A 57671-nucleotide genomic window follows, 5' to 3' on the forward strand; every position below is an offset into this window, starting at 1 on the left:
TCCGATCTGGATTTCATCGTAGCGCCTCGGTCATAAACTCAAACTTTCTTCAATGATCCCTGCACCTTACTTTCGCTCAGTGCGGAGACGGAAGCTAATCAACTCAGCCGCCGCTGTCAATCATTAATTTCAATGTTCTCGCAAAATACTTTTTCAATGATCTCAGTGCTTTGCTTTCGCTCAGCGCGGATTGGGAATCTATGTAAACCCGTTCCGTTTGTCAACCGTTTAATGACCGGTCAGTCAAAAAAAATCTCAGCTGTGCTGCCCCCGTTCAGGGCCGTCATCAGCCGAGGAAGAGGTTCTATGTAAAACAGGGATTGGGGTCAAGGGGTTTTTGAATTATTGTTGATATCTACTTCCCTTTGTGGATTAAGCCTTCATTTGAGCCACTTCATTTGATTCGAATAGCTACCCATAAATTAACGGAACCATCCACCAAATCCAAAATGACAGCAGCACTGAGCAAAGAACGTTCAACACCATACCCAGAGTAAACATGGTTCTTAGGGACATACCGCGCATCTCCCCTACAGCCAGACTGTTACATGGTGTCGCCACTGGGGTCATAAATGCACAAGTTGAAGCGGCTGAAACCAATATCATGAGCGGAAGCGGGTTTATCCCGTAAGATGTTCCCACATGAGCTATGACTGCAAAGAACGCTGTTGAAACTACGGTATTGCTCAAAAACTCGGTCAGCAGGATAACGATCAAGGCTGTCACAAGATACACCCCATAGCTATCACCACTATGCCCCAGATAATCCAGCTCAGCAGTAAACACACCGGCGGCATATTCATCTAAACGGAGCATACGCACTAATACAATCAGCACTCCCAGCAACCCCAGAAACAGGACTCCACGCTTGGGAACTCCTTGCACGAGGTCACGCAACCGCAGCATGCCACTCCTAAAGATATGCCCGCAAAAGAGAACAGAAAAGAAAATCGCTAACAGCGGCTCATACTCCCTAAAGGCAGCAAACAACTCCACGGCAACTGACGCCCCAATCCAGAACAGCAGAAAACAGGCAAAAACGTACAGCCCCTTACGCTGCTTAGGCAGAAGAGGTTTATCCTCGCGCACCTGAAAGGTCTTTACTTCCTTGGCCGGAAGGGAAAAGCGCACCACCAGCCATGCTAACAGCAGCAAAAGAATCACCAGCGGTAACGCCCATTCAAACCAATTAAAGAAGGTTATGCTTTTGCGACCCGGAATAGCGAAGAGATCCAGTGCGCCGATAAGTAGAAGATTTGCAGGACTACCAATAAGCGATCCCATCCCTCCGATATTTGCCCCATATATTATAGATAGAGCTAGAGGTGTGGTCATAGCTTCAAGCTCATCATCAAGCTTGCGGATAACCGGGATCATAGCCAGCACAGTTACGGCATTAGGGATAAACATGGAAAGCAGTGCGGATACGCCCATCAAAGATAGCAGCAGCCAATCCGCACGCCCCCGACTGAAACGCACCGCGCGCGAAGCGATAAATTCCGGCAATCCAGCTGATGCAATAACCCGGTAAAGGATATACCCGGTAACAAAAAGCAGAATCAGGGGCAGCCTATCATATATATAAGTAGCAGAGAATTCCATGCTAGGATCACCTTCTTTGATTAATCACAAATTTCTTGCATGGGCGGCGCATTTCGTCAACATTCCGGGAATGCGTGCAATTTTATGCCATCAAAGCTTGAAATGGACTTGTGACTCTTTTCTCGGCTATTGACGTTTAGCCCTAAAAATAAATACTAACTTTCTTTACTTCGAATCTATTTCCACTCATCAGGATTAATATATATGTCAGAATTTGTTCATCTGCACGTCCACACAGAATACAGTCTGCTGGACGGAGCCATCCGTATCAAGGATTTATGCCAACAGGCCAAAGATTTCGGCATGCCCGCCGTTGCCATCACCGACCACGGCTCCATGTTCGGTGCGGTCACCTTTTACATGACCGCCATGGATATGGGCATCAAGCCCATCATCGGTTGTGAAGTTTACGTTGCTCCCGGTGACATAGATGACGAGGAAGCCCACAAGCGCAAAGATAAAAAAGGTCGTTATCACCTCGTACTGCTGGCAAAAAACCAGCAGGGCTACAAAAATATCATTAGACTCTGTTCCTTGGGTTTCCTTGAAGGCTTCCACTACAAACCACGGGTCAGTAAATACCTGCTCAATAAATACAGCGAAGGGGTTATTGCCCTTTCGGCCTGCCTTGCAGGTGAAGTTCCCCGCGTCCTGATGAATGAAGGAATTGAAGCCGGTGTGGAAATGGCTAAGCAGTACGAGTCCATTTTCCCCGGTAATTTCTACCTTGAGATGCAGGCCAACGGACTCAAAGAACAGGAAGATCTAAACGAACGAATCCTTAAATGTGCCCAACAGACCGGGCTGCCGCTTGTTGCCACCAACGACTGCCATTACCTGACCAAGGAAGACTACGAAGCCCACGATCTATTGCTCTGCATCCAGACCCAGACCACGGTTGATGCTGAAAAACGATTCCGCATGGGCACAGACCAGCTTTATTTCAAGCCGCAGGAAGAGTTCGAAGAATATTTCGCCCATGTGCCGGAAGCAATAACCAACACCCAAAAGATTGCCGAGATGTGCAACCTTGAGATCGAACTGGGTAACTACTACTTCCCGGACTACGAACTCTCCGAAGGCATGACCATCGATACCGAGTTTGTAAAACTCTGCAAAGAAGGTCTGCAAAAACGTATTGAAACTGCCCCATATGAAATTGATGAAAAGACTTACTGGGAGCGTCTCGATTACGAGCTGGACATCATCATTAAGATGGGATTCCCGGCCTACTTTCTCATTGTTCAGGACTTTATCAACTGGGCCAAGGACAACCGTATTCCGGTCGGTCCGGGCCGTGGGTCTGCTGCCGGGTCCATTGTTGCGTGGGCACTGCGCATCACAAACATCGACCCGCTCCCTTACGATCTGCTCTTTGAACGATTTCTCAACGTAGAACGTATCTCCATGCCTGATATCGACGTCGACTTCTGTGAACGACGACGCCTTGAAGTAGTAAAATACTGCTCCGATAAATACGGCTGGGACCGTGTGGCCCAGATCACCACCTATGGAACCATGAAAACCAAGGCGGTAATCAAAGACGTAGGCCGTGCCATGGGCATGCACTTTTCCGAGACCGACCCCATTGCCAAGCTTGTTCCTGATGATCCGGCAGTTATTGCACAGGGCTTAGGGGTCAAGAAGGCTAAGATCACCGTGCCCAACGCGGTGGAGGCCATCCCCGAACTAGGCAACATGGTCGCCACTGATCCCAAAATCGCCAAGCTCATGGACATCGCCACCCGTCTGGAAGGCATGTCCCGCCATGCGTCCACCCACGCAGCCGGGGTTGTTATCTCCGATAAGCCCATGACCGATTACCTACCCCTATATAAAGGTAAAAAGGGTGAAATCGTAACCCAGTACGACATGAAAAAGGTCGAAAAAGTCGGCCTGATCAAGTTTGACTTTCTGGGCCTGCGAACCATGACCGTTATCGAGGATTGCCTCGATATCATCCGCCTTCAGGGCAAGGAAGCCCCGGATCTCGATACCCTGACCCTCGACGATCAGGCCACCTTCGATATTTTCTGTAAGGGAGATACCGACGGGGTATTTCAGGTTGAATCTTCCGGTATGCGTAAATACCTGCGCATGCTCAGGCCGAGCTGCTTTGAAGACATCATCGCGATGCTCGCCCTTTACCGTCCGGGACCGCTGGGTTCCGGTATGGTTGATGAGTTCATTAAACGTAAGCACGGCGAAATCGAGGTTTCATATCTCTGGCCCACCCTCGAACCGAGCCTCGCCCCCACCTACGGGGTCATTGTTTATCAGGAACAGGTTATGGGCGCAGCTATGACCATCGCCAACTACTCTCTTGGTGAAGGTGACCTGCTCCGCCGTGCCATGGGTAAAAAGATCGCCGAAGAAATGGCACAGCACAGGGTCCGTTTCGTTGAAGGGGCCAAAGAAAACGAAATCCCCAAAGAGACAGCAAACGAAATTTTTGACCTTATGGAACAGTTTGCGGCCTATGGTTTTAACAAATCGCACTCCGCAGCCTACGCGCTGATCTCTTATTACACAGCCTATCTCAAGGCCCACTTCCCGGTGGAATTCATGGCAGCACTCATGAGTACTGAAATGAACAACACTGAAAAGATCATCATGTACATCAACGCCTGCCGCGACATGGACGTTACCGTACGCCAGCCGGACATCAACCTCGGTGTTGCCCGCTTTTCAGTGTACGAAGGCGACATCATTTACGGTATGGCCGGGATCAAGAACGTTGGCGAGGAAGCGATTGATGAAATTGTTGCCGAACGTCAGGCCAACGGCCATTTCAAGGATTTCGTGGACTTTGTAACCCGCGTGAACCTGCGCCGCGTTACCAAGCGTGTCATTGAATATCTGGCCCGCGCCGGTGCCTTCGATTCCATGGGTTTGACCCGTTCCGGGCTCATTGCCTCACTGGACAAGGCTGTTTCCTACGGTCAGAAAAAGACCAAGGAAAAAGAATCAGGCATGATCAACATGCTGGATATGCTCGGCGGAGGAAGTGAAACCGAAGAACCAGCCACTGTCAGCTTTGAAGAATTCAATATGGAGGAAATGGAAGACAAGGAGATGCAGCGCCTTGAGAAAGAAGCGCTCGGCTTTTACCTGACCTGCCATCCCCTGCTATCCTATCGTAATGAGATAAATCGCCTCGGTTTGCAAACCATTGAGAACTGCCCGAATATGGCCCACGAAGCACAGGTCAAGATTGGGGCCATCATCACCGGATACAAGGAAATCATCACCAAGAAGAGTGGCAAAAAAATGGCCTTTGCCACTATTGAAGACATGACCGGGTCCGGGGAATTAATCATTTTTCCCAAGACTTATGAAGTGGTGCACCAGTATCTGGATCAGGATATACCGTTGCTGATCAAAGGTAAGGTGGATAACCCACCGCCCGAAGATGGTCAGGAAGAAGCCCCGGCAGAATCCAAGGTCATGGCCGATGAAATTTCACCCCTCGAAAATGCGCAGGCCGGATGTCAGGAAGCTGTTCCGTTATCCGTCCATCATACCCTGTGCACTGACGAAGGAATTACCGAACTCAAGGCAATCCTTGCAGGCTACCCCGGTTCAGCCCCGGTAACTCTGCAAATGTTCCTTGCTGATTCCATCTGCACCCTGCGACTCGGGCACGGTTACAACATCCGGCCCAATGGTGATTTCTGGAAAGAATTCAACCAATGGCGCAAGAACGGAAACGGCAAAGCCCAAATGCAATAAGAGACCTTCGGCGACTCTCCGAGGGCCAGAGAAACTTTTTGGGAAAAGTTTCTCTGGACTCTTCAAAAACTTTTAATAAGGCTTCGCCTCTGACGTAATTAGAATCCACCTTTTTACCCGCACGATTTTCCATAACAACGTTGCGAAGCATAATAAAAGGTTTTGGAATTCTTAAACCCTTTTGCAAAAGGGTTTAAGCCGCCGGAGGCATACCAAACATCAAATTGGAGAACAAATATATGTCTAAAGGAAAATGGAAACTCAAAGTAAAGAAAGACTTCAGTGCCGCGCACCAGCTCCGTAATTACGGCGGAAAATGCGAGAACATGCACGGCCACAACTTCGGCGTTGAAGTTGAAATTGAAGGCGACCGCCTTGATCCAAAAGTTGAAATCCTTATGGACTTCAAAGAGCTGAAAAAAGAACTAAGTGAATTACTGGACACCCTTGATCACAAACATCTGAACAGCACAGAATATTTCGAACACCGCAACCCTTCTTCTGAGAACATCGCCCGCTACATCTATCAGGAGATGAAAAAAAGAGTCGAGAGCGAGCATATAAAAATGGTCTACGCTTCTGTATCTGAAAAAGAATCCTCCGTAGCTTCCTACTCCGAGGAATAAGATGCGCTTGGTCATCCAAAGAACAAGCGGTGGCAAGGTCGAGGTAGACGGAGCCACCGTGGGTGAAATAGGCCCCGGCATCATGGTGCTGGCCGGATTCGGTAAAGATGATACAGAAAAGCTGCCCGAATCAAAGGTTTGGAAAACCATGATCGACAAAATGATCGGGCTACGCATCTTTGAAGATGAAGAGGGTCGTATGAACCGCTCACTTGAAGACATAGACGGCGATGTACTGCTGGTTTCTCAGTTCACCTTATATGCTTCATGCAAAAAAGGGCGTCGTCCTTCGTTTACAGGGGCAGCTGCACCGCAACTTGCCAGCGACCTATTTGACCGGCTTGTTGCAGATGTAAGCAAAAAAGCTCCCGCAAAAGTTGCCACGGGACAGTTCGGGGCCATGATGAATGTTGATTTCGTCAACTGGGGTCCGGTGACCATCATACTGGATTCAGAGGATTTTAACTAAAATTTAAGCTTTTACCTTGACTTCCTTTGCGAAAAAGGGAGGATTAGGTATATTAAATTCATCAATAACGGCAGTCTGAAAGTTGTAACGTTTGAAGCAACTAACTTTTGCGTCAGACAGGAACCATGGAGCATTCATGCATCGCTTTGTGCTGGAATCAGTTCCGAGCCCTGAAGAAAGCAGGGAAATAGCCCGCAAGGCAATTATCATTCTCAAAGATTTTGTTGCAGACGAGAACCTTCTCCACGACATGGATCTTGTTCTTACGGAAGGATGTTCCAATGTAGCCAGGCACGCCTATGATGAAATCAAGGACTGCAACAGATTGGAATTAACAATCGAGATTGACCCTGGTAACCATATTGTTTTTGAAATTGCGGATTGGGGCAAAGGACTCTGCTCCAAATCAATTGATTTCTCCATGCCCTCCCCGGAAGCTGTAGGCGGAAGGGGTATGTTCATAATGTCTGAATTAATGGATGCTTTTGAACTGATCAAAAAGAATGGAAAGAATATCATTAAATTGACCCGCAAGCTAAAGGAAGACCAATGGCGGAAGAAAGAATAAAAGTAAGCGATGGTATCCTTCACCTTAAATGCGGTAAAGAGATTACCATTGAAACCATCTATGAATTCAAAGAGCAGGTTGAGCAGGACTGTGAGTCATCAGAAGTAGAGCTTGTGGTTGCAGACCTTTCCGAAGCCCGTTTCCTTGACAGTTCAGGTATAGGCTTTCTGGTTTCACTGAATTCCCGACTTAAAAGCCACAATAAGAATATGTACCTACTGCGCCCGAGTGAGCAAATCTGCAAGACTCTCGAGCTGGTAAGACTCATCTCCTTTTTCAATATAATTGAAGACGAAATGGAAATTCCTTAAATGCCCCCCAGCACCTACCGGAGCATATGAATGCCCTGCCTGAAACACTACTTTGACCCTGATTTCGACTACACTGACCTGAAGCCGGTAGAAAAAAACGACGGAAGCGTTGACTACTACAATATGGGCTATGTGCAAAGCGTAATTGTCGGACAGGTTCTTGCCCAATGGGAAGAACCAGGAGAAGACGGCAGCTGCGGCCTGGGCCAACGCCATTATCAGGCTAAAAACTTCCCGCGCGGCCCCAATACAAAAATTAACCCTGACAATTCTGACCAACTGATCGCCACCCGCAACGGGTATGTTTTTTACAATGAAGACAGCCTGATCACGGTCAAAGAATTGCTTAATGTTCGCGGAGACGTAAGCCTTTCTACCGGTAACATTTTTTTTGTCGGCGACATTGTCGTACACGGTTCTATTAAATCAGGGTTAGACGTTAAAGCCAACAATATCAATGTAAAAGGTGTAATTGAGCAAGCAAACGTACATGCTGCGGGGTTCCTTAAGTGTGACGGAGGAATAAAGGGCAACAGCAAAGGTATCGTCGAAGCAAAAGAAACCCTACGGACAAGCTTTTGCGAAAATGCGACACTTGTAAGTAGCGGCAATATTATCATTGATAAAAACTGCATGCATACGACAGTATATTGTGAAGGAAAATTCGCCGCAAAGGGACGCTTTGCCGGAGGCAAATGCTACAGCGACCAAATCATATTTATCGGTGAACAATTGGGTGGCGGACTAAGTGCAGCATCGCAGGTGATTGTAGGATACAACCCTGTATTGCTACTTCAGATCGACAAAATTTCTACTCAGATTTCTGTTCTGGAAAACGAAGTCACCAATTTACAGAAAATGATGAGTAACGGAGCCTCAACCACAGCCGCGTTTGCCGGAAAAACCGAAAAATGCGAAATGAAGATTCGCTTTTTGAAAAACAAAAAAAAGCAGCTTTGGGACAAAATACAGCAGACGGAAAATTTAGAAAGTTGTAGAATTATGGTTCAGGGAATTGTAAAATCCGGAGTGGAAATAAGCATTGGGCAAGCCTACATGCAAGTGGATGAACCTCTGGAAAATGTTTTTTTCTATTATGAAAACAATGAGATCAAAGTGGGCTCACCCGCATTAAAGAAATAGAGCAAATATGGATATTGCAACTTTAATAGGAATTGTCGGCGGTTTCGGGCTAATCGTAGCGACCATTTTCATGGGCGGTAACGCAGGCGGGTTTGTTGACCCGCCATCTCTTGTTGTTGTTTTTGGTGGGACATTTGCATCCGCCTTCATCATGTTTCCAATGGGAGTGGTCCTCAAAGCTTTCAAAATTGCACTAAAAGGCTTCTTTGCAAAATCAGAAGACCCGAAAGCCCTCATCGACCAGATCGTTGCCCTGGCTGAAACCGCAAGAAAGGAAAGCCTTGTAGCACTGGAAAAAGTTGCAATTGACGACGAATACCTCAAAAAAGGGGTTATTCTTGTTGCAGACGGCACAGACGGAGATCTGGTCCGATCCATCATGGAAATTGAAATCGACGCCATGAAAAAACGACATTTTCAAGGACAGGGCGTAATGAAAGGTATGGGAGCCATGGCCCCTGCATTCGGGATGATCGGGACCCTTATCGGTCTGGTCCAGATGCTTTCAAACCTTAGTAACCCTGATGCCATCGGCCCAGCAATGGCGGTTGCATTGCTGACAACCCTTTACGGATCTATTCTGGCCAACGTTGTTTTCCTTCCCTTGGCCACCAAACTTTCCGAACGCTCCATTGAAGAAGCCACTTATATGGAAATCATGGTTGAAGGAGTTGTCTCTATCCAGAAAGGTGAACATCCCTCAATAGTAAAGGAAAAACTTCAGGCATTCCTTTCCCCGGGCCTGCGTGACGCAGCGGCATAATTAAAGGGATATGGCATGGCTAAAGTAGTTATTATTAAACCGAAGAATACCGATCCGCCGCCGGAAGAAGGACTTCCGCCGTGGATGGCTACATTCGCGGACATGGTAACACTTCTGCTCTGCTTTTTTGTCCTACTGCTCTCATTTGCGAACAACGATCTTGCAAAATTCAAGGAACTGCTAGGTTCGCTCAAGGATGCTTTCGGTGTAAAAATTGAACGTAAGCAAGATGATCATCTTTCACTGACTCCGTCTGACCTCAAGAGAAAAGAGGTCAAAATGGACAGCAATGACAAACGATTGCTCGGACTGGTCCTGCGTATCAAGGCCCTTCTGGACGAGGAAGATACAACCCGCAAATCATCCGGAGTAAAGGCAGATCAGGACGGGGTGTTGGTCAATACGGACTCGGCCACCCTATTTCAGCCAGGATCAGCAAAATTAAAACCGGATGCCCACAAAGTTCTGGACAGGGTGATCAGCATTCTCAAGGACCACAACTATAACCTTGTGGTGCGCGGGCATACGGATAATTCCGAACAACGTTCCAGGAAATTTCCAACCAACTGGGAGCTTTCATCCGCTCGGGCTGCAAGCGCCCTGCGCTATATTGTGGAAAAAGGAGGCATTGCCCCTAAAAGGCTTAAAGCCGTGGGTTATGCAGATACCCAACCTCTGGTGAAAAACGATAGCCCGGCAAACAAGCAAAAAAACAGAAGGCTTGAATTCTTCTACCATAAACCCGCCCGGGATTCGTGGTAGGAACCAACCTCATGAGCACAGATTATACCGCAGAAGCAATAAGAACAGAATCAGAGCTTGTAGATGTCCGCATCATGGCGGATGGTAGAAAGAAACACATGTGGGGTAAATACGGACTGCGCAGAGAAAAAGACCTCGCCGCACAAGTTGAGGAAGACAAAATCCCCCTGTTAATCGGTTCCGGTATAGGTGTTGCGGCGAAAGAAATACTTAAACAACAAGACCGCACTCTGCTCATCCTTGATTGCGAGACCGAAATTCTCAGCGCCAGCGGGTTGAAAGAAGAACTCCGAACCTACCCCAATCTTGTCTGGATCAACACAAGTTCCCCCCAAAATGCAGCAAAGCACATCTCGGAGCTGGAATCCAATTCAGGAAAAAAAGTCCAGCTGCTGAAGAATCCCTTTTACCTGCGCCTCTCTCCCTTTTATGCCCAGACAGAAAAACTGCTCATTGAACAAGAAGGTAAAGAAGTCGAATTCCCGGTCTGGCCTAAATTTCAGAATGAGAAACCAAGAATCCTGCTCTTAACCAGTCAATACTTCCTCATGGGTGAGATTGTGGCCGCCTGCCAGCGACAGGGAGTGCCTCACATGTTCATAAACATGGATGCCAAGGAAATGGAGTTGGAGCAATTCGTGGCCCGCATTTCCTCAGCCATCGATATCTTCCGCCCCGACTTCGTACTCACGGTCAACCATCTGGGAGTTGATCAGGAAGGAATACTGAACACCCTGCTGCATAAATTTCAATTACCGCTCGCCTCGTGGTTTGTGGATAATCCCATGCTCATCCTGCCTCTTTATCAGACGCAAGCAAATGAAAGCACAACAATCTTCACTTGGGATGCGGATCGCATGGACTCCCTGCGTGAAATGGGATTCAACAATATTTTTCATTTGCCACTAGGCACTGACCAGACCCGCTTCCTGCCCTCAAAGAGGTGTGCTGAAAGCCGCTGGGCACGGGATATTTCTTTTGTAGGCAACTCAATGGTCCACAAAACCGCCAAACGTTTTGAAGCTTCTAAAATTAGCGGTCTACTGGCTGAAAAATGGAAAGAAGTAGCCCATGCATTCGGTCAAGGATCGGAGCACTCGGTCATTAATTTTCTGAAAACGGATTTCCCGGAACTATATCCGGAATACAAAAACCTGATTATTCCGCATCGAAAACTGGCCTTTGAGACTCTGATCATCTGGCAGGCAACGCTTGAATACCGACTCTCCTGCGTGAAAAAAACACTTGAATTCAATCCACTCATTGTCGGGGACGACGGCTGGAAACAATTACTGAAAAGCAATAGCGCATGGGAATACCATCACGAGCTATCATACTATGATGACCTGCCCCGCTTCTACCCCTGCTCAAAAATCAACTTCAACTGCACCAGCCAGCAGATGAAAGGAGCGGTCAACCAGAGAGTCTTTGATGTTCCGGCCTGCAACGGTTTCATCCTGACCGACCACCGCTACCAGATGGAAAAGCTTTTCGAGCCGGGCAAAGAAATTGCGGTATACAATTCGCTTGAGGAAATACCGCAATTGGTTGAAAAATATCTAAACGATGAAGTAGCGCGTAAAAAGATAATTAAAGCCGCGCGCAAAAGAATCTTGGATGAACATACATATGACTGCCGCATCAAAACCCTGATCAAATGTATGCGGCAGGTGCACCAATAAGTTTCTAAAAAAATGGCCCTGATTCATCTGAATCAGGGCCATTGTGTCATCAATCTTCCGACCGGAAGAAATTGTCTAACCTCATGAAAAGCCGGAACCTCCGCAACCTCCAGTCGGAGGAGTGGAAGGAACAGGATCGGAAAAAGAAGCTCCACCACTGAATGACGAGAGCAGCTTTCCGGTATCCGGGCTTTTACATTCTGGACAAACGGGATTATCAGAACTGGAAGGAAAAACCAACTCCTCAAATTCAAGCCCGCATACGTTGCATTTGTATTCATAAATAGGCATCTGCTATTTGCCTCCGCAACCACCGTCTTTATCTTTGGAGCCCCCACGGGGTCCCTTACCTATCTGTCATGGTGCAATTCCCATTTTCGGTATCACCACTTTCACGACGATGAAGACGATTGCGAAAACCGCAACCAGACTAAGTAAATCTGACATCTGAACCTCACAGGTTGTTTATCTACACTTCCTTACCATTTAAATCTTACATTACTTATGTCAATAGCAGATCACAATTAGAATTACATCCACTGATAGTTCAGACTTAAACGATGCCGAGGTTCACATAAAAACGAAAAGTAGTTCCCCCGCCTATTATGCTGGAAACAAAAATTTCTCCCCCCATCATTTCCACTAATTTACGGGAGATAGGTAACCCGAGTCCTGTTCCGCCATACTTGCGGGAAGTCGATGAGTCCGCCTGAGTAAAACTTTTAAAAATATACTTAAACTTGTCTTCAGATATTCCAATGCCTTCATCCTTCACAGCAAATAATATTTTCCCGTCATCAAGATACAGCGAGACCGCAATAGTTCCTTCACTAGTGAATTTAACGGCATTACTGATCAAATTGTTCAATACCTGCCGGATTCTGGTAGCATCACCGATCACCTTCTTCGGTATATCTTTATCAATATGGCAAACAACTTTTAGACCTTTGCGCGCGGCATCCACAGCAAAAACACTGGCCACCCTCTCCACAATTTCATGCAGCAGGAATTCATGATTCTCAATTTCCAAATGTCCAGCTTCAATCTTAGATATTTCAAGGACGTCGTTAATTACCTCAAGAAGGTTTTCCCCGGCAGTTCCGGCTATATTCAAAAAATCCTGTTGTTCGTTATCGACGTTGGTCTCTTTAAGCAGCTCCACCATTCCAAGAATGGAATGCATGGGTGTACGAATTTCATGACTCATATTTGCTAAGAATTCAGTCTTGACCCGGCTGGCAGTTTCTGCCTTTGTTTTTTGCTCCTGCAACAGGATCAGAATTTCATTTATAGAGTCGGAAAGATCATTAAGTTCGTCATTCCCGCTTAGCTGCACAGTTCTCTTCTCCGGCCCAGTAAAATATTCACCGCGCAACTGCCCCTGCAACATCTTCACCCGTGAGACAAAATATCTATTGAGCACAAAGGTAGCAGCAATGCCAAGCAACAAAAGTGAACCGCACATGAAATAAATAAAAATTGTAAACTGAGAACTTCCTATTTTGTAGGCATCCCGCTCCATAGCCAGCCCCAGCAGGACCAGAGGTTTACCGAAAACACCCCGCAAAACCATAAATCCTTTCAGTTTGGATTCTACGCTTTCCTGAGAAACAAAAAAAACCTCTTTTTCAGGAACATCTTTCAATTCCTGAAAAGACAAATCCATCTGTAAGGCCTTACCCAACTTGACTAGCTGACGGTCACCGAAATAACGGCCCATGACCATAGTGCCTACAGGAGTTTTTTTTATATTGCTGTCGAAGATTTTCTGGACGCTGATCTGCATCAGCCTGTGATTAATTCTTGCCAGACCGGTCAAACCATCGTTTCCAGCTTTGCGGACAATATTGTTTCCCTGACATTCACCGGTAACAAAGCAAAGCTCTGCGGATTCCATTCCCTTGACAGAATGTGAGATAATAAGTTTATCTTCTTCGTCAAAAAACATGACTATATCCAAATCAAGGTTGGTCAGTATTTCAGCGGTTAGATTTGAACGAACATACTGTTCATTAAAATCTTGGACAAAATAATATGTATCATCCCACCAGCTCCAATCCCGGCAAAGACTCTGTAATCCTCGGGAGCTTTCCTGAACAGCAAAATCAGCCCGGCTTAGATTTTCTTCCATCAGCACTTTTTCTACTTTGGAAATAGACCTACTGCTGAGTTCATAGACCAGCAGACTGCTGCCCACAAAGACCAACAGACAAATGAAAAAAACAATTAAATAGCTTTTACCCTTCAAACCAATTCTCATGTACATCCTCAAAGCAAATGGTAGATTTTGTTTTATCCTACCCCGTTATATAAAAAAAAGAAACCGGATCGAAATCCGGTTTCTCAAAAAAAATCATTTTTTTATAAAAGACAAAAGTTCTAAATAACAGTCCAGACCGCTCCCTGCGGGGTATCCTTAACCTCGACACCGAGTTCAATCAGTTCATCCCTGATTTCATCGGAACGGGCAAAATCCTTGTCTTTACGCGCTTCCTTACGGGCAGCCATCAATTCTTCAACCTTTGCGACCTCAATTCCCTTACGCTCAAGCATGCAGAGCTTAAGTTCTTCAAGGAATTCCTTCGGATCGCGGGAGAAGATACCGAGCACTTCACCCCATTTTTTCATATCTTCAAGGATGCGGGTCCATGCGTCGCGTCCGCCTTCTGACTTACGCCATGCTTTTTCCTCGCCAATGCGTCCGGCCAGACGGATCAGGGTGAACATGTGCCCCATTGCTCCGGCGGTGTTCATGTCATCTTCCATGGCCTCGGCCCAGCCCTTTTCCGCATCTGCAATCTCAGCCAGAACTTCTTCAGGCAATGCAGCCTTGGACCATTTGGCTTTCTGCAAAGCTTCCCCGGTCTGCTCCAACGCGGAATACACGCGGCGGATGCCTTTTTCAGCTTCTTCCAAAGCTTCAAAGGAAAAATCAAGGGGACTGCGGTAATGCATGGTCAACAGAAAATAGCGCAGAGTTTCGGGCATGAATTTATCGAGAATATCCCGGATGGTGAAAAAGTTACCAAGAGACTTGGACATTTTCTCGGAATTGATCTGCACAAAACCGTTGTGAACCCAAAAACGAGCCATTTCCTTGCCTGTGGCCGCTTCACTCTGGGCAATTTCGTTTTCATGATGCGGAAAACTGAGGTCCTGTCCACCGCCATGAATATCAAAGGGAAGCTCGAAATATTTTTCACTCATGGCCGAACACTCAAGATGCCAGCCGGGACGGCCTTCGCCCCATGGGCTTTCCCAGGAAGGTTCGCCGGGCTTGGCTCCTTTCCAGAGAGCAAAATCAAGGGGATCTTGTTTTTCCTCACCGGGCTTAATACGCGCACCGGATTGTAAGTCTTCGATGTTCCTGCCGGAAAGCTTTCCGTAATCATCAAAAGAACGAACCTTGAAATAAACATCACCGGAAGGGGTAGCGTAGGCGTGATCCTTTTTGATCAGGGTCTCAGTCAACTCAATCATTTCCGGAATATGCTCTGTACATTTGGGCTCAATATCCGCACGCAGAATGTTCAGCTTATCCATATCCACGTAGAATTCGCCTATAAATTTTTCGGCAAGTTCAATGGCGCTAACCCCGGTCTCATTGGCCCGGTTGATGATCTTGTCATCAATATCGGTAAAGTTACGCACGAAAGTAACATCGTAACCTTTGAAACGCAGGTAACGGACCAGAATATCGAAAACAACGGAAGAGCGGGCATGCCCGATATGGCAGAGGTCGTAAGCAGTAATTCCGCAGGCATAAAGATTAACTTTGTTGCCGTTCAGAGGTTCGAACTCTTCCTTCTTCCGTTTGAGTGTATTGTAAAGGCGCATAGCCACTCCTTATTTTCTTGAATAAAAATTTGCCTCGACCGTAATGCCATAAAGGTCAAGCAGTTCATCAAAGCTGCGTCCCATGAACATATAAAGTAGGGGCACAGGTTCCGCAGGCTCAACCCTGACGACCAGTCTTCCGGGTTTTTCTAAAAATTTAATAAGCTCAGCATAGAAATTTTCAGCATATCCATTACCAAGACTTCTGGCCTCCTGCATTTCCAGTTGCAGGGACTCAAGCAGTTTTTCCCGGTAAACTTCCGGTCTGACTCCTTCGCTCGCAGCAGACAAAGCCACCACTTTTTCCGTAAAGGACAAATCCTGCCAGACAAGTGAACCGTCAAGCATGCTGGTTCCGATAAAACCACTTATTCCGGGACCTTGCAGGCTGACATCGCCGAGACTGAATCCCGCACTGACCCTGCAGAGGTCCGCACCGTCAAAATTTATAGACTTTACTGACAACCGCTTGGTTTCGTCTTCATAGCTGTAGTCGGCAAATAGGTCAAAATCCAGTTTTTCATAACCCATTTTCCGGAAATCACGGGCCAAAGTTCCCAGATTAACAAACTCAACCGGGACGGACACACCTTGAATCCTTCCCCGAAAATAACGAGGTAGGCTGTGTTCATGATCAAGCGATTCCACTTCCAGCTTCCGGACCGTGCACCCGGCTCCGGTAGCAAAACGGAAATCCATATTCCAGACATGCAGGGACTTATCAAAAGGATTGATCAAAGCCCGTTCAAAATCCACCCGGACCAGATCAGCGTGACGGGCAGCGGCCTCACGAACCTTGGCAGCGGAGATCTCTTCCAGTTTGAAATATCCCCCGGCAGCAACTGCAATAAGCAGAGCCAGCGTCAGAGTTAATTTCAAAAAGAATTTCCCGCTCATGTTCAGCCCTTAAATCTGTTTTAGTCCAGTGACCGCAGCAACGGCCTTGATGCCTTTTTTCTCACCGGTGAAGCCGAGCTTCTCTTCGGTGGTGGCCTTCACATTGACCTGCGCTTTATCCAGCCCCATGACCGAAGCTATATTCTTGCGGATAAGCTCCCGGTGCGGTGAAAGCTTGGGAATCTGGCTGATTACAGTCAAATCAACGTGGACGATCTCCACCCCGGCTTCCTCAGACTTGACCAGAACTTCTTTTAGAATAATCCCGCTGGACATGTTTTCGCACTCAGCAGAAGTATCCGGAAAATGATGACCGATGTCACCGCCACCGAATAATCCCAAAATAGCATCGGACAAAGCATGAAGCAGCACATCGCCGTCAGAATGGGCAATGACTTGCGGTCCACCGGCAATAGGCACGCCGCCCAGCACCATGGGCCGCCCTTCACCGAATTTATGAACATCGTAGCCCCAGCCCACACAGGGAATGGTCCGCTTATCACCTTCGATCTTCTTTAAATCTTCGGGGTTGGTCATCTTGATGTTACCCTCTTCTCCCTCACAAATATGAACATTTTTTCCGGCCATTTCCACCATGGAAGCATCATCGGTCACATCCCAGCTTTCATCGTCCGCCTGCTTATGAGCGGCGTAAAGGGTCGGCAACGCAAAGCCCTGCGGGGTCTGCACTGCTTTCAAACGGGAGCGGACTAACGTTTTCTCAACAATTCCGTCTTCCACTTCCTTGATGGTATCAGTTACATCCACTGCGGGAATGACCGCCTCATCACCGGAACGCAAACGATCGATAATTCCACTGACCATTTTCACCGAGGCAAAAGGACGCGCGGAATCATGAACCAGCACATGGGTACACCCTGAAGGCAGTTCATTCAAGCCGTTGAATACGGAATCCTGCCTGCGCTTACCCCCGGCTGTCACCTTAAAACGCATGCCAAGGGAGTCAGCACCGTCCAGCTTAGCCACAACTTCTCGCATCTCCTCTACCTGATCGGGGGGAAACACAAAGATTATACCGGAAACAGCGGGAGTATTGGAAAATGTAATTGCGGAATGCCAAAAGAGCGGAAGGCCCTTCCATTCAAGAAATTGTTTTTTGACCCCGCCTACGGCCTCTGCCAGACGGGTGCCGCTGCCTGCTGCCAGCAGTACGGCCCATGTTTCACCGGAGTTACTCATACTTTTTAAATCCTTTTAGATGCGCTACGCGCTTTTGATCGAAAGAGTTTGCCGCCGGCGGCTTAAACCCTTTGAAAAGGGTTTGTTCCACTGTCGTTATCCCTAAGACTCGCGGAGGACCACTCGCCTAAGGGCTAATGCAAGAATCCCAAACTTTTTTAGTAGGGCTTCGCCTGCATGATTGGCAAATCGTCAAATCATACGAAAAATATAAAAAAAAAGGGGCAGCCCTAAGGCTGCCCCTTTTTAATCTATACAATAAAAGAGGAGTCGGACTATAAGCCGGGTCTTGTATCCGCCGAAACGGATGATCATCATTCCTCTAGGATGCATGTTACCATACACCTCAAGCAACCTACCCGAAAGCTCGGCCGGGCCGGCCTCAAACACTTCCCTATTTGGTCTTGCTCCGGACGGGGTTTACCTGGCCGGACATGTCACCATGCCCGCCGGTGGGCTCTTACCCCACCGTTTCACCCTTACCCCGATGAATAATCACCGGGGCGGTCTGTTTTCTGTGGCACTTTCCCGGAATCACTTCCGCTGGGAGTTACCCAGCGCCCTGCCCTTTGGAGCCCGGACTTTCCTCCCCGGCATAAATGCCGCGGCGATGATCCGTCCAACTCCTAAGATATCTAACTCTTTTTATAAAAAAGAGTTAAGCCCCCGGCGATGAACCGAAGACAATTAAAACTATTTTTCGTCTTTACGGAGAGCTTTAGGCTTTGCAGCTTCAGGAATATGCTCAATCCAGTAAATGAGACGCTGGCAGTTGGGGCAGCTGAGAATCTGCTTGCCTTCCTGCAAAACATTGTATTCCTGCGGAGGAATCATGATGTTACAGCCAGCGCAGACAGCCTCTTCCACAGGTACGATAACCGGATGGGAAAGACGGGAACGGATAAACTCATAACGACCAAGAATAGGCTTGGGCACAACATCGCCAGCCTTGTTGCGGCGCTTGGTGAGTTTATTCAGTTTACTATTAGCTGCAGCCAGTTTTTCCTTGAGACCGGTACGCTTTTCTTCCAGCTCTTCGTCCAGTTCCTTGATTTTGCCGTCAATGTCAGCCTTAAGTTCGGTCTGACGGGCGGTTTCTTCAAGGACGGTAACCTTCTCTTCCTCGCGAAGCCTGTTCAACTTTTCAAGGTTGTCCATCTCGCGCATCATGGCGTGATATTCCTTGGTAGTACCAACCAGCATCAGCTTGCTTTTGCTCTTCTTAACCTTAACGGAATCTTCTTCGATTTCGGTATCGAGCTTTTTCTTCTGCTCCATGAGCAGGTCAAGCTTTTCGGTCAGCTGTAACTTGCGTTTTTCAAGGGATTCCTTGCGGGATTCAAGGGCAGCCACATCTTTGGGTGCCTGATCGATTTCCGCTTCAAGAAGGAGGATATCGTCATCAACCTTCTGTAAAACAACAAGCTGTTCTATCTGTTTTTCATACATTATGGGGTCCCCTTTTGCGGACGGCCTTTATAAAGGCCTCCGCCACATCGATGTTCGGAAACTTAACAATACAGTCCCGTAAGGCCTCTACGGTCCTGTGAATTCTCTTTTGTCATGACAGCCCGCTATTTCAGGGCCTGCGGACGCCTTCCCCTTGCACATGGTAGGCAAAAGGATTGCGTCCGCCGAAAAATTTAACTTCCACTTCTTTTCCGATATCTTCTCCGAGAAGAACGGAAAAACGGCGCATCATTTCTTCTTCCAGAGAAAAATGCCCCACATCAAGTACCGCGCCCACACTTTCCTGCGCAGGATGGTACTTAACATCCCCGGTAATGAATACATCCGCTCCAAGACCAAAAGCCTTATCCATGAACGAAGACCCTGAGCCGGGACACATGGCTACACAACCCACCTTTTCAGGTTCCGGACCGCACAGGGCCACTACCCCGCACCCGGCAAGCTGCGAAACACGCTCAACAAAATCCGCGAAAACAACCGGAGAGGAATACTCGCCGATACATCCGTATCCAAGTATATCACCGGCCTCGTTTTCCGCAACCTGATCAAGCACCCGCAGATTCTCAAGCTCAAGCTCACGCCCAAGCCACGAGACAGCTCCCTTGAATTGCACATCCAACGAGGTGTGCGAAGCAAAAAGAGTCGCCTCTGCGCAAAAGACCTGCTTCATTACATCATGAAACCAGTCCAGCTTTGCAGGCAGCTTTGCTTCAATAGCCAACGGATGATGGGTCAGAATAAACTGCGCCCCCCATTCAAGGGCTGAGGAAACAACCTGCGGCAACGGATCAAGGGCCACGGCAATCTTTGCCACATCTCTTTCCGGTCCCGCTATCTGAACACCGCAATTATCCCAAGGGGCAGCAAACCCCGAAGGAACAAGTGACTCGATCCTGCTGATAACTTCTGCTGTCTTCATAACGGTCACCATATACCCACTTACGCGGTCGCTCAATGCCGCACAGGGAAGATGTTCAATTATTTCCGCTCGTAATCAACTTCAACACATCAAAATACAATAAAATAATATGCTCCCGCAAGGGCTGTCCCCCGGGAGCACAACTGCTTTCTTAGGTTAGAAAGCGTAAAGATTCTGGATTATTTTTTGATATGCATCCATATGATATTAGTGGTGGGCCAACCAGGATTCGAACCTGGGACCATCCGGTTATGAGCCGGGGGCTCTGCCAACTGAGCTATTGGCCCGTTTCGCTAAGCGAGTCGAGCTTAATAGCCCAACAATTATCACCTTGTCAACACTTAAACAAAAATCAATTCCTCAAACAGGAGAATAACAACTAGCATAAAAACAAAACATTTAAAACCGATGCATTGCGAGTCAATGATCTTATTCTATCTCATTCTCACGAATATAGCGTATAACTGAAGTTGTTGAATACCCCGGTAACAGCGGCAAAGAAAGCACCTTTCCGCCACTTCCCTCAACAATATCACGTCCCACAATATTATCCACGGACCAGTCCCCACCCTTGATCAGCACATCGGGCTGCACTTTGTTGATCAGATTGTATGGTGTGTCCTCGTCAAAAAAGATCACATAATCAATGCAGGCCAGCCCGGCGAGGACAAAAGCACGCTGCTGCTGTCCGGTCACAGGTCTTTTTTCGCCTTTAATGGAGCGCACGGATTTATCGCTGTTCAGGCCGAGAATAAGCAGATCTCCCTGCTCACGGGCACGGGAGAGCAGATCCACATGTCCGGCATGCAGAATATCAAAGCAACCGTTGGTGAAAACAATTTTACGGTCAGCAGAAAAATCAGCCCTGATCTTTGCAAATTCATCAGCAGAGAGTATCTTGGGGCTGTTCAGTTCTATATTTAATTGTTCGGACAATGTATTATCTCCGGGAAATTATTTGATGCGCTTCGCGCTTTTTGATCAAAAGATTTTGCCTCCGGCGGCTTAAGACCTTTTTGAAAAAAGGTCTTAAGCATCCCAAAAACTTTTAATAAGGCTTCGCCGTGTTGCATGACAAACCGTCATAGACTTTAATAATCAGCAATCATAACTTGGCAAGGAGCAATCAGCTTGATCAACAACAAAATTACAATCCTGATCCTTGCCGCCCTGCCGTTCTATCTAAACGACTTCAACAATATTTTCATTAAACATGAACTGCTCTGGCTGGCAATTGACTATGGGGCGAAAATTATCCCACTGGGATTCCTGTTCTGTCTGCTGAAAAAAGAAACACTGAGCCGTGCGGACCTCGGCCTTGTGCCTTTACCCTTCAGACAGCTAATCTTCTGGACCATGGGCATAACAATTCTCGGCCTATGCCTTGATGAACCGGGCTTTGCACTCTGGTCCAAGTTGCTGCCGCCCCTGCGGCTGGGGTCTATCCCTATCAGCCCGGAATCACCGCTCTACACGCTGGACATGACTCTTGGCCTTGCGCTGGTCGCCATATCCGAAGAAGTACTCTTTCGCGGGTTTGCTTTCAGTGCCCTCAAAGAACGGAATTATTCCATCCACAAAATTTTCCTGATCTCAGCCCTGATCTTCGGCTTGATCCACTGGTCACAGGGGCCGGTCGCCATAATCGCAACCGCTATAACAGGATCAGGGCTCATGATCTGCATGTATTGCACAGGATCAATCTACCCGACCATCATCGCGCATTATGTGATTAATTATTTATCTTTTTCAGGAAAGGCTGTGGAATTTTGGGGGCTGTAAGATAAAAGCCCGCAATATTTTATAGTATTACGGGCTAATCTAGCACTATTTATCTAGCCACACGGCGAAGCCTAACAAAAAGTTTAGGAGAGTCCAGAGAACCCTTTCCAAAGGGTTCTTTGGTCCCCGAAGGGCCGCCGGAGGCATTCCTATGCCTTAGGCGATAAATTCTCAGAAGAACCGAGTACGATCAGCTCTACCCAATCGAGGGCGAAGCTGAGACATTCTTCCTCGTCATTAAGGATAGCCTGCTGGCGTTCCTCAGAAATATCAAGACGGGAGAATACGTTCATGTCCTTGATGAAATTCATGAAATTATCCACCTGATAAAGGGCGAGAAAAACCATGTTCAACTTGCGCTCATCAAGAACGACTCCGGCCTTACGGGCACGGTTCATGATACGCATGTAGCGGTCATTAACTTCGTTGTATGGTTCAAGACCCTGATCTTTAAGCCATTCATCGCTGGTCCAAGCCTTATCTTCTTCAAATCCGCGACAGTGCCGTTCCTGCACGATGAAAAACTGCTCAATAGTCTCACCCTCCTCGCTCATGCGTGAAGCACGGCCAAGAGGATAGGTACGACAGGCACCGGGACGGTTTTCGTAAATGGAACAACCTTCATCACGTACGAAAGGACAGCTGCGCTTGGCATTGTCGAGCATGCGCAACTTGCACATGGGAAAGCCGACACTGGGTGTACGGGTGATCTCTGCATGGTTGTGAATAAATTTCTTGCTATCGTGCCCCAGCCCTTTGCGCAGACGGAGTACATCGTAAGGGGTGAGCATCAGATTGAGGTCACCGCAACAGGCGTTGAAACAGCGAACTCCCGGATGACAGGCAAAGCCGAAAGTCTTACCGGGTTCAAGTTCAGGCAGATTATTAAGAAAATCTTGGGTTTGATCGTGGTCGGACATGGCCCTCTCCCTGTATTTGTCTATCCGGCCAGAATCCCCTTCCGCACCAGATACTGCATCTTTTTATCAAGGTCGGACTGAAGAAGCCTCTCTCCATCAGCCATTATCTGCAATATTTCGCTCCGCGGATGCATGGCCTGCATTTTGTATTTATTACCCAATGCATTGCCTTTCTGTGCTTCATTGCTGTAACTGGCAAAACCGGTCCGCTTGCGGTGCAAGATGTGCAGATGTCCCTGATAAACAGGATATTCACCCTTCAGGCAACTGCGCAAATCATGCTCCAGATCGTCATACTGCGACGGAGAAAGGAACAGGGAAAAGCCTCCGTTGTCAAGCAGCTTCTGTGTCCTGAACAGATGACAACACCCGGTAACCGAACCGCAGGGGCGCATGAAATCAAAATATCCGCTGTCTAAAAGATAGAGATGCAGGTCCGAACAACGAAACGGATTAGGCGCAATCTTGGTCAAATCAACTTCCGGCCCCTCGCCTTCATCACCCACAGGCTGGATGACATGCAAATCCACGGACTGCATTACTGCCGGAGCGGCATGATCCAAGACCTTACAACCCCAGACCCCGGCTTCGGGATAAGCATCAACCGCCGCACCAAAACGGGAAATCCAATCCGGCTGCACTTCGACGTCATCATCAAGGTAGACCGCAAAATCACATTCCTGAACCTGTGGTTCCTTCATGAGCCAATTGCGGGCAGCGGCAGCTCCTACGTTTACAGGCAGATCAATGCGCACCATCTGCTTACCGAACTCGTACTGCCACTTGTTAATGATCTCGGCTGTTCCGTCTGACGAGCCGTTATCAAGCATAAAAATTGTAGCCCCGTGCAGCTCGGATGCGTGTAAAGAAGCAAGGGTCGCATCCAGTTCTTCAGCCTTATTAAAGCAGTAAAGAAGAATAGCCAGACTTCCGGGCAAAGGAACAGTTTTCTCGTCCAGCCCGCAAGCCAGATCATGCAAACGCATGGCTTCTGAAACCCGCCACGGCTGCCCATCCACAGCCCCGGCAAGAATTGACGTAGCTGTTTCGCGCTCATCCAGCTTAAGAGCAACTGAAGCAACAAGATGGGCAATATTATGCAAACCGAATACATCAGAAGCGGACATAAGCAGCGGAAAAGCTTCGGCAGCATTGCCGCCCATGTAATGAAAAAAAGCTCTACTAAGATTGATTGCCGGGATGATCTCAGCTGGGAATTCCCCGGACAGAAGCTCCTGTCCGAATTTAAAATCCGCAAAAGCCCCGGCATGAACCAAGCCCTGCTGTATCCAGAAGAGATTGCCCGGTTCCTTTTCAAGGGAAGAAAGAATGTACTTTTTTACCTTTTCATCATCCCGCTTAGATACGATGCGCATAAAATAGGAGAGATTCGCGGGCTTATCCCACAGGGCAACAATGCCCTTAAGGCAAGAAGATACTGAGGCAGGAAAAAGTGGAAGCAAGCCTTCGATCTGGGCCAGCTGTGCAGCCATATTTCCATCCAGAGGATTAGATACATAGGCCGCTAACAACAATTCAACGCCCAGCTGCGGATCGGACTCCAGAGCGTGCACTCCGATTTCAAAAAGATGTTTCGCCCCCACAGAACCGATCAAGAGCTTGCGGCGCACAGGCTCGTGCATATCAGACCAGTAAGTATCGCTGTAAAGTTTGCCCATGTATATTCCCTTCTCACTAACGGATGGATAATTTCCAACCCACGTTAACCAAAAGGCATATGATCCACAACACCCCAAGTAAAAAGGGAAGAGCTTCAAATCACTCTTCCCTTCATGCATAGCCAATATGGCACTAAAAACTACTTCTTAATCAACCCGTCAATATCCGGCAAAGCAATCTGTGGTTTGTCTCCAGGCAAAGAGGAGTAGACTTTCAGCAAAGACTGAGCCTTGGCTGTGCTGGACATGAAAGAACGCACGATCCTGCGGTTCAGACGCCCCATTTCACTGCGCAATTCCGCATCTCCAATGAGCTTCTTCATACTCGCAGCTAAAGCTTCGGTATCTTCCACTTCACATAGAAAACCGTTAACCCCGTCGCGGATAAGTTCGCCTGTTCCGCCAGCATTGGTGCAGATGGCGGCCAGCCCGCACTCGAAAGCTTCCAGCAGGGTGTTAGGCATGGATTCCTGACGCGAACTCATGACGTAAATATGCGAGGTCGCCAGCAGTTTGACCACTTCCTCATGGGAGATGTAACCGGGACACTCAATACGTTTCAGAGTTGCCGCAGAAGCAACATCACGGTAGGCGGAAAGGTCTTCCATGCCCACGGCAATAAAACGCACGCCTTCGCACTTATCCTGCGCAAGAAGACGGTCTACGGACTTGATGAAAACATCCGGCCCCTTGGCATGACCCTCATTACCCACGTAGATGATGGAAGTTTCCGCTGCCCGTTTAGGCTTGCGGCCCCCGCCCACAAAGGAATTGTAGACCACCTGCGCCCGCTTAGGCAGAACTCCATGCTTGAGCAGAACTTCACGGCTCTTGGCTGAATTGCAGATATATCCGTTACCGATGAGCGAAAATATCGGTGCCAGCGGATTGGGCTTGTAGATAACGCCCCGGTTAAAGAAAAGTTTGAATTTGCGCCCGCCCAGCAATGACAATCCCTTGGAAATGCAACCGATCTTGACCGCGCGGTTGTGATAGGTATGGACCACATCCACCTGATGCTCTTCAATTACATGGGACAGAAAAGTTGCCGCAGTGAGCATGTTCTTGAAATCATCCAAAATGATAACTTCCACGCCCAGCTCTTCCAGTTCCGGGATGAGCTTGGAACCGGGAGCCAACACAGCAACTACGCCAAGACCGGCCTGACGCATGGCCCGGGCACTGTTGATAAGCTGCCTGCTGCCGCCGGAAAGCTTTTCCGTATCGGTGATGTAGAGCACCTTGCCGATATCATTGCGTTTGGTGAAAAATTTGAAGCAGACCATAGCTGAAGCTTCATTGGAATACATGAGCAACCGTTTCTTGATCCAAGCGACGTCCTTACTGCTGCCTACACCGATACGGTTGATACGCATGGGATCGGTGCCAAGCATGTTTGCGGAACGCTCAAGGGTGAAGGTCCCGGAAAATCCGGCTGCGGCGGCTTCCTGCATTCCAATGGAGTCAAAATCGCCCCACGGCCAGCAGAAGAACTGACGGCGCGCGCCATTAATTTTTTTAATCTTATCGAGACTGCGTTTGAAATCTTCGCGGATAAACTTGCGCCTTTCATCATCAGAACGACGCTTGAAAGAGACTTTGCCCTTGCGAAACTGAGGCCATAATCCGTTATAGGCGAACGCGCTGCCGTAATCAAAAGTAGGCAGTTCAGGATTAAATTTGCGATAAACAGCCCATGTGGACCAATGGGAATCTGCGGAAAAATTTCCTTGGAAACGAAAATCTTTAAAGCAGCCCTGATGACGACAGGTGTGGGCGTAGACTTCCATGCCCTTATCATGAACCAGCGATTTGAGTTCCGCCTCGTTCATGAACTGGGAATTGTCGTTTTCAGAAAGTGCCCTGATGAAAGAATCACGCATGGGCAAAATTTCTTTAACGTCCTCCCCGGACCTGATCTTACCCTTGTCGATAAAATCGCTGACCGCAAAAAAGATCCCGGTCATACCCCGCTCTTCCAGCAGGGGTACCACGTTGATCCAATTGCTGATGTGGCAATCATCAAAAGTGAGCACCACATAATTATCGTCAATGGGTTTGCGACCCATGCAGATTTCAAAAAGATGTTCAGCGGTGATGGTCTTGAAGCCCATCTCCAGCATCATATCAAGATGAGAAGCAAAGGTGGCAGGGGAATGACCGTCTTCTTCACAGACGGCATGATAGCAAAAAACAGGGACACTCTTACCGAGCATTAGACAACTCCGAAACGCTTCTATGTCAACAACCCTCCCCCCGTAAGACAGAGGGAGGGAGATCAATTACATTTGCAGGCGGAAAGTCTCAGTGGACAGTTTCCGTTCGAGTCGTCTTGCCACGAGACTCATCAGGTAGCAACAAATAAAGTACAAAAATGCGACGGTGGTATAAATTTCAAAGGGATAGACCATGAGTCTGTTGTTCAATCCCTGAGCAACAAAAGTCAGCTCCAGAACACCGATAACAAAGGCCAACGAGGTATCTTTGAAGATGGCGATGAACTGGCCCACAATGGCCGGGAGCATCTGCTTCAGGGCCTGCGGCAGAATTATCTTGCGCATGGCCTGCCAGTAGGTCAGCCCGGTTGAGACCGCAGCCTCAAACTGTCCGGGAGGCAGATTCTGAATACCGGAACGGACGATTTCAGCCAGATAGGCCCCGGTAAAAACAGTCAGGGCGATTGTAGCCGACCAGAATACATTCAGGAAATGCCCGGTCAGGATGGGGATAAAGAAATAAATCCAGAAAATGACCATGATCAGCGGATTTCCGCGAATAAGCTCAATATACAGGGTGGACGGAATCAGGAAGAGTTTATTCTTGGAAGTACGCCCGACACCCACAATGAGTCCGATAAAGAAACTTACCGAAATTGCGATCACCGACATGATGATGGAGAAGGACAAACCGCCCAGTCCCCAGAGAATTTCATTGGGATCACCTTGGGGAAATCTCCACCAGAGTAAGGTCCCGATGTTGTCTGCAATGACCTGAAAATTAAACTTGGAAATACCATAAACAGCGGAAAAAAGTAGAAAAGCCAAACAGATCAGAAAAGTCGCTTTCCAGATAAAACCGAACACCTTGGACAGTTTAGCCAGAAAAGCCTTGCGCGCAGCCTGTGCCCGGGAAAGGTTGAAATCATCCTGGCGCTTGCGTTTCATCCTGCGGTGCATTTTTGCCACAAAAGCAAACGGGGCTTCAAAGGGCCAGAAAAGCAGGTGCGCAAACTTATGCCCCATGGTGCGATCCTTAACCGGAACAATCTGCAACTTCCAGTTTACGAGAGTCAGGAGACCGGCAATGGTCAGGGACAAGGAAAGATAGACAACCGTGGCAGCGGTGGTTGCTTCAAAGCCTTTAAAGGTCATGCCCTCAATCTGCTGCGAGGCCCAGCAAAGCTCAGGAACACCCACGACCATAGCCAGCGACGAGTTCTTCATGTTGTTAAGGAACTCACTGCCCAGCGGCGGGATAATGGCCCTGAAGGCCAGCGGCAGGACAATCTTGGTCAGGGTCTGAAACGGGGTAAGTCCTGATGAATAGGACGCTTCCAGCAGCCCTTTAGGAATGGACTGGATACCGGCGCGGATAACCTCAGCCATAAAGGAACTGGTGTAGATGCCGAGTCCCACAGTAGCGGCAAGCATCTCGAAATTTTGGTCAAAAAGAAAATTACGGATTCCTTCAGGCAAACCCATGGGCAATGCGAAATACCAGAAGAAAAGCTGCACCAGCAGCGGTGTGTTTCTGAAAAACTCAACATAACAGGTACTGAAATAATAGACCGGCTTGAACTGCGAGAGCCTCCCCAATCCGAAAAGAATACCGAGTCCCAACGCAATAGCGGAACTCATGAGCGAAATACTGACCGTCAGGTTCAACCCGGTGACGAGCATACCGCCCAGCACTTCACCGTAAGAAGGGTCCTCTTTATACAATACCGACCAATCGAATTTGTAGCCGAAGTCGAAGACCCAGCCAAAATAGTAGACCAGTATAGCGGTCACAGTGGCGAGGCATAAATACTGAACCCAAGTTTTTTCCAGATAGCGATTGATCATTGCAGAAACTTTCTCTTTGTCTTCAATTTTAAAAGTGGCGGGGCCACGGGACCCCGCCTGTCTAGCATATCAAAAGAAGCCTAGGGCCACATTTCGATTTTTTCAGTAAGGGGGAAGTAGTACTTGGTATCGGGACCGTACCACTTGTTGTAGATCTTTTCGTAAGAACCGTCTTTCCACATATCCTGAAGGGTGAAGTTAACGGTGTCGCGGAGCTTGGAATCATCTTCAACCAGACCGATGCCGTAAGGCTCGTTGGAGAAGAAGTCACCAACCAGTTCGTATTTACCGGGAACCTGTGCGGAGTAGCCGAGCAGGATGGTGGAGTCAGTGGACCATGCGTCTACGCGACCCATCTGCAAAGCCTGAAAGCACTCGGACTCTTTCTGGTAGGAGATAACTTTAGGAGCAGCATCGCCAAGTTCCTTGAGCAGGTTCTTAACGTTAAGCTCGGAAGTAGTACCCTGCATAACAGCAACTCTTTTGCCTACGAAATCCTTGAGGGTGGAGAACTTGCCTTTAGGAGCAAGCATCTTCTGACCGTCGAAAAAGTAGGTGATGGAAAAGTCGATGGAATTATCGCGGGAGCGCTTGTGAGTCATGTTGGAAACGGAAATGTCAATGCGACCCTGCTGGAGGAAACCGATACGGGTCTTGTTGCTGACAGGAACCTGATCAATTTTCACGCCCATGCGTTTTGCGATTTCGTTAGCGATATCAACGTCAAAACCAACCCATTCTTTCTTGGCGTTGTAGAACGCACCGGGAATGGAGTCAGTCATGATACCGACACGGATAACCTTGTCTTTCATGATTCTGTCATAGGTGGCACCTGCAAAAGCAGTTGCAGCGAAAGCCATAACCAGAGCGGCTGCGAGAGCCAAAATCATAAACCTTTTCATTCTTTCCTCCTGCGTGGAAATAGACAAAGAGTATACAAAAGAGCGATCCCCGACACCGGAAACCGCAAGCTTCCTGATACTGAGCCTGTAAACACATATTTACAGGCAATCACCTCACTATATACACCCACCCTATTAAAGGTGGGGAATTACCTAATGCGAAAGGATCTTGCTCAAGAAGAGCTTAGAACGCTCATGCTGAGGATTGTGGAAGAACTCTTCCGGGGTATTTTCCTCAATGAGGGAACCCTCATCCATGAAGATGACCCGATCCGCAACCTCGCGGGCAAAGCCCATTTCGTGGGTGACGCAGACCATGGTCATGCCTTCGCGGGCCAGAGCCTTCATTACATCCAGAACTTCGTTGATCATTTCCGGATCAAGAGCGGATGTGGGTTCGTCAAAAAGCATGATGTTAGGACGCATGGCCAGACCTCGGGCAATTGCCACGCGCTGCTGCTGCCCCCCGGAAAGCTGGGAAGGATAGTCTCCGGCCTTGTCCGGGATATTGACCTTGGAAAGAAGTTCCATGGCCAGATCTTCGGCATCTTTGCGTTTCATATTCCGGACCATGGTCGGTGCGAGTATAATATTTTCCAAAACCGTCATATGCGGATAGAGATTAAAGGACTGAAAGACAAAACCGATCTCCGCACGCAGCAGGGGCAAGTTTACTCTCGTTCCATTCACATCCATATCTTCTACAAATATTTCACCTTCCTGAATAGGTTCAAGACGGTTAATACAACGAATCATGGTACTCTTGCCAGACCCGGAAGGTCCGCAGACAACAACTACTTCGCCTTTTTTAATATGAAGGTTAAGATCCCTCAAGGCGTGATAGTCACCGTAGTATTTATTAACATTGTTAAACTTTATCACTTTTGTACAAATCCCGTAAAAAAATTGTTCTAAGCTCAAAAAAAACGGGTACCAAATGGAACAAAATTCGGCAAGTCCACCCTCATTTTGGATGAACTCTTCTTTTTTTAGCGTTTCGCGAATTATCTATCTTACGAAAAGTCATTTTTGTTAAAAACATGCCTGTTTTTTCCTATAAAAACCAACTCCACACAATATTGTTGATTTCGAAAATCGAAATTATTTTTAACTTTCTTGCGTTTTGATCATAATAATTCCTTTCTAATCAATATGAAAGAAAGCTGATAAATCCGCAACCCAACCTTTAAATCGTCTTGATTCTAAAGGATTTCATCCATGAGAGACAGAAATACAGCATCTCAAAATTGCTTATTTGTGCTGTTTTGCAGTTTTAGCCTTAATTTATCGGCCTTAATAATATATATGTAGTTGAAAAGGTTCTCACTTAGATATATGGAATCTACATGCCTGAGAGTACATTACTATTCATAGCCGAACCCCAGTCCGTGACGTCCGTGTTTTCCCCGCTTAAAGAAGCGGGGTTTCAAGCTGGACTGGCCGACAATCTTGCCGGAGCGGTCAATTTTATCAAAAAGTCAAAACCGTGCCTTATTTTTACAAGGCCGATTATGCAGGGCTATTCTGCTCAGGCACTTCTGGCCGAAGCTGTAAATATTGAAAATTTCCCACCCGTGGTGATCTTTTCCCGCAACGGTTCCGCTGACGAGGCCCAAAAATTCATGGAGCTTGGTGCCCGTGACTACTGGCTGGAGCCGCTTTCATGGGAAAAGATAAAACTCATGCTTCCCGATGAAAAACCATCATCCATGCCCGCCCCGGACCAGCTTGGCACGACAGAAAAAAATGCCGAGTCAAAACAGAAGGGAACTCAGGGACGCTACCAGATCATCGGGCAGCACCCGGCCATGGCCCGCGTTCTGGGTCTTGCCAAGCAAGTGGCTAAATCCAAGGCCACAGTACTTATTTCAGGTGAATCAGGAACTGGTAAGGAGATGTTCGCCCGTTTCCTGCACCACCATTCTGACCGCAACGACAAGGCTTTCGTAGCCATCAACTGTGCCGCACTACCTGAGCACCTGCTGGAATCAGAACTTTTCGGACATGAGAAAGGAGCATTCACCGGAGCTATCAATCGCAAGCTCGGTAAATTCGAACTGGCTTCCGGCGGAACCATCCTCCTTGATGAAATCACTGAAATGGAACTGGGACTGCAAGCCAAGCTGCTCAGAGTTTTACAGGAAGGTGAAATAGACCGCGTGGGCGGAGTGGAGACCGTAAAGGTTGACGTGCGCGTACTGGCGACCACCAACCGGGCTATTGAAGAAACCGTCAAGGAAGGCAAATTCAGGCAGGACCTTTTCTACCGCTTGAACGTCATTCCGCTCAAACTTCCGGCCCTCGCCCAGCGCGGGGAAGATATCCTTTTACTGGCAAAATTTTTCGTAAACAAATACTGCACAGAATACGGCCTCGCGCCCCTCGCCTTTTCCGAGGAATCAGTGAAATGGCTGCTGGATTATGAATGGCCCGGTAACGTGCGTGAATTGCAGAATCTCATGGAAAGGGCAGTACTTCTGGCTGGCGCAGGTCCCATTGAATCCAAACATTTCCTCAATGATCCAGACGCTTGGATGCCGGATGAACCGCATATAGGTGACGGAGCCCCCCCAGAGGATAATCAGCCTGCAACCGCAGACGGCATAGCAGCCGAATTCGGAGTCATGCCCATTTCCGAAATGGAAAAAAAGCTGATCATCAAAAGCCTTGACCAGACCTCCGGCAACCGTACCAAGGCCGCCGAATTGCTGGGCATATCAGTACGAACTCTGCGTAACAAGCTTAATGATTATAAGAAGCAAGGGCTGGATTTGTAGGATTCTTGCCCAAGAAACCATCCGTCTATAATTTCGACCGCGACCTTTTCCCCGCACTCCATATGGGCAAATCCGGGCAGACATAAATTAAGAGATTCAGACAATTCGCCAAGACAATCCAGATGTAATTCCACGTGAGTCTGTCCTCCGGTGTAAATACTGCGCTTAGCTGTACAGGATATCCCCTTCTCCCCCGGTTTTACCCAACCACACTTGAGGGCACAAAAACCCTTCTGCCCAGTTTCGGCATCGTTGTGACGAGCACTGAACACATAATCGTCAATTAGAAGCTCACATTCTCCAGCACCGGTTCTGCCAACTTGTACCGGAATAACAGACCCGTTACCTACGAACCGAGCAACACCCATCGTTGCCGGACAATCATAAAGTTCCTGCGGGGAAGAAAACTGCACAATATGGCCAGCATCCATAACCGCAATACGGTCAGCAATTGCCATGGCCTCGGACTGGTCATGAGTGACGAAAAGCATAGTCGCCTTAGTCTTTTCGTGAAAAGATTTAAATTCCATGAGCATGGATTCGCGCAGATGCACATCAAGATTTGCCAGCGGCTCGTCCAATAACACCACATCCGGGGCCATAATCAGGCAGCGGGCCAAAGCAACTCTCTGACGTTGCCCGCCGGAAAGATCCGCAGGATTGCGTTCGCCCATGCCGGAAAGCCCTACAGATTCAAGAGCAACGCGCACTGCGGAGTCAAGAACACTACCTTTCTTGCCTTTTATTTTCAGAGGATAACCAATGTTCTCAGCCACATTCATATGCGGCCATAAGGCGTAAGACTGGAAGACAACACCCACATTGCGATTCTCTGGGCTGACATGAATTGCACCGGAAGAAAAAACATGTTTCCCGGCCCGGACCAGACCGGAATCAATTTCTTCAAACCCTGCCAGCACGCGCAAAAGAGTCGTCTTTCCGCAACCGGAAGCACCGAGCACGGAAACAAGCTCTCCGTCGTTGATGTTCAAGGACACATGATCAAGGGCGATAGTATCCCCGTAACTCTTAACAATATTTTCAATTACAACTTCAGCCATTTAACCATCCGCAAATAGTAAAAATTTGATTAGTCCTGCCACGGAATCACACCTTTAGGTGCTTTGTGCCCAATAAGAGAAAGTATGGTCATCAAGATCAGAACTGCCATAATGACCAGAATGGAAACCGCCGAAGCCAGCACAGCGTTACCGCTCTCGTCAAGATTGAAGATAACCACGCCCAGCGTTTCAGAACCGGAAGTCCAAAGCAGCACGGAAACAGTCAGTTCATTAAATGCAGCCAAAAATATGAAAAGCCCCCCGGTAGCCGCAGCAGGCAGAATCAAAGGCACGATGATATCTTTCATGCGCCGTAAAAAACCGGCCCCGCACATCTGAGCAGCTTCTTCCAACACCCGGTCAGTCTGGGCAAACCCACCAATCACAGGGCGTAACCCCATAGGCAGAAAGCGGGCCAGATAAGCGACAAGTATAATCCAGACCGTCCCGTAAATGCTGATACCGAAGATTGGCTTGAGAAACAGCAAAATACAGCCGATAGCCAACACTACTCCGGGTAAGGCATAAGGAAGTTCCATTAGCGGGCTAATAAACCGGAGTAACGAATTCTTCTGCCAGACCAGAAAATAACCCAGCGGAATCCCGACAAGGCAAAGAATCACTGCCGCGCCCCCCGCGAGGGAGAAACTATTGATAAAGGCTCGCGTGGTTGCGTCATGCTCGAAAAGCACATGAGCATAGTTGGAAAAGGTCATGGTTTCACTAGTTAATTTCACTCCGAAGGAAGGAATCAACGAAGAGAAAAACAATGCGCACAGTGGAACCACGAGTATCAGCAGGATGACCAGCCAGCTCACGGACTCAGCCAGACCGCGAAAATTACCCAAACGGTACTTGAGCAATTCTGAAGGAGCCCCCACAAGACGGTAATCCCTACGGTTCAGCATATATGACTGAAGCAAGATACCGAATAAAGCCAGCATACTGATCAACACCGAAAGGGAAGCTGCTTCGGCAATAACCTCTGGTCCGAACATAGCTAAGCGCTGATAGATAAGTGTGGTCAAAACCGTGTATCCAGCGGGAATGCCAAGCATGGCCGGTATACCGAAATTGCCGATACAAGAGACAAAAGCCAAAGCCATTCCAGCTGTCAAAGCCGGGGTCATCAAAGGCAGGACAATGTCACGCAAGACGCGCCCATTACCGGCACCGCACACCCGCGCGGCCTCAACCATTTCACGGGGCATGGCAGATAACCCGGCCTTAAGCGAAAGAAATATGAGCGGAGCCTGCTGTATGCCTAGCAATAGAATTATCCCGAAAGGGGAATACATAGGGTGAGGAGTTCCCGGAGCGGGAGCAATTCCCAGACAGTTCAACAGAACGCTGGACGGTCCGAAGAGCTGAATCCAAGATAAGGCTGTGATCTGCGGTGGGATCATCATGGGCATCATGAAACAAAAAGTCAGAGGCTTGCGAAAGCGGATATCAGTAAGCCCCACCAATAACCCCATGGCCGAACCGAGCACGGTAGCAAGCACAGTAGCACATCCGCCCACAAAAAGAGTATGCCGGAAGGCTTTCCAAGTGCCGGACTCATCCATAATTTCCCGCAGCACATCAAGGCTGAAGGAACCATCCGAAACCACAGATTCGAGTAATAAACGGACGGTGGGCATCAAAGAAAGGATGCACACAGATATAAATACCGGAAGAAAAATTGCGAGACCGCTATCCCGGGCCGGGAGTACCCCGGCCCGGACGGCTTTACTTAAAATCATGAATTAACCACCAAAGACCTTGACGAATTTTCTTTTGCTCTTCTTATCCTGAGCAAGGGCTTTTGCAGTATCAAGATCCATAAGTTTGATCTTCGCGGGAAAACCTTCAGGTGGTGTAACACCAGACTTGGCAGGCATGAAGCCCTGTGCGGAAGCAAGTTTCTGACCAGCATCGGAAAGCAGGAAATCAACAAACTTCTTCGCGCCTGCGGGGTTTTTGGCAGTTGAAAGAATAGCAACAGGTTCGGTCACTGCGCTGGCTCCTTCTTCAGGAATTATAAAAGTTACCGGGGAACCTTTAATCTTGTTGCGAATAGGCAGGAAATCAATGCAGAAACCATACAATTTTTCGCCACTAGCAACAGCTTTGAAGGTCCCGCCGTTCCCCTTGCTGTTTACTGCGCCGTTTTCAGATAATTTTTTATAAACATCCCAGCCGAGTTCTGAATTCTGGGTCAAGGTATGCATATGCACCGCAGCCGCGCCGGAATAAAGAGGGCTGGGCATGATCACAAGGTTCTTTGCTTCAGGACGCTCAAGGTCCTTTATGGATTTTGGTTTGAAAGGAGCTTTGTCGTTGTAAACAATTCCGGTACTGATAATTTTGGTACTGAAGTAGCTATTATCTTTATCGTAAAGTTTCTTATCATACCCTTTAACCGGGGCATCCTTGTATGCCAAGAGGCGTCCTTCTTTCTTCAGACCTTCCATAGTCACCATATCGGCGATAAGAATAACATCAGGGCGGGGATTATCTGCAGCAAATTCAGCACGCAATTTGTTCATCAGCGCTGTGGTGCCTGTTCTGGTCCATTCTACATCAATACCGGGATTTATTTTCTTGAAAGCTTCCACTGTCTGCTGGGCATCCTGCTCAAGCTGGGATGTGTAAACGACAAGCTTTTCACCCGCATGGACAAAAGAACTTACGCAAAATACGGCTACGAGAGCCAACAATACGATCTTTTTCATAACTCACTCCTGAAACTGGATTTAAGAACATTTAAAATGCAACTCATCTAGAGCAGAAATTTCAACAGCGAGTGTCACGATATAGAAGCATTACGGAAACATCAACGTGTCATCTTGATAATATAAACAATAATGTAACCCAGATTCTATGCCAAAAAAAAGGGCAACCCGTTTCCGGACTGCCCTTCTTAATTCTATAATTTTCTGTAACTAATCTGCGGTAATAACTTCCAATCCGCCCATATAAGGACGTAGAGCTTCGGGAACCAGAATGGAACCGTTTTTCTGCTGGTAATTTTCCACTACGGCAACGAAAGTACGTCCCACGGCAAGGCCGGAACCGTTCAAGGTGTGAACGAACTGCTTTTTCTTGCTGTCTTTGGGCTGAAACTTAATGTTAGCACGACGGGCCTGAAAATCTCCGCAGTTGGAGCAGGAAGAAATCTCACGTATTTCGCAGCCATACCTCTTTCCGAAATAGAGAAAAAGCTGATAATCAAAAACCTCAACCAGAGCTCCGGTAACCGCACCAAGACCACCGAGCGGCTTAGCATCTCAATACGAACTCTGCGTAACAAGCTTAATGATTATAAAAAACATAGGCTGGTCCGTTTTTAATTACTCAAATCATGATGCAATAAGAAAATCAAATTACTCCCGAATGACAACACTCCAAAACATCCTATTATAATTTTGTTACATTTTATAGCTCCACATTGAATAAAGAACACTACAAATATAACTATCAGAGCCAATATCACTCAAACTTATATCCAGAAGAGGAAAACCATGGTTCTAACAAGCATCAAAGGTAAACAGATTTTTGGCTTTGGCATGTTGGTCTTATTACTCATAGGTGTCGGAATAACCGGATATTACGAAACAACACGTAACGGCGACCGGATTTCTCAATTAGGCACAGAGTGCGTTCCGCTGATCAAGTTAACCAAAGACCTGCGTATACATGCTTTAAACCATCGGCGTTACGAAAAAGATATATTCCTCAACATCGGCAAACCTGAAAAACAAGCTAAGTATGTTAATAAATTCAATCAAGAATCAGACATTTTACTACAAAAACTAACCGACCTCAAAGCTATGATGAAAACTATCCCAGAACTAGCTGATCAGATCGAAACAACGATTGAGCTTGAAAAATCATACCTAAAATATAAGTCAGGACTACTCGAAATTTATAAAGTTTTGAAAGTTAACCTATCTCTCACCCCGCAAAAGGCAAACAGCATGATGAAGCCATTTAAAAAAAATGTCTATGCATTTGAAAACGCGGCCAAAACAATAGAAAAACGGGCAACAACACTTATCGGAAGCGTTACCGCAGCCTCCCTTGCTGACTCAAAAACAGCTTCTCTGGTCACCATGTCCTGGGTTGCATTCGGCCTCATAATGGCCATTATCCTAGCCGCCTACATTCTCAGATCTACATTAAAACCTTTGAATCGATTAACCCGCTATTCTTCCACTATAGCTGAGGGACACCTCGAAGCAACACTGAACGGAAAATATGGTGGAGAGCTTGGCATTCTTAAGAAAAGCATTGAAAAAATGATCCACACGGTCATGAGAAAAATGACTGAAGCAGAAACTGAAGCAGCCAAAGCAGCTCAGGCAACAAAAGAAGTTACTCAGGCCAAAAACGAAATGGAACTGCAAACTCAAAAGGCAGCCCAGGCACAGAGCAAAGCCCTAATCTCTGCAGCAGAACGGCTGACAATCATTACTGACAAAATCCAAAACGCAACATCCACCCTCTTCAATCAGGTAGACATGGTCCGGTCCGGGGTCAGCACCCAGCAAGACCGAACAAATGAGACAGCAACATCCATGGAGCAAATGAACGCGACCATACTCGATATCGCCCGCAATGCCTCAGCCGCTGCGGAGCAGGCACAGGAGGCACAAAACAAAACTCAAGTTAGTACACATATCGTAAATGAAGTATCCGAATCTGTCCGTAAAGTGAGCAGCCTGTCCGAGCAGACATTGAACAGCATCAATGTCCTTGGCACACAAGCCGAAGACATCGGCAGTATCATGGGAGTAATCACCGACATCGCGGATCAGACCAACTTACTGGCACTCAACGCTGCCATCGAGGCGGCACGGGCAGGTGAGGCTGGACGTGGTTTCGCAGTTGTTGCGGATGAAGTGAGAAAATTGGCAGAAAAAACCATGAATGCTACCAAACAAGTCGGCGATGCAGTTAAAAATATTCAATCCGGCACTTTTCAATGTGTAAACGAAATGCAGAAAGCTACGAACAATGTCCAGGTAACCACAAACCTTGCCGTCGATGCAGGACTTGCTTTGGAAGAAATACTGGATCTGGTCGAACGCAATTCAGATCAAGCTCAGGCAATTGCCACTGCAGCCGAAGAGCAATCCGCTGCCAGCACTGAAATTAACAACTCAGCAGAAGACATTACTAACATTGCATCTAATATTAACACGGGCATGTCCCAAGCCTTGACACCGTTAGCAGAATTACAGGATCTGACCAGTGACCTCAGTAAGATCATCGCAGGCATGGCCGACGGCAAAATGACCACCATTGAAAGCAGGGCTTAGGCAAGACGAAAAGAATCTCCCGGAGACACAATAAGAAAAGGTCCGTTGAGTGACCAACGGACCTTTTTAATTATGACCATCATAAATAAAAACTTCTGCGAGAGGAATAAACCTAATCAGCGGTAATAACTTCCAATCCACCCATATAAGGCCGCAGAGCTTCAGGAACCAGAATAGAACCGTCTTTCTGCTGGTAGTTTTCCACTACAGCAACAAAAGTACGTCCCACGGCAAGACCGGAACCGTTCAAGGTGTGAACGAACTGCTTTTTCTTGCTGTCTTTGGGCTGAAACTTGATGTTAGCGCGGCGGGCCTGAAAGTCCCCGCAGTTGGAGCAGGAAGAAATCTCACGGAACTTGTCCTGACCGGGCAGCCATACTTCGATGTCATAGGTCTTCTTGGAGCCGAAGCCCATGTCGCCAGTGCACAGGGTGATGACCCGGTAATGCAGTCCCAGACGCTTGAGGATTTCCTCGGCGTGTCCGGTCATTTTTTCGAGATCATCAAAAGATTTATCCGGATGCGCAAAGCGAACCATCTCAACTTTGTGGAACTGGTGCTGACGGATCAGCCCTTTAGTGTCCTTACCGTAAGAACCTGCTTCGGAACGAAAACAGGGAGTCGGTGCGCAGTAAGCAACGGAAAGATCATCTTCTGTGAGCACTTCGTCACGGTGCAGGTTGGTCAGGGGAACTTCCGCAGTAGGGATCAGGAAATATTCCCAGTCCTCCAGCTTGAAGAGGTCCTCGGCGAACTTGGGCAACTGTCCGGTACCGAACAGGGAATCGCGATTTACAATGTAAGGGGGAATCACTTCGGTATAACCGTGATCCATGGTCTGAACATCAACCATGAAAGAAGTCAGCGCCCTTTCCAGTCTGGCACCCCATTTCTTGAGTACTGCGAAACGCGCTCCGGTCAACTTGGCTGCGCGTTCGAAATCAACACCGCCCAGCTCAACTGCCAGATCCCAATGTTCACGGGGAGTGAATTCAAATTCAGGTTTTTCGCCCCAATGACGGATGACCGGGTTGTCGTCCTCGGTTTTACCGAAAGGAACGGACTCGTCCGGCATATTGGGAACGGAAACAAGCCATTCACGTTCTGCGGTTTCTATATATTTGAGGTCTTCATCAAGGGCTTTGATTCTGCCTGAAACCTCACCCATACGGGCGATAATTTCTGAAGCATCGCCCCCTTCTCTTTTAATCTTGGCAATTTCGCCAGAAGTAGAGTTACGCTCGGCCTTGAGAGCCTCCACTTCCTGCAAGAGAGACTTGCGGCGGGAATCCAGCTCACTAAATTCATTAACATCGAGCTTGGAACCTCTTTTTTCGAGGCTTTCGCGAACTACATCCAGATTGTTCTGTACAAATTTCAAATCGAGCATTTCATTCTCCTGATATCATCTATATAAAAAAGGCTCGTCTCAAGCCATTGCCTGCGAAAAATCAGATCCTGACGGACGCAACACTAGTAGCTAATCTCAGCACACTAATAAAGGGTATTCTTGCATCAATTTGCATAAAATCCCTACAAATCATCAATTCCCATGCGCTTATTTCCATAAACACAAGCGATATTCGCATAAATCCCCACCAGAAGCAGCAGAGTCATCACGCTCTCCCCCCAGCAGGATAAAAGAACATATATCACGCTGGCGCACATGCCGAAACCCTGCAAACCTTTCTTCCAGCCCCACGGAGATTCCAACCAGTTACGTTCATGCTCAAGGGCTTTACCCACAAGCGAAAAAGGTGGGGTCGGCTCCGGCAGCTCCAGCATGGAAACAGCTATCCCGGCAATAAATGCCAAAATGAGAAATACGGATTTCACCCATAAGGCCATAAACAGCACAAGCAGGGAACCGAGCATGATAATCCAGTTCCAATGATTCTGGTGTCTTTTCCAGACAAAACTTGCAATATTTTTCAGGGCCATAGACTCATTCCGTTTCGGTTAGGCATAAAAAACAAAGTCTACCATTTCACTTCACAGTAAACAATATGTACCATCTGCCTCTTTAAATATTGCCTGAATCGGTATAACGTACCCGCATGATTGAAAGCATTGTACCATCTATCGGAAAAATTCTGGTTGAAAAAGGCTGGACTATGTCCACAGCAGAATCCTGCACCGGGGGCCTTGTGGCCGCTACCCTGACTGACTTCTCCGGCAGTTCTGCATGGTTCTCAGGGGCCATAGTAGCTTACTCCAATGAAGTAAAAATGGCCCAGCTGCATGTACCCGAAGCCGCCATCATGGAACACGGAGCAGTGAGTGAACCTGTTGTCCGGGCCATGGCTGAAGGAGTCTGCAAGACTCTGAACGTGAATGTGGGCCTATCCCTTTCCGGCATTGCCGGGCCAACAGGCGGCACCCCGGACAAACCAGTCGGCACAGTCTGGATGGGCTGGCACGTGAACGGCAAAACCTATGCTGAAAAGTTCATCTTCAGCGGCGATCGTATGAGTGTAAAACAGCAGAGCCTGCAAACCGTACTTGAAGAACTGCACCAGCTTCTGAAAAAGAGTTAACCGAAAATGAAAAAAACGCTCCTCCTGATCATTATTCTTGTCCTTTGCTGCGCAACATCCGGCTTATGCCGGGATTCCTTACGCTCCACTCTCAACCTGCACGGACAGCCGGGAAAGCATCAATCCGTACTTTTGGATGAATTCCGTCAAGCATGGGATGAAGTGCAAAATACTACCGGACCACTGACCATTGAAGGTGATGTACTCGGATACATGCAGGCATACGGAAGCACGAAGATTGACGGGGAAACGCAGAACGGCCACGAATACGGAGCCTTCAAAGCTCGGGTCAGGCTGCATTGGGAGCCAATCGAAGACGGGAAATTCCTCTTTCAGGTTCAGGGCGGCGTTTCAGACAAACACAGTAACCCTTCCAGTCGAGGTCTGGTACTATCGCCCCTGAACTCGCAGGCTTCGCGCACCAGCCCCGGCGGTGAAGCGTCCATTTCAGACGTGCTTTACACCCAGCACTTTGCTGATAAAAAAATGTTTGTATCCCTCGGCTGGACCGACCCGGAATCATTTATGGATGAAAACCGCTTTGCCGGTAACGGTCGCATCCAGTTCGTGAACTCCATGTTCAACAACGAACCAATATTTGACGCAATTGATACCAACCTGCCCATTGTCGCTGTGGGTTTCAACCCCGAAGAGCAGTTCAAGTTCACCATGCTGGCTCAGGCATCCACTTATGCAGGACGTCCGGGCGATCAACGGAAAGGTGACTTTGAAGATATGGCCGACAGTCCACTCATCGGCGGACAGCTGACATATTCGCCCAGTTTTGGTAAACTGAAAGGTAATTACCGCATCTTCGGCTGGACCAATACTTATGACCAGCCGCGCATTGACGGCAGTGAAGAATCAACAAACTGGGGTATCGCCTTTAACATGGATCAGGATATCACTGAAGACTTCGGAATTTTTGCCAGACTGGGCAAGGGTAACGGAGCGGTGAATAACATCACCTGGACATGGTCAGCAGGTACTCACTGGCAGGGTCCCATTCCCGGACGCGATGAAGATGTCTGGGGTGTTGCTGCTGGTGGGGTGCAGGGCAACAAGCATACCGCGAACAAGGATATGGAGTTCCATTACGAGACTTACTATCAGGTCAAGCTCACCGACAACTTTTCCATTGTCCCGGACCTGACCTACGTAAACAACTCCAATGCCAACAGTAATAATGATGATATATTGTTCGGAATGTTGAAATTCTTCTTCACTTTTTCCACACCCGGTTCATAAACACCTTAACAGGTTGGGATAACATGAAAAAGATACGCACATTTATCGCACACCCCTTGCCGGAGGAATGGAAGGAAAGAATTGATGAAGCATACGGCAGCCTGCGCGAGGGGCTGGAATCAAAGATTGCATGGGTAAAACCGGAAAACATGCACTTCACCCTCAAATTTCTGGGCTATGTCGAGGAAGACAAACTTGCCGAGGTGCAGGGACTACTGAAAAAAATCCCGGTTGTAAACTTTAAAATGACAGCCGCTGAAGCGGGATTCTTCCCGGCCCCCGAGAAACCGCATGTAATCTGGATCGGACTGGATCAGGGAGCAAAAGAAATCTGCTCCACCGCCGCAGCAATCGAATCAGGTTTGGCAAAGCTGGGTTTTGAGCCAAACAACAAATCCTGCCACGCCCACCTCACTCTGGGCAGAGTCAAAAAGATAGCTCAGGACGACTGGGCTGCACTGGCGGAAGAGATCAATGGGATTGATCTTCCTGACGCCGAAATCAACGGCTTCACCCTCTACAAAAGCGTACTCACATCTGACGGACCAATTTATTCTATTCTCCAAGAATACAAATAAAAAAGCGGGGCAATCCACTTGGATTGCCCCGCCATTTTCCTTCATCAAAAACTATTCCTAACTATTCAACTTCACATAATAAAAATTACGCCCGCGCTGAACTTTGAGCATGACCTTATTGTTCATACGGTAGCGCAGGAAGGAATCGAGGAAATCCTTTTGGGAATCCACACGGTGGTTGCCGATCTGGTGAATCTTATCACCGGGCTGAAGACCGAGCTTCGCGGAAGCACTGTTTTTGCGCACCTTGCTGACCAGCATACCGCGTCCACGGGAATCCTTATCCATAACCATGCCCCAGCGGGACCATGCCTGCGCCCGGACCTGCCGCGATTCAAGAGATTGCGGACGGACCACAACATTACGAATCTTGCCTTCGTGCAACACTTCAAGATCAACATCCTCACTGCGGGTCTGCACCCGAAGCAAGGCGAGATAACCGGACTTATCCTCTACCTCAATGCCGTTAATCTTGAGAACCACATCACCGGGTCTCAACCCCGCATAAGCAGCCGGAGTATCCTTATGTACATCGGTAACCAGCATCCCATAAACACGGGACAGGCCAAAATAGCTGGCCGCCCCCTGATCAAGATCCTGACCGCTGAGTCCCAGCCAGACCGGAGAAACCTTGCCCGAAGCAAGCAGTTCCTTAACCACCCGCTTAGCCCGGTTAATGGGGATGGCAAAACCAATGCCCTCGGCACGGGCCTGAATGGCGGTATTAATACCGATCAAGTCACCCATAATATTAAGCAGCGGCCCACCGCTGTTGCCGGGGTTAATGGCTGCATCAGTCTGGATGAAATCAGTGTACGCGCCCTCTTTTGATTTAACAGTACGCTTCAGCGCGGAAACCACCCCGGTAGTCACCGTGTGGGTGTAACCGAAAGGGTTACCGATAGCGATGACGGTCTCACCGATATAAATATCCGAGGAATCGCCCATGGCAACCTGCGGTAGATTGCCCGCACCCTTAATTTTAAGCACAGCAAGGTCAAAATCTGCGTCAGAGCCGACAATCTCGGCACTGTATTCTTCACCGCTGATGGTCCTGACTTTAATATCACTGCCGCCTGCCAAAACATGAGCATTGGTCAGCACCAGCCCCTTGCGTCCATTGATGATCACCCCGGAACCGGTAGCTTGCGAACGGTATTTACGTTTGCGGGTCTCGAAGCCGTCAAAGAACATATCAAAACCCTGCCCCCCGAACATCTGTCCGAAAGGAGAAACCCCTCGTTCCACAATGCGGGTCACGTTGATATTCACAACAGCCGGGGCAGTTTTCTGCACCGCCCGAACCACAGGTGTCACCCGCAGGGAATTATCTTTTGCGGCAAAAGCTGGCTGGGCAATTACTGCTGCCAGCAATCCCACAAGAAGTATTTTGAAGGCACGAACCATAAAGAATCCATTTTGATGCGCTTCGCGCTTTTGTTAAAACTACTTCGCCTCCGGCGGCTTAAACCCTTTTGCAAAAGGGTTTAAGAATCCCAAAATCTTTTATTAGGCTTCGCCAATCTTTTATAAAAAAACATTGTTACGTGCTGCTTGCGAAGCATACCAAAAAGTTTTGAAGGGTTGAGGTCTGGGGAAGGGAAACTTTTCCCAAAAGTTTCCCTTCCCCAACCGCCGGAGGCAATAAAATTATTATCTTCCAGTCATGGACATCAATCTGGAAATACGTTCCTCGGTAGAGGGGTGTGTGCTGAACCAGTTAGCCATCTTTCCGCCGCTGAAGGGATTAACGATAAACATATTCTCAGTTGCGGGGTTGGCATCCATGGGGATGTTGCGTGCGGTAGCATCCAGCTTGTAGAGAGCGGAAGCCAATGCCTTAGGATCGCGGGAAATTTCAGCTCCAGTGGAATCCGCAAGGTATTCCCTTGAACGGGAGATAGCCATCTGGATCAGAGAAGCGGCAATAGGCGCGAGAATAGCCACAAGAATCGCAGCCAGCGGGTTGGTTCCGCCTTCCTCATCATCTCCGCCGAACCCGAAGATTGCAGCCCACTGCATCATGTTGGCAATCATCATGATCGCCCCGGCAAGAACCGCTGCAACGGACTGGATAAGAATATCCCTATTGGCAATATGACCAATCTCGTGAGCGATAACTCCGCGCAACTCTTCAGGAGTCAGAATACGCATGATCCCGCTGGTAACTGCGACAACGGCATTTTCGGGATTACGTCCGGTAGCGAAGGCATTGGGGGAATCCTGATCAACCACGTAAAGACGCGGAGTGGGAATTCCGGCATTGGCAGCCAGTTCCTGCACCATGGCATGCACCTGCGGGGCATCATTGGCTGAAAGCTGACGCGCTTTATACATTTTAAGAACAATTTTATCGGAATACCAGTAGCTTCCCACGTTCATGAACATGGCGAGTCCAAAGGCAATGACAAGCCCGGTCCGTCCCCCCATCATTCCTCCGAGAAAAAGAATGATAGCCGTAAGCGCGGAGAGCAGGAAAAAGGTCTTGATCTGACTAGTCATATTAAAAGCTCCTGTTTTTTTTACTTGATAGAAAAATACCGCACCGAAACCGATGCGGTATTCAAAAGATATGATTTAAAATCGCTCAGTCAAGAGCTTGGAAATCAATAATTTCAGCCTTCCACAAGAATATCCTTGGGCAAAACAATAGTGAAGGCGGTGCCTTGTCCCTCAACACTGGAGCAGCTAATCGTACCGCCCAGACGAGTATGAACCAGATTGTAAACAATACTCATGCCCAGCCCGGTTCCACCTGCTCCACGTTTAGTGGTGAAGAAGGGCTCAAAAATTTTGTGTGCATTTGCTTCGCTCATACCTGTTCCGTCATCAGTATAACGGATGATAATCTCTTCATCCGCCACTTCGACCCCGATATCAATATTCCCGGCCTCGATCCCTTCAAACCCATGGATAAGAGAGTTGATAATGAGGTTGGAAAATATCTGCATATACGCACCGGGGTAGGTATTCAGAACCAGATCTTCGTCACAATTAACATTGATCTTGTGTTGGGTCCTCTTATACTTGGAACGCAGACTGAGCAGTATTTCATCAATGTATTCATGAAAATTGATGGTTCTCTTCTGTCCGGAAGCCTGATCAGCTGCCACCTGTTTGAAGTTACCGATAAGTTCGGCCGCCCGATGCAGGTTGAGCATACTGGACTTGGTGGCTTCACGGGCAATGGATATAAATTTATCAAAATCCGACTTACGCAACTGCCCGGATTCCATTTTCTTTGAAATCTCATTCAACTTTTCTTCCATGAAGCTGATGCTAGTCACGCTGATACCCACCGGGGTGTTGATTTCATGGGCAACCCCGGCCACAAGATCACCAAGTGCAGCCATTTTCTCTGACTGGATAAGTTGGTTCTGAGCATTTTCCAACCTCTGCACAGAACTGCGCAGCTCTGCGGTTCGCTCCTCAACCTTCTGCTCAAGATCGCGATTCAGTACACTCAATTGCTCTTGCACCGAACGCAATTCAGAAACATCACGCCCCTCAGCAAGCAGGAAAAGAATCTTCCCGTCAGCACCGAATGCCGGTTTTAATGAAAAATCCACATACCGTAATCCCACATCCGGAACATTGCTTCGTACTTCCCTGCGAATAATGTGACCGTTTGCGGCATTTACAATATCTTCTTTCAAAGTCTCGGCAAGAGATGGCGGATCCTGCCACCACGGACCTTCCCAGAACGGACGATCCAACACATCTTCAGAAACTACATTCCTGATATCAAGAGCAGCTTTGTTCACTTCTTTGAGATTACCGTCCAGGTCAACTACCCCCATGAATTGGAGCGACTGACTGAACACACCCCGGAACATGGCTTCACTTAAGGCAATCTGCTCCTGTGCATCTTTCAGTTCTGTGACATTGTGACCTTCGGCAATAAGAAAAAGAACCTTGCCACTCTCATCAACCACCGGTTTGGCGGAAAAATCCACATAAATATAATTGCCGTCCTGTCCTCCATGCCTGAAAATGCCTTTACCCACTCCGCCAAAAGAAGCTATCTGAATCAACTCTTTAAGTTGCCGCTGAGCATCAAGTGAATCATCCCACCACGGGGTTTCCCATAAATAATGCCCGATCATATCACTATTATCAGCCTCCACAAAATCCAGAGACTCTTTGTTGGCAAGCAGCAAAACACCTTCAGGGCTAAGCACACCCATAAATTGCTGACTGTGATTAAATATTCCTTTGAACAGGGCTTCACTTTCCTGAATCTCTTTCCCGGCCCTTCGGCTCTGAATAATTGTATAAAAAGAAAGCAAGGAAATCAGACCGAGAATCGCAACGGTCATCATAATCAATTCCCGATTACGAGCGGCAGCCTCGGACTCAATATCGGTAAGATACAGCCCGGTCCCTACTATCCATTTCCAAGGATAAAATCTCTGCACATATGAAATTTTGGGTACAACTTTGCCCGACTGATCCTGCCACTGCCAATGGTAGTCTATGTAACTGGCTCCATCCTTTTTTGTGGCATTAACTATCTCAACTATCAGCAATTTACCCTTGAAATCCGCAAATTTGGACATATCACGACCATCAAGTTCAGGCATATACGGATGCATGACCATTTTGGCGTCAAAGTCGTTAATCCAAAAATAATCTTTACTCTCGGGTCCAAAACGCATCATCCCGATTATTTCGGCCCCTCTTCTGCGGGCCTCCTCAGAAGATATGATTCCTTTTATTTCCTGATCGCGCAGATGGTCCAGCACCCCGATGGCAACCTGAGTCATATGCTTCAGAGACTCTTTGCGCTGAACAAGCAGAGCATCCCGGACCGCAGGCATATGGACAGTAAAAAGGGCAATTACGAAAAGCAACAATGAAGCAACCGTTGGAATGGCTACCCTCAACCAGACGGGACTTCTGCGTCTCGCCCCTTTGCTTTTTTCAAAAACACCCATGCATTTCTCCAGATTGAACAAGGAATTGATATTAGTTCTGCAAAGTTAAGCATACACTATATGACGGGGATGATACAACTTCTAAATTCAAGAAGAGAGTTTTAGTTTTGCGGCTTTTACATCTGGTATATTTTCCCAATATCACTTGCCCGCTCTCTATTTTTATTTTAATAATATATATTCTTTTCTCATTAATTTTAAAAAATCATACTTTTCCTAAATAATACATAAACATAGGTTAACGAACTGCAATGCCTGTTGAGCAAAACACCTCACATGAAATAGGAGTAGTCACCGGGATATCCGGTGATGCTTACGCTGAATCCGCGTCAGGAATGCGTGCCCTTGAACCAGGAAGTCCCATTTATCAGGGCGAAGAACTGGTCACCGGAGACGGCAGTAATGTAGAGGTGCGCTTTGTTGACGACACTCTCATTTCACAAGGCTCCAATTCACGCATTGCTCTTGATGACTATGTTTACGACCCGGACGGTGGTGAATCCAGTTTTCTGGCTGACATTGCCGAGGGTACTTTCCGTACAGTAACAGGCAAAATAGCCGAACAGAACCCGGATCGCTTCAAGCTCGGCTCTCCGCTGGCAACCATCGGTATCCGCGGCACCATTATCCTCAGTGAAGTAACCGATGATGGTGAGAAGCACGGTGTTGAAGAAATCCACGCCGGTAAGGCCATGCTCCTGCAAAGTAAAGCAACAGGAGAAATGCGCCAACTCCTTTCCGGGCAGATGGTCGATGTCGGCAGATCAGGCCTGCTCAGTCCGGTCCGTAGTCTCGCCCCGCAGGAACGTGATCAATTCCGTAAAATTGCCCCCGAAAACATCAGGCAGGAACAGGAGCTTCGCGAACAACAACGCGAAGAGGAAGAAGAGCAGCAGGAAGAACAAGGGCAAGAGGGTCAGCAAGAAGAGCAACAGGATGAACCGCAAGGAGAACAGCAGGGAGATCCCAAGGAAGAACTTCCCGGCGATGTTGATCCGGGAGGGGGAACCCCCGGCGAAGATCCTGGTGCCAATGGCGGCGCACTGCACCCGGGAAAAGGTGTTATTGATCCCGGAGATGATGCTCTTGTCGGACAACAAAGATTTGAACCCGATAAAATGGGTATGCCCCCTAAACCCGATGAAAAACCGGAAGTAGAAGGCGAAAAGGAACAGCAGGGGCAGCAACAGGAAGAAGGTCAGCAAGAAGGCCCGGACGATCCTGAAGGCGGTGAGCAAGAGGACAACGAAAAGCCAAAACCTGTAGTAGAACCTGATGCTGAAGAAAATGATGATACAGATGAAAAAGAAGACGATGACGACGAATCCGATGATTCCGGCGGTTCAAGCTCCAATCCGCACGTAAAAACCGGAAGCGGCCTCCTAGAGGGCACCGACGACGCCGATACCCTCACCGGAAGCAGTTCCGCTGACACCCTGAAAGGATACGGCGGAAACGACACCCTCTACGGTGAAGGCGGGAATGATCAACTTTTCGGTGGAGACGGCAATGACAAGCTCTACGGAGGAGAAGGCGCAGATACTCTGAGCGGTGGTACAGGTGACAATACCCTTGACGGCGGTGAGGGCCTTGACGTTGCATCCTTTGCAGGCTTCGAAGAAGCTCTTACACTCACCCTCAACAGTAATGATACTGCGTACCTCAACACTGATTCCGGGCAACACGTACTGATCAATATTGAAGGAGTCATCGGCGGCAGCGGGCAGGATATTTTCACCGGGGATGATGAAGCCAATATTTTTGAAACGGGAATGAACTCCAATCACACTGACGACTCCATATCATCATACGAACAGGTTGACGGCATGGGCGGTTCGGACTGGATTCAATTTGAAACCCTGTCCAGTGAATATCACGTCGAAATCAACCTCGACCCGATCAGCGGCAGTGCCGGGGTGCTGGACAGTGACGACCTGCACAAAAACGATATCGGATTGAAAAATGTCGAAAACGCCAAAGGATCTTCCGGCAACGACAAAATCACGGGCAGCAACTCCGTAGACAATACCCTGATGGGTGAAGCCGGAGACGACACTCTGGAAGGACTCACCGGGAACGACCATCTTTACGGCGGTTCAGGCAATGACCGACTCGACGGCGGCGATGGCGACGACCATCTTTACGGTGGTGCAGGCAACGATTTCATTAATGCCGGGAAAGGCACCAATGTAATTGAAGGTGGAACAGGCATTGACAGCCTGACCTACAAGGACTCAGAAACCTCTGTCACATTTAATATGAGCGGCAGTGGTGCCGGATCAGCCTCCAGCGCGGATACTTATATTTCCGATACCTTCAGCGAAATAGAAAATATTGAAGGTTCTAACCATGACGACACATTCAATGGAAGCGCATACGCTGACACCTTTGATGGTAATGACGGAGCTGACACCATGTACGGCAACGGCGGTGACGACCATCTCTCCGGCGGAGATGGTCATGACGAAATCTCCGGTGGTGCCGGCGATGATACAATTATGGGCGGAGCAGGTAACAACATACTCCATGGCGGTTCCGAAGGTGGCTCTTCCGGCTCTGATACAGTATCCTATGCCGACCACCAATGGGTAAACATTGTTGTAAGCGATACCACCTCCCACCATATCGGCGACACCACATTTACGGACGGCCTTACGGGCTTCAGCACCTACATCGGCTCTGACGGAAACGACACATTCATGGGAGATACCAACGGGAACACCTTTGTGGGTGGCAAAGGGAATGACAGTTTCATAGGTGATGGAGGCAACAACTATTTCATCGGAGGCGCAGGAATAGATACTATATCCTTTGCCAACTCCGGAACACCCGTAACTGTAACGGTCCAGACAGGAGACACCACAGTTACCCACTCTGACGGAGAGGATGTATTTAACAGCGTAGAATCCTTCATCGGAACTAGCGGCGACGACATTTTCAACGGCAGCAATACGAGCGAGACCTTCAGGGGAGGCGACGGTGCCGACACAATAGATGGCGGCAACGGGTCCGGAATTGATTATGCTTCATATTCTGACTCAAGCGCAGGAATCAGCATAATACTAAATGGCTGCTCTGCAGCGACTACTAATACAAGTGATACTCTGAAAAACATCGAAGGCATCATCGGTTCAGGGCACCAGGACGACCTTGAAGGAGATGACAACGACAACTACTTCGCTCCGGGACTCAACGCTGAATATGTCGACGATGCTGATTACTCTGACGCCGAGAGTGTTAACGGTGGCGATGGTTCGGACTGGCTCCAGTTCGACAATCTTGAAAGCGGATATTATGTTATTGCCGACCTCACTGCCAACCATGCTTATGTTAAATCAGGGTCCAGCAACGTAAACAAAATAATGCTCACTGACATAGAAAATGTAATCGGCTCAGCAGGTAATGACAACATTACTGCGCTCACCTCTGAATCTTCCACTATTCAAGGCGGCGGAGGATCAGATACCATAAATCTTGGGGTTAATGACGGGAAAGCCACAACATTGGTGTACACATCCCTTGCCGAAGGCGGAGACACTATCAACAAATTTCAAACTACGGACCCCACTGCCGCAAATAACGATAAACTGTACTTCAAAGGATCAGATTTTGACTCCGCGGCAGGCAGTCATCTCTTCAATATTTCGACAGCCTCCGCAACTTACGATGAAGCAACCAGCGGTTTGGAAAGCGGAGGCTGCTCCTATACAGACGCATGCTTTGTCTTTGATACTGAGAGCAAAGGGCTATACTACGATGCAAACGGTTCCGAAGCGGGAGGGCAGACACTTATCGCCACCTTTGACGCTAATCCGAATCTTGAAGTCAGCGATATCGATGTCGCCTAAACATCAAAACAAAAACCGCCCTTTCCGCAAAATGCAGAAAGGGCGGTTTAATTTATAGCGCCGAAAATTTTTACTCGCCATTTTTCAAATCCTTATCATCAACCATACGCTCATAGGTGAGAACCTGATTGCGCAACCTACGCAGCTTCACCAAGTCCTTTTTCTGCTCCTTGCCGACCTTATCAAGCCGTCCGCGCAAAGCGATCTCTTCCCGCTTGAGGGATTTGACTGACTGGTTATGCCAGACACTTATCATCCTATTGATAAACAAAGCCGCAACAAGGACAACCGCGGAAAAAACGAGCATGGGAATCATTTTTTGCTGCTCCCGGCATCGTTTAAGTTTCTCCTCAGATGATCAAGACGAGCTGAGGCCTCTGCAATCTCACGATTGATCTCAGCTGAGCCCTTGTTAAGCTTGTTGATCCTGAACTCAACATTATCGCGCAAGTTCTCCAGCTGCAACTTGCGCTGGCCGATACTGCCGCTCACATTCAGATAGCGGGCGTACAAAATCATGAATATTAAAAAACTGAAAACGAGTGTTATTAAAAAATACATTTATAAAACCTGAAATTTTGTCAAAATCTATTGGTTCTGCTACGCTCCGCTCTTTTTGAGCAGCCCCTTAAGCTTGGCATCATCAGGAAATTCAGTAAGGGCTTCCTCAAGAACAACACGGGCTTCATCGTTCATGCCTACCTTGATGAAAATACCACTAATATTACGGGCCACAGACGCAGCGGATTTGTGAATCATACCATCCGAACGGACCGCCCGTTTAAAAAATTTGGCACACTTGGCGTACTCTTTACCATCACTGTAGGCCAGACCGATATTATAAAAGAGGCCCGGCTCATTGGGCGCAACCCTGAGCGCGGCCTGATAGTTCTCCACCGCCTGCATCCACTTACCCTGTTTGCGCAGAGCTATGCCCAGACGGTTGTAGGTTTCCAAATCATCAGCACTCAGACTTGAAGATTTAACCGACAGCAGTTTTGAATAATACTTCTCCGCCTTTTCCGGGGCCACATCAAAAAGGGACTCCGCAATGCCGCTCATAACCTGTGAAAGATAATTATGCGCTTCCTTTACTGCGCAACGGACAGCCTGATCAAAATAAACTTCCGCATCATCAAGCTCTTCACGCTCCAGATAAACCCGCCCAATCTCGCACTTCCTGTCAGTGTTCAAAGGACTGATTGAATCAAGCTTTTTCAGATAATGCAGGTATTGGTCATTATCATTACCTTTGTAGAACTCAGCCAGCTTTTTGATCGGCTCCATGAACACCTTGGACTGTTCATGAGCTTTTAAATATGATTTCAAGGCCTCATCACGCTGGCCCATGCAGGACTGAGCGTCGCCTTGTAACATCAGGGCTGCCGGACTATCAGGTTTGATCTCAAGAATTTTGGCACTGACCAGCAGAACTTTATCCAAATCGCCTTTGCGCAAAAATTTCTTGCCAGCTTCAACGAGCTGGGCCAGTTGGCCCTGCGGCCTGATGGTAAAGGCCAACTTCTGGACCAAACTGTCCACGGAAACAGGCTTGGTAATGATATTATTCACTCCAAGCTCATGCAAAAAAATAAGTTCCTCCTGACTGATTTCATCAGTGAGGACCACTACTTTAATTTCAGGGAACAATTTACGGATATTCAGAACAAATTCGGCAGTAGGCTTGCCCCTGAGCAGCCTTTCCACAAAAACAAGTACAGGCTGTTTGGCCCCGACCTTATCCTTGATCTCGGACAGACACGGAGCCTGTTCCTGAAAATAAGCAAGGCAATCGCGACGGATAGCCAGAATCTTATGCAAAGTTCCACGCAGCAGCTTGTAAAACGAAGGTTCGTCACTTAAAAGAACAGTATATCCGGACTGTTCCTCATAAAACTCACGTACTATCTGATCATATTTAGTAGCCACTTAAGCCTCGCTGTATTGCAATAAGACTGCCGCCCCCTTTAGAGCTCGACAGTTTGCCCTTCCTCGGGCAGGAAAATTTCATAATCATCTACCTGATCCAACAGCTCCAGAACCTGCACACTACGGCAGGTTCTCACAAAAGGTTCCAGATGCACAAGAGCAACTTTCGCCAATCCTGCGGATAGTGCAAAATCAATACATCCAACAACACTGGAGTGACCTTTGACATTCTCAGCCAGCCCATAGGATTCAAGAATACCCAGATCAGCCTTACAGGCGAGGATCTGACAATCATCCGTCAGCTGGCCGTCTCCGCTGTAAAAGACAGCCCTTTCATCTGATTCAAGCCGCAAAGCCAGGGCAGAACCGGAATGTTCAATAGAGCAGGTATGCAAACTGAATCCGGCCACGGTCTCTGCATCACCCGGCCGGAATTCATGAAAGACAACATTGAAACCGAGTTTTGCCCGCATGGATGGATAAGCCAAATCTATAGCCTGACTAACCTTATCCTCCACTCCCTGTGGTCCGCAGACATGAAATACCTTGGTACGGCCTGCGGTAAAAAAAGAACCCAAGAGAAATGGCAGTCCGAAAAAGTGATCCCCGTGAAAATGAGAAATCCAAACCGCATCAATGGTAGACGGGTCCGGGATCATACGCATGCAGCCATGGGCGGCGTTGAAGCCACAATCCAAAAGAATACGGCTTCCCCCGCCCTCTACTAGAATGGATGTATTGGTACGCTCAGCGTCAAATGCAGAGCCGACGCCGATAAAAGAACATTTCATAATAACAGCCACATGATCTCACTGGGATCAATATGAAAAAATCAGCCCGTCGCCCGTGGCAGAGCCAGTGGGAGCCAGCCCCAGATAGCCGAGAATTTCCTTAATCAGAGGTTTATCTTCCTCCGGACCTTCAATGACTTTCACATCACCCTCAAGATTACACAGAGCTTTGAGTACGGTCACAGAATCCTCGAATCCGCCGATACGGTCCACTAATCCCAGCTCCATGGCTTCACGTCCGGTGATGGCCCGTCCGTCAGCAATCTTTTCGACCTGCTCCCGGTTAAGCTTACGTGCGGAAGCAACATCGTCAACAAACTGGTTATGCATATCCATAATCAGTGCGGTCAGATATTCACGCTGTTCAGGAGTGAGTTCGGAAAAAGGAGAACCTGCGGCTTTCATCTTACCGCTGGTTATGATGACCGGCTTGACTCCGACCTTCTCCATGAGTTGATGGAAATTTGCATACTCGGCCTTAACCCCGATAGAACCGGTAATGGAACCGGAACTGGCCATGATCTTAGTGGCCGGGGCCGCAGCGTAATAGCCGCCGGAAGCCGCAACAGTACCAAATGAAGCCACAATGGGCTTAACCTCGGCAAACCGTTTCACCGCGTGATAAAGCTCCTGTGAGGGGGCAATGGTTCCCCCCGGAGAATTTACCCGCAGAAGAACGCCTTTCACAGAATCATCCCGGCGCAGATCGCGCAGAAATTTTACCGTGGGTAATGAATTTATGATGGTTCCCTGTACATTGACCACCCCGATCTTTCCGGCACTTAAAAAGTCCACTTTTCCATGAAAAAAGGCTGCGGCTCCCCATAGGAGAGCCACAGCCATAATAAGCAGACTGAAACCGAATAGAATCGGATGTCTTACAGAGAAACCTTTCTTAGGATTCTTCATCCTCAGTCTCTGCAGCTGCTTTAGCTTCGCTTGCATCAGCAAGTTTCTGCTTCAGCAGTTCGCCCAGAGTGTTACCGTTGTCGGCAGGACCGGAACGGAATTCTTTAGGCTGACGTTTTTCAGTGTCTTCCTTGAGCTGCTTGATGGAGAGGCCGAGGCGACGCTCATCAGCAGATACGTGGATGACTTTAGCCTGGATAGTAACGCCTTCTTTAAACATCTCAGAAGGATTCTTGATCTTCTTGTGAGAGATTTCAGAAACGTGAACCAGACCTTCAATACCTTCTTCAACTTCTACGAAGAGGCCGAAGTCGGTGATGTTGGTAACGAGACCATCAAGGGTGCAGCCAACGGGGTACTTATTGGGTACCTGAGACCAGGGGTCTTCGGAAAGCTGTTTAACACCGAGAGTGAATTTCTCGTTTTCTTTATCAACAGTAAGTACTTTAGCCTGAACGGAATCGCCCACGCTGTATACTTCTGAAGGATGGCGAACCTTGCGGGTCCAGGAGATATCGGAAACGTGAATCAGGCCGTCAATGCCGTCTTCGATGCCGATGAACACACCGAATTCGGTGATGTTCTTGATCTGGCCTTCAAGGATAGTACCTTCGGGGAATTTCTCAGCAACAACATCCCAAGGGTTAGGCTTAACCTGTTTCATACCGAGGGAGATGCGCTTCTTGTCGGGATCAACACCCAGAACAACTACGTCGACTTCATCGCCAACGCGAACCATCTGGGAGGGGTGACGGAGTTTGCGGGTCCAGGACATTTCAGAAATGTGAACCAGACCTTCAACACCAGCTTCCAGCTCAACGAATGCACCGTAATCGGCGAGGTTGGTAACCTTACCGGTGTACTTGGCACCTTCAGGGTATTTGCCGGAGATGTCTTCCCACGGATCGGGAACGAGCTGCTTGAGTCCGAGGGAAACTTTCTGGCCTTCTTTGTCGAAGTTCAGAACTTTCAGTTCGAGCTCATCACCGAGTGCGACCATTTCCTTAGGATGCTTGATGCGCTTCCAGGACATGTCTGTGATATGCAGAAGACCGTCGAGACCGCCGAGGTCGATGAATACACCGTATTCGGTGATGTTCTTGACCTTACCTTTAACAGTCTGCTCTTCTTCAAGAGTTTCGAGCAGCTGGGAACGCATTTCGTTGCGCTGTTCTTCGAGAAGAACGCGGCGGGAAACGATAACGTTGCTGCGGCGACGGTTAATTTTAAGAATCTTGAATTCGTAAGTCTGATCAACGAGAGCGTCCATATCAGGAACGGGACGAAGATCAACGTGAGAACCGGGCAGGAATGCTTCCACGCCACCGAGATCAACGGTGTAACCACCTTTGATGCGGCGGATGATTCTGCCTTCAACAACGCCTTCGCTTTCCTGCACTTCTTCGAGCTTGTCGAAGAGCTGCATGCGCTTGGCTTTGTCGCGGGAAAGGTGAATAGTGCCTTCGTTTTCGTTTTTGTTTGCAACAAAAACGTCTACTTTGTCACCAACTGCAACAGTTACTTCACCGTCAGCATCCAGAAATTCAGATACTGCAATCTGGCCTTCAGACTTGAAGTTAACGTCGATAAGAACGAAGTCCTTGTCTACTTTAACTACTTCACCGGCAACGATGCTGCCTTCGTCCAGATTTCCGAAATCGGCATTAAGATAGTCTTCAAGGGCAGCCTCGAAGTCCATATCCATTTCCATTTCGGCGTTCATGTTTTCATTGTTTTCCATGGGTTACCTCCAACAACGGTGTCCTCGGACAAAATTTCGGCATATATATTATGGGACAAGTGCATTGGAATCAATCTGCTCACGCGTTCCGAGGCAGCCGATGCCCAGATTGTCCGTTGGCCTGAAAGGCCACACTTCATCCCTAATGCCCGTTAGGGGAAAACTCAACTGGGCACTAAACCCATCTTGAGATTAAGAGAACTGCTTCTATCCTAAAAAAAATCTTATGTAAACCTAATTCAACACGCCCCCGCAACCTGAAATCGTTTGCACTCGTAGCTTAAGGCAAAAAAAAGAGCCGGAACTGATCCGGCTCTACATACTCACAAAGTATGTCTTTATCATCCCATGCATTGATGTTTAATATTCACTCCCTGAGTGATAAAGATAACTGATTCAGCAATATTAGTAGCCTGATCGGCGATACGCTCAAGATGGTTGGCAGCCATAATCAAGTGCACCCCACGTTCCACGATTCTGGTTTCGGAAACCATATTCTCAATAAGCCCCTTAAGAATCCTTACACTGAGGGCATCTGCATGGTTATCCATGCAGCAAACTTCTGCCGCAAGCTCATGATCCTCGTCAGCAAAAGCCTTAACCGCTTTGCTGATCATACCAGCGGCAATGGTTCCCATTTGGTCCAGCTGCTGGTTAAACGGCAGCGGTGGCCGGGTACTC

The 57671-nt window shown here is 48.1% G+C and carries 47 protein-coding genes, 1 tRNA gene and 1 other RNA gene (1 of these 49 running past the window's edge); 17 read left to right on the forward strand and 32 right to left on the reverse strand.

What is annotated here, in order from left to right; translation table 11 throughout:
* Nucleotides 1-411 precede the first annotated feature (411 nt).
* On the reverse strand, nucleotides 412-1602 hold the full coding sequence (locus tag D0S45_13860) for a sodium/sulfate symporter (protein TIH13699.1): 1191 nt from the start codon (nucleotides 1600-1602) through the stop codon (nucleotides 412-414).
* 204 nt (nucleotides 1603-1806) lie between these two features.
* Here D0S45_13860 and D0S45_13865 point away from each other — a divergent pair, with 204 nt between their 5' ends.
* The 9 genes from D0S45_13865 to D0S45_13905 all read left to right on the forward strand — a co-directional run bounded on the left by D0S45_13865 (nucleotide 1807) and on the right by D0S45_13905 (nucleotide 11658).
* Nucleotides 1807-5334, forward strand: a complete 3528-nt coding sequence (locus tag D0S45_13865) for a DNA polymerase III subunit alpha (protein TIH13700.1) — start codon at nucleotides 1807-1809, stop codon at nucleotides 5332-5334.
* A gap of 239 nt (nucleotides 5335-5573) precedes the next feature.
* The gene (gene queD, locus D0S45_13870) at nucleotides 5574-5960 is read left to right on the forward strand and encodes a 6-carboxytetrahydropterin synthase QueD (GenBank protein ID TIH13701.1); all 387 of its coding nucleotides are present in this window, start codon (nucleotides 5574-5576) and stop codon (nucleotides 5958-5960) included.
* A gap of 1 nt (nucleotide 5961) precedes the next feature.
* A complete protein-coding gene (locus tag D0S45_13875; protein TIH13702.1) occupies nucleotides 5962-6429 on the forward strand; it encodes a D-tyrosyl-tRNA(Tyr) deacylase in 468 nt (155 codons plus the stop codon).
* Nucleotides 6430-6565: 136 nt separating this feature from the next.
* Nucleotides 6566-6997, forward strand: coding sequence for an ATP-binding protein (locus tag D0S45_13880; GenBank protein ID TIH13703.1), 432 nt, complete (start codon nucleotides 6566-6568; stop codon nucleotides 6995-6997).
* Nucleotides 6979-7308: an anti-sigma factor antagonist gene (locus D0S45_13885; GenBank protein ID TIH13704.1), complete on the forward strand. Its 330-nt coding sequence runs from the start codon at nucleotides 6979-6981 to the stop codon at nucleotides 7306-7308. Before D0S45_13880 ends, D0S45_13885 begins: the two co-directional genes overlap by 19 nt.
* A gap of 30 nt (nucleotides 7309-7338) precedes the next feature.
* Nucleotides 7339-8451, forward strand: coding sequence for a DUF342 domain-containing protein (locus D0S45_13890; GenBank protein ID TIH13705.1), 1113 nt, complete (start codon nucleotides 7339-7341; stop codon nucleotides 8449-8451).
* 7 nt (nucleotides 8452-8458) lie between these two features.
* Nucleotides 8459-9214 carry a motility protein A gene (locus tag D0S45_13895; protein TIH13706.1) on the forward strand — a complete coding sequence of 252 codons (756 nt, stop codon included), beginning with the start codon at nucleotides 8459-8461 and terminating at the stop codon, nucleotides 9212-9214.
* 15 nt (nucleotides 9215-9229) lie between these two features.
* Nucleotides 9230-9976, forward strand: a complete 747-nt coding sequence (locus D0S45_13900) for a flagellar motor protein MotB (GenBank protein ID TIH13707.1) — start codon at nucleotides 9230-9232, stop codon at nucleotides 9974-9976.
* 11 nt (nucleotides 9977-9987) lie between these two features.
* Complete coding sequence (locus D0S45_13905; protein ID TIH13708.1) at nucleotides 9988-11658, forward strand: hypothetical protein; 1671 nt, start codon at nucleotides 9988-9990, stop codon at nucleotides 11656-11658.
* Between the two features lie 81 nt (nucleotides 11659-11739).
* On the opposite strand, the gene D0S45_13910 is transcribed toward D0S45_13905, so the two are convergent.
* From D0S45_13910 to rfaE2, 10 genes are all read right to left on the reverse strand, one after another.
* Entirely contained in the window at nucleotides 11740-11949 is a 210-nt protein-coding gene (locus tag D0S45_13910; protein TIH13709.1) for a zinc ribbon domain-containing protein, read from the reverse strand.
* 262 nt (nucleotides 11950-12211) lie between these two features.
* Entirely contained in the window at nucleotides 12212-13918 is a 1707-nt protein-coding gene (locus D0S45_13915) for a histidine kinase (protein TIH13710.1), read from the reverse strand.
* Nucleotides 13919-14037: 119 nt separating this feature from the next.
* Nucleotides 14038-15495 carry a cysteine--tRNA ligase gene (locus D0S45_13920; protein TIH13711.1) on the reverse strand — a complete coding sequence of 486 codons (1458 nt, stop codon included), beginning with the start codon at nucleotides 15493-15495 and terminating at the stop codon, nucleotides 14038-14040.
* Between the two features lie 9 nt (nucleotides 15496-15504).
* Nucleotides 15505-16392, reverse strand: a complete 888-nt coding sequence (locus D0S45_13925; protein ID TIH13712.1) for a hypothetical protein — start codon at nucleotides 16390-16392, stop codon at nucleotides 15505-15507.
* 9 nt (nucleotides 16393-16401) lie between these two features.
* Complete coding sequence (gene ispD, locus D0S45_13930; protein ID TIH13713.1) at nucleotides 16402-17592, reverse strand: 2-C-methyl-D-erythritol 4-phosphate cytidylyltransferase; 1191 nt, start codon at nucleotides 17590-17592, stop codon at nucleotides 16402-16404.
* A gap of 262 nt (nucleotides 17593-17854) precedes the next feature.
* Nucleotides 17855-18219: RNase P RNA component class A (gene rnpB, locus D0S45_13935), an RNA gene on the reverse strand.
* A gap of 66 nt (nucleotides 18220-18285) precedes the next feature.
* Entirely contained in the window at nucleotides 18286-19041 is a 756-nt protein-coding gene (locus tag D0S45_13940; GenBank protein ID TIH13714.1) for a hypothetical protein, read from the reverse strand.
* Between the two features lie 130 nt (nucleotides 19042-19171).
* Nucleotides 19172-19981, reverse strand: coding sequence for a Nif3-like dinuclear metal center hexameric protein (locus D0S45_13945; GenBank protein ID TIH13715.1), 810 nt, complete (start codon nucleotides 19979-19981; stop codon nucleotides 19172-19174).
* A 211-nt stretch (nucleotides 19982-20192) separates the two neighbouring features.
* A tRNA-Met gene (locus tag D0S45_13950) sits at nucleotides 20193-20268 on the reverse strand.
* Nucleotides 20269-20410: 142 nt separating this feature from the next.
* A complete protein-coding gene (gene rfaE2, locus D0S45_13955; GenBank protein TIH13716.1) occupies nucleotides 20411-20917 on the reverse strand; it encodes a D-glycero-beta-D-manno-heptose 1-phosphate adenylyltransferase in 507 nt (168 codons plus the stop codon).
* Between the two features lie 195 nt (nucleotides 20918-21112).
* Between rfaE2 and D0S45_13960 the strand changes: the two genes are divergently transcribed.
* Nucleotides 21113-21763 carry a CPBP family intramembrane metalloprotease gene (locus D0S45_13960; protein TIH13717.1) on the forward strand — a complete coding sequence of 217 codons (651 nt, stop codon included), beginning with the start codon at nucleotides 21113-21115 and terminating at the stop codon, nucleotides 21761-21763.
* 149 nt (nucleotides 21764-21912) lie between these two features.
* Here D0S45_13960 and D0S45_13965 read toward each other — a convergent pair whose 3' ends face one another.
* The 6 genes from D0S45_13965 to D0S45_13990 form a co-directional block, all read right to left on the reverse strand.
* A complete protein-coding gene (locus D0S45_13965; GenBank protein ID TIH13718.1) occupies nucleotides 21913-22683 on the reverse strand; it encodes a YkgJ family cysteine cluster protein in 771 nt (256 codons plus the stop codon).
* Between the two features lie 20 nt (nucleotides 22684-22703).
* Nucleotides 22704-24362 carry a glycosyltransferase family 2 protein gene (locus D0S45_13970; protein ID TIH13719.1) on the reverse strand — a complete coding sequence of 553 codons (1659 nt, stop codon included), beginning with the start codon at nucleotides 24360-24362 and terminating at the stop codon, nucleotides 22704-22706.
* A 140-nt stretch (nucleotides 24363-24502) separates the two neighbouring features.
* A complete protein-coding gene (locus D0S45_13975; GenBank protein TIH13720.1) occupies nucleotides 24503-26578 on the reverse strand; it encodes a glycosyltransferase in 2076 nt (691 codons plus the stop codon).
* Nucleotides 26579-26644: 66 nt separating this feature from the next.
* On the reverse strand, nucleotides 26645-28426 hold the full coding sequence (locus tag D0S45_13980) for an amino acid ABC transporter permease (GenBank protein ID TIH13721.1): 1782 nt from the start codon (nucleotides 28424-28426) through the stop codon (nucleotides 26645-26647).
* Between the two features lie 80 nt (nucleotides 28427-28506).
* The gene (locus D0S45_13985; protein ID TIH13722.1) at nucleotides 28507-29328 is read right to left on the reverse strand and encodes an amino acid ABC transporter substrate-binding protein; all 822 of its coding nucleotides are present in this window, start codon (nucleotides 29326-29328) and stop codon (nucleotides 28507-28509) included.
* A gap of 153 nt (nucleotides 29329-29481) precedes the next feature.
* Nucleotides 29482-30210 (reverse strand): amino acid ABC transporter ATP-binding protein, encoded by a 729-nt coding sequence (locus D0S45_13990; protein ID TIH13723.1) that lies wholly within the window; start codon nucleotides 30208-30210, stop codon nucleotides 29482-29484.
* Between the two features lie 464 nt (nucleotides 30211-30674).
* Between D0S45_13990 and D0S45_13995 the strand changes: the two genes are divergently transcribed.
* Nucleotides 30675-32105, forward strand: a complete 1431-nt coding sequence (locus tag D0S45_13995; protein TIH13724.1) for a sigma-54-dependent Fis family transcriptional regulator — start codon at nucleotides 30675-30677, stop codon at nucleotides 32103-32105.
* On the opposite strand, the gene D0S45_14000 is transcribed toward D0S45_13995, so the two are convergent.
* Genes D0S45_14000 through D0S45_14010 form a run of 3 tightly spaced genes read right to left on the reverse strand, consistent with a single transcriptional unit; the run spans nucleotide 32078 to nucleotide 35883 of the window.
* Nucleotides 32078-33166 carry an ABC transporter ATP-binding protein gene (locus D0S45_14000; protein ID TIH13725.1) on the reverse strand — a complete coding sequence of 363 codons (1089 nt, stop codon included), beginning with the start codon at nucleotides 33164-33166 and terminating at the stop codon, nucleotides 32078-32080. The genes D0S45_13995 and D0S45_14000 overlap by 28 nt on opposite strands.
* 29 nt (nucleotides 33167-33195) lie before the next feature.
* Nucleotides 33196-34911 (reverse strand): iron ABC transporter permease, encoded by a 1716-nt coding sequence (locus tag D0S45_14005; GenBank protein ID TIH13726.1) that lies wholly within the window; start codon nucleotides 34909-34911, stop codon nucleotides 33196-33198.
* Nucleotides 34912-34914: 3 nt separating this feature from the next.
* Nucleotides 34915-35883 carry an extracellular solute-binding protein gene (locus D0S45_14010; protein ID TIH13727.1) on the reverse strand — a complete coding sequence of 323 codons (969 nt, stop codon included), beginning with the start codon at nucleotides 35881-35883 and terminating at the stop codon, nucleotides 34915-34917.
* Nucleotides 35884-36168: 285 nt separating this feature from the next.
* Here D0S45_14010 and D0S45_14015 point away from each other — a divergent pair, with 285 nt between their 5' ends.
* On the forward strand, nucleotides 36169-36501 hold the full coding sequence (locus tag D0S45_14015) for a hypothetical protein (protein ID TIH13728.1): 333 nt from the start codon (nucleotides 36169-36171) through the stop codon (nucleotides 36499-36501).
* Between the two features lie 171 nt (nucleotides 36502-36672).
* On the forward strand, nucleotides 36673-38472 hold the full coding sequence (locus D0S45_14020; protein TIH13729.1) for a methyl-accepting chemotaxis protein: 1800 nt from the start codon (nucleotides 36673-36675) through the stop codon (nucleotides 38470-38472).
* A gap of 112 nt (nucleotides 38473-38584) precedes the next feature.
* On the opposite strand, the gene D0S45_14025 is transcribed toward D0S45_14020, so the two are convergent.
* Nucleotides 38585-39862: a serine--tRNA ligase gene (locus tag D0S45_14025; protein ID TIH13730.1), complete on the reverse strand. Its 1278-nt coding sequence runs from the start codon at nucleotides 39860-39862 to the stop codon at nucleotides 38585-38587.
* Nucleotides 39863-40005: 143 nt separating this feature from the next.
* Nucleotides 40006-40350 carry a hypothetical protein gene (locus D0S45_14030; protein ID TIH13797.1) on the reverse strand — a complete coding sequence of 115 codons (345 nt, stop codon included), beginning with the start codon at nucleotides 40348-40350 and terminating at the stop codon, nucleotides 40006-40008.
* Between the two features lie 179 nt (nucleotides 40351-40529).
* Between D0S45_14030 and D0S45_14035 the strand changes: the two genes are divergently transcribed.
* The 3 genes from D0S45_14035 to thpR are packed head-to-tail and all read left to right on the forward strand — an operon-like array spanning nucleotide 40530 to nucleotide 42835.
* Nucleotides 40530-41009, forward strand: a complete 480-nt coding sequence (locus tag D0S45_14035; protein TIH13731.1) for a CinA family protein — start codon at nucleotides 40530-40532, stop codon at nucleotides 41007-41009.
* A 6-nt stretch (nucleotides 41010-41015) separates the two neighbouring features.
* Nucleotides 41016-42257 carry a hypothetical protein gene (locus D0S45_14040; GenBank protein ID TIH13732.1) on the forward strand — a complete coding sequence of 414 codons (1242 nt, stop codon included), beginning with the start codon at nucleotides 41016-41018 and terminating at the stop codon, nucleotides 42255-42257.
* A gap of 23 nt (nucleotides 42258-42280) precedes the next feature.
* Entirely contained in the window at nucleotides 42281-42835 is a 555-nt protein-coding gene (gene thpR, locus D0S45_14045; GenBank protein TIH13733.1) for an RNA 2',3'-cyclic phosphodiesterase, read from the forward strand.
* 57 nt (nucleotides 42836-42892) lie between these two features.
* Here thpR and D0S45_14050 read toward each other — a convergent pair whose 3' ends face one another.
* The 3 genes from D0S45_14050 to D0S45_14060 form a co-directional block, all read right to left on the reverse strand.
* Complete coding sequence (locus tag D0S45_14050; GenBank protein ID TIH13734.1) at nucleotides 42893-44242, reverse strand: PDZ domain-containing protein; 1350 nt, start codon at nucleotides 44240-44242, stop codon at nucleotides 42893-42895.
* A gap of 246 nt (nucleotides 44243-44488) precedes the next feature.
* The gene (gene htpX / locus D0S45_14055) at nucleotides 44489-45337 is read right to left on the reverse strand and encodes a zinc metalloprotease HtpX (GenBank protein ID TIH13735.1); all 849 of its coding nucleotides are present in this window, start codon (nucleotides 45335-45337) and stop codon (nucleotides 44489-44491) included.
* A 113-nt stretch (nucleotides 45338-45450) separates the two neighbouring features.
* On the reverse strand, nucleotides 45451-47772 hold the full coding sequence (locus D0S45_14060; GenBank protein ID TIH13736.1) for a PAS domain S-box protein: 2322 nt from the start codon (nucleotides 47770-47772) through the stop codon (nucleotides 45451-45453).
* A 251-nt stretch (nucleotides 47773-48023) separates the two neighbouring features.
* On the opposite strand from D0S45_14060, the gene D0S45_14065 reads away from it, so the two are divergent.
* Entirely contained in the window at nucleotides 48024-51620 is a 3597-nt protein-coding gene (locus D0S45_14065; protein ID TIH13737.1) for a hypothetical protein, read from the forward strand.
* 70 nt (nucleotides 51621-51690) lie between these two features.
* On the opposite strand, the gene D0S45_14070 is transcribed toward D0S45_14065, so the two are convergent.
* The 7 genes from D0S45_14070 to phoU form a co-directional block, all read right to left on the reverse strand.
* A complete protein-coding gene (locus D0S45_14070) occupies nucleotides 51691-51936 on the reverse strand; it encodes a hypothetical protein (protein ID TIH13738.1) in 246 nt (81 codons plus the stop codon).
* The gene (locus tag D0S45_14075) at nucleotides 51933-52181 is read right to left on the reverse strand and encodes a hypothetical protein (protein ID TIH13739.1); all 249 of its coding nucleotides are present in this window, start codon (nucleotides 52179-52181) and stop codon (nucleotides 51933-51935) included. The genes D0S45_14070 and D0S45_14075 overlap by 4 nt, the downstream gene beginning before the upstream one ends.
* 39 nt (nucleotides 52182-52220) lie before the next feature.
* Nucleotides 52221-53549, reverse strand: coding sequence for a tetratricopeptide repeat protein (locus D0S45_14080; GenBank protein ID TIH13740.1), 1329 nt, complete (start codon nucleotides 53547-53549; stop codon nucleotides 52221-52223).
* A 38-nt stretch (nucleotides 53550-53587) separates the two neighbouring features.
* On the reverse strand, nucleotides 53588-54352 hold the full coding sequence (locus D0S45_14085) for an MBL fold metallo-hydrolase (protein ID TIH13741.1): 765 nt from the start codon (nucleotides 54350-54352) through the stop codon (nucleotides 53588-53590).
* Nucleotides 54353-54367: 15 nt separating this feature from the next.
* On the reverse strand, nucleotides 54368-55249 hold the full coding sequence (gene sppA, locus D0S45_14090; GenBank protein ID TIH13742.1) for a signal peptide peptidase SppA: 882 nt from the start codon (nucleotides 55247-55249) through the stop codon (nucleotides 54368-54370).
* A complete protein-coding gene (locus D0S45_14095; GenBank protein TIH13743.1) occupies nucleotides 55236-56990 on the reverse strand; it encodes a 30S ribosomal protein S1 in 1755 nt (584 codons plus the stop codon). The genes sppA and D0S45_14095 overlap by 14 nt, the downstream gene beginning before the upstream one ends.
* Nucleotides 56991-57331: 341 nt before the next feature.
* Nucleotides 57332-57671: the 3' portion of a phosphate signaling complex protein PhoU gene (gene phoU / locus D0S45_14100; GenBank protein TIH13744.1), read on the reverse strand. 326 nt of this gene lie beyond the right edge of the window; only the last 340 of its 666 coding nucleotides appear in the window; the start codon falls outside the window, past its right edge; its stop codon occupies nucleotides 57332-57334.

Source organism: Marinifilum sp. JC120, assembly GCA_004923195.1.
GTDB lineage: Bacteria > Desulfobacterota > Desulfovibrionia > Desulfovibrionales > Desulfovibrionaceae > Maridesulfovibrio.

Excerpts from the sequence above, each read along its gene's own strand:
- D0S45_13880 (TIH13703.1), top strand. The coding sequence starts at position 6,566 with ATGCATCGCTTTGTGCTGGAATCAGTTCCGAGCCCTGAAGAAAGCAGG.
- D0S45_13860 (TIH13699.1), bottom strand. The coding sequence starts at position 1,602 with ATGGAATTCTCTGCTACTTATATATATGATAGGCTGCCCCTGATTCTG.
- D0S45_13865 (TIH13700.1), top strand. The coding sequence starts at position 1,807 with ATGTCAGAATTTGTTCATCTGCACGTCCACACAGAATACAGTCTGCTG.
- ispD (TIH13713.1), bottom strand. The coding sequence starts at position 17,592 with ATGAGTAACTCCGGTGAAACATGGGCCGTACTGCTGGCAGCAGGCAGC.
- D0S45_14035 (TIH13731.1), top strand. The coding sequence starts at position 40,530 with ATGATTGAAAGCATTGTACCATCTATCGGAAAAATTCTGGTTGAAAAA.
- D0S45_14050 (TIH13734.1), bottom strand. The coding sequence starts at position 44,242 with ATGGTTCGTGCCTTCAAAATACTTCTTGTGGGATTGCTGGCAGCAGTA.
- D0S45_14005 (TIH13726.1), bottom strand. The coding sequence starts at position 34,911 with ATGATTTTAAGTAAAGCCGTCCGGGCCGGGGTACTCCCGGCCCGGGAT.
- D0S45_13945 (TIH13715.1), bottom strand. The coding sequence starts at position 19,981 with ATGAAGACAGCAGAAGTTATCAGCAGGATCGAGTCACTTGTTCCTTCG.
- D0S45_14060 (TIH13736.1), bottom strand. The coding sequence starts at position 47,772 with ATGGGTGTTTTTGAAAAAAGCAAAGGGGCGAGACGCAGAAGTCCCGTC.
- D0S45_14020 (TIH13729.1), top strand. The coding sequence starts at position 36,673 with ATGGTTCTAACAAGCATCAAAGGTAAACAGATTTTTGGCTTTGGCATG.
- D0S45_13875 (TIH13702.1), top strand. The coding sequence starts at position 5,962 with ATGCGCTTGGTCATCCAAAGAACAAGCGGTGGCAAGGTCGAGGTAGAC.
- D0S45_14010 (TIH13727.1), bottom strand. The coding sequence starts at position 35,883 with ATGAAAAAGATCGTATTGTTGGCTCTCGTAGCCGTATTTTGCGTAAGT.
- D0S45_13975 (TIH13720.1), bottom strand. The coding sequence starts at position 26,578 with ATGCTCGGTAAGAGTGTCCCTGTTTTTTGCTATCATGCCGTCTGTGAA.
- D0S45_14025 (TIH13730.1), bottom strand. The coding sequence starts at position 39,862 with ATGCTCGATTTGAAATTTGTACAGAACAATCTGGATGTAGTTCGCGAA.
- D0S45_13965 (TIH13718.1), bottom strand. The coding sequence starts at position 22,683 with ATGTCCGACCACGATCAAACCCAAGATTTTCTTAATAATCTGCCTGAA.
- D0S45_13895 (TIH13706.1), top strand. The coding sequence starts at position 8,459 with ATGGATATTGCAACTTTAATAGGAATTGTCGGCGGTTTCGGGCTAATC.
- thpR (TIH13733.1), top strand. The coding sequence starts at position 42,281 with ATGAAAAAGATACGCACATTTATCGCACACCCCTTGCCGGAGGAATGG.
- D0S45_14095 (TIH13743.1), bottom strand. The coding sequence starts at position 56,990 with ATGGAAAACAATGAAAACATGAACGCCGAAATGGAAATGGATATGGAC.
- D0S45_13905 (TIH13708.1), top strand. The coding sequence starts at position 9,988 with ATGAGCACAGATTATACCGCAGAAGCAATAAGAACAGAATCAGAGCTT.
- D0S45_14065 (TIH13737.1), top strand. The coding sequence starts at position 48,024 with ATGCCTGTTGAGCAAAACACCTCACATGAAATAGGAGTAGTCACCGGG.
- D0S45_13910 (TIH13709.1), bottom strand. The coding sequence starts at position 11,949 with ATGCCTATTTATGAATACAAATGCAACGTATGCGGGCTTGAATTTGAG.
- D0S45_13970 (TIH13719.1), bottom strand. The coding sequence starts at position 24,362 with ATGGGCAAACTTTACAGCGATACTTACTGGTCTGATATGCACGAGCCT.
- D0S45_13925 (TIH13712.1), bottom strand. The coding sequence starts at position 16,392 with ATGAGCGGGAAATTCTTTTTGAAATTAACTCTGACGCTGGCTCTGCTT.
- D0S45_13985 (TIH13722.1), bottom strand. The coding sequence starts at position 29,328 with ATGAAAAGGTTTATGATTTTGGCTCTCGCAGCCGCTCTGGTTATGGCT.
- D0S45_13915 (TIH13710.1), bottom strand. The coding sequence starts at position 13,918 with ATGAGAATTGGTTTGAAGGGTAAAAGCTATTTAATTGTTTTTTTCATT.
- sppA (TIH13742.1), bottom strand. The coding sequence starts at position 55,249 with ATGAAGAATCCTAAGAAAGGTTTCTCTGTAAGACATCCGATTCTATTC.
- D0S45_13885 (TIH13704.1), top strand. The coding sequence starts at position 6,979 with ATGGCGGAAGAAAGAATAAAAGTAAGCGATGGTATCCTTCACCTTAAA.
- D0S45_13995 (TIH13724.1), top strand. The coding sequence starts at position 30,675 with ATGCCTGAGAGTACATTACTATTCATAGCCGAACCCCAGTCCGTGACG.
- D0S45_14070 (TIH13738.1), bottom strand. The coding sequence starts at position 51,936 with ATGATTCCCATGCTCGTTTTTTCCGCGGTTGTCCTTGTTGCGGCTTTG.
- D0S45_13980 (TIH13721.1), bottom strand. The coding sequence starts at position 28,426 with ATGATCAATCGCTATCTGGAAAAAACTTGGGTTCAGTATTTATGCCTC.
- htpX (TIH13735.1), bottom strand. The coding sequence starts at position 45,337 with ATGACTAGTCAGATCAAGACCTTTTTCCTGCTCTCCGCGCTTACGGCT.
- D0S45_13900 (TIH13707.1), top strand. The coding sequence starts at position 9,230 with ATGGCTAAAGTAGTTATTATTAAACCGAAGAATACCGATCCGCCGCCG.
- D0S45_13920 (TIH13711.1), bottom strand. The coding sequence starts at position 15,495 with ATGCGCCTTTACAATACACTCAAACGGAAGAAGGAAGAGTTCGAACCT.
- D0S45_14000 (TIH13725.1), bottom strand. The coding sequence starts at position 33,166 with ATGGCTGAAGTTGTAATTGAAAATATTGTTAAGAGTTACGGGGATACT.
- D0S45_13940 (TIH13714.1), bottom strand. The coding sequence starts at position 19,041 with ATGTATGAAAAACAGATAGAACAGCTTGTTGTTTTACAGAAGGTTGAT.
- D0S45_14075 (TIH13739.1), bottom strand. The coding sequence starts at position 52,181 with ATGTATTTTTTAATAACACTCGTTTTCAGTTTTTTAATATTCATGATT.
- D0S45_14040 (TIH13732.1), top strand. The coding sequence starts at position 41,016 with ATGAAAAAAACGCTCCTCCTGATCATTATTCTTGTCCTTTGCTGCGCA.
- D0S45_13890 (TIH13705.1), top strand. The coding sequence starts at position 7,339 with ATGCCCTGCCTGAAACACTACTTTGACCCTGATTTCGACTACACTGAC.
- queD (TIH13701.1), top strand. The coding sequence starts at position 5,574 with ATGTCTAAAGGAAAATGGAAACTCAAAGTAAAGAAAGACTTCAGTGCC.